The organism is Gilliamella sp. X-23, assembly GCF_057063545.1.
The window spans coordinates 55,680-113,350 of record NZ_JBXSQG010000007.1 but is presented as its reverse complement, the minus strand read 5'-3'; the positions used below and the strand labels follow the sequence as shown (position 1 = coordinate 113,350).

The window sequence follows — 57,671 nt, the reverse complement described above, 5'->3', positions numbered from 1 at the left end:
TTAAATTATTTGTTAAATTCTTTAGATGGTAGTTATTTAAAATCAGATAAACGTATTCCTGATTGTAAAGCGTTTGATGTAATTTGGTTTAATAATGATGAGCAATTAACGGTTTCTACCTATTTAAATAGTGAAGGTAAACATTATTTATCCGCTTTGGATGAAACAACAAGGCTGATTGATGGTTTTGAGTCACCATTTGGAATGGAGTTGTTAGCCACCGTTGATTGGGTTATTTCGCAAACAAAATGTAAGCCGACACTTTGTGATGTAAAAGAGCAGATTGCTCATTGGCCTGCAGGTGAAAGATGGGCGCAAAGAAAGTTGCGTTTATTTAGCGATAAACATATCAATTATGCTTTAGAACGATTACAAGGCTTTGCTTATTGATATTTTTATTATATAAGGCTTTTTGTATTGTTAAATTTTTGTAGTGTATTTTTTGTTATACTACGATTTACAAAACGAGTTTATACCTATTTTGCCATAAAAAAACCAGCCAAAGCTGGTTTTTTTTTATTTCAATCAACTAATTAAATTTTAGTTGTAAATGTACGAGCAATAACGTCGCGTTGTTGTTCAGCAGTTAGTGAGTTAAAACGCACCGCATAACCAGAAACACGAATGGTTAATTGTGGGTATTTTTCTGGATGTTGTACGGCATCTTCTAAAGTTTCACGACGAAGAACGTTCACATTTAAATGTTGACCACCTTCAACTTTAACAGTTGGAGCAACGTCTAATGGGACTTCACGATATTCGAATTGACCTAGTTCTGCAGTTGGGATCACTTGATCTTCTTTATAAACTGATTTAGCAGCTACACAACGTGCTTCTTTTGTAGCGTTGTCTAATAACCAGAAAGAGTTAAGAAGTGCTGCATTGTCTGCTTTAGTAATTTGGATACCTGTAATCATTTTAAATCCTCCTAACGGGGCCTTATTGCCCTAAAATAATTAGGGTTAATATAGCACTTTGAAAATTTGATTAAAGTCAAAAAAAGCTATTGATTCAATAAGCAATACCTTTAATTTTTATTTTTATTTATGATAGGTTATTATGTTAGAAAGAGCTAATTTTGCTAGTAACACATTGGCATTATTAATGAGTGGTATAAAATATGACAACACAATTAACTTGGCATAAAGTCATTGGTGAAGAAAAAGAAAAGCCTTATTTTCAACATATAATGCAATTTGTGGCATCTGAGCGCGCTAATGGTAAGATTGTGTATCCGCCCCAGCATGATGTGTTTAATGCGTTTCGTTTTACGCCATTTGACCAAATCAAAGTCGTGATTTTAGGGCAAGATCCTTATCATGGTCCTAATCAAGCCCACGGACTTTCATTTTCTGTTTTACCGGGAATTAAGCCACCACCATCGTTAATGAATATCTATAAAGAACTATCAACAGATATTGAGGGATTTATAATTCCTTCTCATGGTTATTTAGCCTCTTGGGCGACTCAAGGCGTATTATTATTAAATAATGTGCTCACTGTTGAAGCAGGGCAAGCGCATTCTCATGCCAAAATAGGTTGGGAAATTTTTACTGACCATGTGATAGCTGCAATTGATAAACATCTTGAGGGTGTGGTTTTTTTATTGTGGGGATCGCCAGCACAAAAAAAAGGGCAGTTTATTAATCGCCAAAAACACCATGTATTAACGTCAGTGCACCCATCGCCTTTGTCTGCTCATCGTGGCTTTTTTGGTTGTAAGCACTTCTCTAAAGCAAATGATATTATTATGCAGCAAGGTAAAACGCCAATTGATTGGCAACCAACGCTACCGGAAGATCATAAATGAATACGAATAAAAAACGTCGAACAAGTTTGCAAGAGATCGCCAATTTAATTGGGATTAGTAAAATGACAGTGAGTCGTTTTTTGCGCGATCCTAATTTAGTGTCTAAGCCGCTTCAATTACAAATTTCTGCTGCGATTGATAAGCTTGGTTATATTCCGAATAAAGCGCCTGATATGCTGTCTAATGCAAAAAGTAATGCAATTGGCGTTGTGTTCCCTTCTTTAACTAATCAGGTTTTTGCCGATATCTTAAAAGGTATCGAAAAGGTTACCGATGTTAGGGGTTATCAAACCATGATTACCCATACTGGCTATAATGCAGAAAAAGAAGAGTCTCGATTACGTTCACTGCTTTCTTATAATATCGATGGGCTAATTTTAACCGAAAGAATACATACCCCTGCAACATTAAAAATGATCGAAATTTCTGGTGTTCCTGTGGTTGAAATTATGGATAGCGTTTCCCCCTGTATTGATATGGCTGTTGGATTTGATAATTTTACTGCGACTAGAAATATGATCCATCGTATGATAAATAAAGGGCGTCGTAATATCGTCTATTTTAGTGCAAGACAAGATCAGCGTAGTATTATTCGTCAGCAAGGTTATGAAAAAGCAATGGAAGATGCGGGATTAAATCCACGAACGCTAGCGACTAAAGAAGCATCGTCTTATGAATTGGGTGCAAGATTTTTACATCAAACTTTAACTGATTTTCCTGATGTTGATGGTATTTTTAGTACTAATGATGACTTAGCTTTAGGGGTATTGCTTGAATGCCAAAGAATCGGGATCGAAGTGCCAAAACAAATAGCGATTGTCGGATTTCATGGACACCAAATTGGTCAATTTATGAATCCAAAATTGGCGTCTATCCATACCCCAAGAGTGGAAATGGGGCAAATTGCTGCCGAGCTGTTATTAAAACGAATTAATGGTGAAAAAGTCGATCAAAAAGTGATTGATTTGCCGGTTGAGTATTTAGACGGCGAAAGTATCTGATCAAATAATTTTAATAAAACAACTGTTAATATTAAAATCGATTTTACTTTATCCAGCTCGTTGATTTCAGGTTTTCATAAAATGAGTTCTATGTTAGAATTATCGCTCAGTGGTTATTTATACCTACTAATAGATTATAGAAATAACACTGAGGTTCCCTCCCATGAAAATAGTTGAAGTAAAACACCCTCTCGTTCGCCATAAAATTGGTTTAATGCGTGAACACGATATCAGTACCAAGGACTTTCGCGATCTTGCCAGTGAAGTTGGTAGTTTATTAACCTATGAAGCAACGGCTGATCTCCCTACCGAAAAAGTCACCATAAATGGTTGGTGTGGACCGGTTGAAGTTGAGCAAATTAAAGGTAAAAAAATTACTGTCGTGCCTATTTTGCGTGCAGGCTTAGGTATGATGGATGGTGTGCTTGAGCATATTCCAAGTGCTCGTATTAGTGTTGTCGGTTTTTACCGTAACGAAGAAACACTTGAACCAGTTCCTTATTTCCAAAAATTAACCTCTGATATTGAAGAGCGAATGGCTTTAGTTGTTGATCCAATGCTGGCAACAGGCGGTTCTATGGTTGCGACGATCGATTTGCTTAAAAAAGCAGGTTGTAAAAATATTAAAGTATTAGTTTTGGTTGCCGCACCAGAAGGCATTAAAGTGCTTGAACAAGCTCATCCTGACGTTGAACTTTATACCGCATCAATTGATGAGCGGTTGAACGAAAAAGGTTACATATTACCAGGACTTGGGGACGCTGGAGATAAAATCTTCGGCACAAAATAAAATCTCAAATTTTAGACCGGTTAATCCGGTTTTTTTATGCCTGTCAAACAGGCAAGTTATACAACAAATTTAGTTAAGTAAGAGAGGCGCGATGTGAGCAATATCACAACAGACAAAACAGAAAATATAAAATCACAGCATAAGCATTCTTGGCAGGATATTTTTACTGGCGCACAAATGTTGTTTGTCGCATTTGGAGCATTGGTATTAGTACCGTTGTTAACGGGGTTAAATCCCAATGTAGCGCTTTTTACTGCTGGAGTAGGTACTTTACTATTTCAATTAACCACTAAAGGTAAAGTGCCAGTATTTTTAGCTTCATCATTTGCGTTTATTGCTCCTATCTCATTTGGTGTTGCGCAGTGGGGGATCCCAGCTACTTTAGGTGGTTTAGTTGCCTCTGGTTTTGTATTTATGCTTTTTGCTTTTTCAGTCAAAATGAATGGTAGACATGTTATTGACCTCATTTTACCGCCGGTTGTGACCGGTCCAATTATTATGGTTATTGGTTTATCGCTTGCACCAGTTACTGTTGGGATGGCAATGGGTAAAAATAGTGGGCTACAAGCTGAAAATTATCAATTGATTCTTATTTCAATGGCTTCACTATTAACAACGCTAGTGGTGGCTATTTGGGCAAAAGGTTTTTTAAAATTATTACCAATTATTTCCGGTATTGTGGTTGGTTATGCGCTTTCTTGTGTGTTTGGTATTGTCAATTTTCAACCGGTGATTGATGCGCCATGGTTTAAAGTGCCTGATTTCACGTTTCCTGAATTTCACTGGCAAGCGATTTTGTATATGTTGCTAATTGTGATTGCTCCAACTATTGAACATGTTGGTGATATTATGGCAATTAGTACTGTTACAGGTAAAGATTATACGCGTGATCCTGGTTTACATCGCACATTACTCGGTGATGGACTAGCAACTTCGGCAGCGGGATTTTTTGGTGGACCACCTTGTATTACTTATGCCGAAGTGATTGGTGCTGTTACATTAACGCGTAATTTTAAAACTCGCGTTATGACATGGGCGGCAATTTGGGCTATTTTAATGTCTTTTATTGGTAAAATCGGTGCACTTTTAGGATCAATTCCAACTGTAGTCATGGGGGGAATTATGGTGCTATTGTTTGGTTCAATTGCATCAGTGGGCATTAATATTTTAGTTAAACACAAAGTGGATCTTTCTGTGCCTCGAAATATGTGTATTGTCTCATTAGTCTTAGTTTTTGGGATTGGTGGAATGATTTTTGATTTTGGGTCATATGCATTACAAGGTATAAGCTTGTGTGGGATTTTAGCCATTGTGTTAAATCAGATCCTACCACATCAAGGAAGCTCAACTGATATTCATTAAGTCTTTCTCTTATAATCGTTGGCGCTATTATGGCGCCAACGATAGTGATACCCACCGTGCTAATTTATTTCGGTATTTTGTATTTTTAGCCTTGCATGAATGGTTAAAAGTGAATAATTACTTACTTCTTTATTTTTATTGGACACAGTTAAGAATACCTATCTTTATTTCCTGATAATGAGCCATTTCAACCAATTTTCCCTTCGTTTAGTTATGTTGTTCTATTAGCATAATGTATATTGTTTTTTGAGTATGTAAGTAAAAACTCACAATTGATAATGGCTTTTATATATTAAGTATTAAATAAGGTGTAATTTAGATTTAAGTAATATTAATGGGTGCGCCTTTGGGGAGAATGATGCGGATCTGTTTATCTTAATTGTGGGCGAAGTGAGTGCTTAAGCATAAAACTCACTTATCAAAAATAAGTGAGTTTTAAGTAATAATTGACTTTATTTGATTGGACGCATAGTCGGGAATAAAATCACGTCACGAATAGTGTGACTATTGGTAAATAGCATCACGGTACGGTCAATCCCAATGCCCAATCCTGCTGTAGGCGGTAAGCCGTGTTCAAGTGCGGTGATATAATCTTCATCATAGAACATAGCTTCATCATCACCCGCATCTTTTTGTGTGACTTGATCAGCAAAGCGTTGAGCTTGATCTTCCGCATCATTAAGTTCTGAGAATCCATTGCCAATTTCACGACCACCAATAAAGAATTCGAATCGGTCAGTAACAAATGGATTTTCATCGTTACGGCGAGCAAGCGGTGAAACTTCTGCTGGATATTCAGTAATAAACGTTGGTTGAATTAAATTTGCTTCAGCCACTTCTTCAAAGATTTCAGTCACAACACGACCAAGTCCCCAGCCTTTTTCGATTTTGATGCCAACAGATTGGGCAATGGCACATGCTTTATCAAAATCATCTAAATCGGCATTATTGGTTTCAGGGCGATAATGGCAAATTGCTTCACGCATGGTCATTTTAATAAATGGTTTACCAAAATCGAAAGTATGCTCGCCATATTGCACAACAGCATCGCCTGTTACCGCAATTGCTAAACGACGGAATAAGGCTTCGGTTAATATAATTAGATCTTTATAATCGGCATAAGCCATGTACATTTCCATCATGGTGAATTCTGGATTGTGTCTTGGCGATACCCCTTCGTTACGGAAGTTACGGTTAATTTCAAAGACACGTTCAAAGCCACCCACCACTAAACGTTTTAAATAAAGCTCTGGCGCGATTCGTAGATACATATCTAAATCAAGCGCATTGTGATGCGTAATAAATGGTTTCGCTGATGCACCACCAGGAATGACTTGCATCATTGGGGTTTCAACTTCCATAAAGTGATTTTCAAGCATAAAGTTACGGATTTCACTAACCACTTTTGAACGCGCTTTAAACGTCTCTCTTGATTCTTGATTGGTGATAAGATCCAAGTAACGTTGACGATAGCGCATTTCTTGATCGGCAAGTCCATGAAACTTATCAGGCAATGGACGTAGCGCTTTGGTTAGTAAACGAATTTCTTCACAGTGAATAGAAAGCTCGCCTGTTTTGGTTTTAAATAGGTAACCTTTCGCACCGACAATATCACCTAAATCCCATTTTTTAAATTGTTCGTTATAAAAACCTTCAGGAAGATCATCACGGGTAACATAAAGTTGGATCTGTCCAGCAACATCTTGCAAAGAAACAAACGACGCTTTCCCCATAATACGGCGCATCATCATACGTCCTGCGACCGTTACGATAATTTTGTTTTCAATGAGTTCTTCGTTAGTTTTATCGCCATATTGTTTGTGGAGATCGTTTGAAATCGCATCACGGCGAAAATCATTAGGAAACGCAACACCTTGTTCGCGAAGATGAGCGAGCTTTTCGCGACGTACTTTTAGTTCGTTGTTTAACTCTTCAATTTGGTTTTGTTGATCTTGCTGCTCTGTTGACATAATTTTACCTTTTATTTATAGCCAAGCGGTTTATAGGCCTGCTTTTAAGCTTTCTTCAATAAATTGATCTAAATCGCCATCTAATACGGCCTGCGTATTACGCGTTTCAACACCAGTGCGTAAATCTTTAATACGTGAATCATCAAGCACGTAAGAGCGAATTTGACTGCCCCAGCCGATGTCAGATTTGTTTTCTTCCATCTGTTGTTTTTCGGCATTTTTTTTCTGCATCTCAAGCTCATACAGTTTTGCTTTTAACTGTTTCATGGCTTGATCTTTATTGCTATGTTGTGAACGGTTATTTTGACACTGTGTCACAATACCGGTTGGAATGTGGGTAATACGTACTGCAGACTCGGTTTTATTCACATGCTGCCCACCGGCACCTGATGCACGGTACACATCAATGCGAAGATCGGCTGGGTTAATGTCGATATCAATATCGTCATCAATTTCAGGATAAACAAATACTGACGAAAACGAGGTGTGGCGTCGATTACCTGAGTCAAATGGGCTTTTACGGACCAGGCGATGCACTCCAGTTTCCGTACGTAACCAACCGTAAGCATAATCACCCGATACTTTAATCGTTGCTGATTTAATACCGGCAACATCGCCATCAGAGACTTCCATCACGTCGGTTGCAAAGCCTTTTGATTCAGCCCAACGCAAATACATTCTCAGTAGCATTTCAGCCCAATCTTGTGCTTCAGTGCCTCCTGATCCAGATTGGATATCCAAATAACAGTCTGCGCTATCGTAATTGCCTGAAAACATACGCCGAAATTCAAGTCCGGCCAGTTTTTTTTCTAGTTGTTCAAGTTCGCTATTTGCTTCATCGAAAGTCTCTTGATCTTCCGCTTCGATAGCTAGTTCAAGTAAGCCTTCAACATCGTCAAGACCTTGCGTTAATGAGTTGATAGTATTAATAATTTCATCTAGTGCAACGCGCTCTTTACCTAACGCTTGCGCTTTTTTGGGATCGGCCCAAACTTCGGATTGTTCTAGTTCGGCATTAACTTCTTCTAGCCGTTCCTTTTTGACATCATAGTCAAAGATACCCCCGAATCACAGCCGTGCGTTCGGTAAGTTCTGCTATCTTTGATTTAACAGGATTAATTTCAAACATGATTTAAATTGGTTTGCTCAGTTTTATGATTTTTTTAACAAGCGTTCATTGTAGCGGATTTGGGTATAATTTAGCAATTGCCAATTGCCATTTTGACTTGAACTTGATGAATAAAGTGCTCAGCGAAAAGCAAAGATAGCGCATAAAGCGCCATCTTTTTAGTTGAAGATATTTAGTGCAAGCTGGGTTATTTTTTTGCTTCAGCGTATAGCTCAGCAACTTTATCCCAGTTAACCACATTCCAAAATGCACCGATGTAATCAACACGACGATTTTGGTATTTCAAATAATAAGCATGTTCCCAAACATCAAGCGTTAGGATAGGTGTACCAGAAACACCAGCAAATTTTTCGCCCATCAATGGTGAATCTTGGTTAGCTGTTGAAACCACTTCAAGTTTACCATTTTGTAATACTAACCAAGCCCAACCAGATCCAAAGCGAGTGGCTGCCGCTGCTGCAAATTTTTCTTTAAATGCATCAACTGAACCAAAATCTTTTTCGATGGCAGCTTTAAGTTCACCTTTTAGCTCGGTACCGACTTTTAATAATTCCCAGAAAAGGGTGTGATTAACATGACCACCTACGTTATTTTTAATGCCGGTAAGTTTATCAGCGGGCACTTTATCTAAATTTTTTAATAAATCGCTTGGGCTAAATTCTTTAATTTCAGCAGATAAAGTTTCAATGATAGCATTGGCATTGTTGACATAGGTTTGATGATGTTTATCGTGATGAAGATGCATTGTTTCAGAATCGATATAAGGTTCTAATGCATCATAAGCATAAGGTAAAGGGGGTAAAGTATAAGCCATGAAATTTGCTCCTTTCATATATTAGGTATTATTAACTACTTTATCTTATGAGTATACGGGCTATTAGAATAGCCCTCAAACTATCACTTAGATAGTTAGTGGCTATCTGTGATTAGGCTGATGATTATTTTTTCAATTAGTTTTCATTACTTGCTATAAATGGGGTATACATCATAATTGCGTGGTTTTCGCTGATGAGCTTTTCTTCGACATGGTTATCAATTAAATGTGTTTTGCGTTGCCATATTTTATTATGTCTGGTGTAGCCTCCCCACCACTGTTGTTCAATGCGATGATCGGTTTCTAGGATTTGATAATGATGAGTTAATGGGATATTAGCAAGTAATTCACCATGTAAATATTGATCATCAAGCCAAAGATTAAGCCGGTAGGTGGTATTGGTTTTATTGATTAATTGTAAATCAACATAGTTATAAGACAAGGTTGCGCCACAAGCAAAAGGAATTGTACGATTGATATCAGGGAAAACATCAAAACTATGCCGCCAACGCTCTATAATGGTGAGATCAGAATGTAACACAATCCAATAAATCAAATTACCTAATTGGCATAATCCACCACCAATATCTTTGCCTATCTGTCCATTATGCAATGATAGTCCTTCTAAAAATCCTCGTTTTTTCGATGGGCGTCCTACTTTTTGCCAGATCGAAAAACGTTGATTGGGCTTAATGATTGAACCATTAAGTTTTTCAATGGCTAATCTAAGATTAGTGATCTTATTATATTGTAAATACATATCAACATCTTTTAGTGGTCTTAATAAAACAGACTGATGTTTTTTGTGTGAATAACAACAGGTATTATTATTTATGTCGACAGTACTATAGGTATGACGATGTCGCCACCAATCAAATTTTCGTTTTAAGATAAAATACTCTTTGCCTAATTTCAGCCTTAATTTACTGCGTTTTATCGGTTTATCGACAATGATATCCTTCATAATTTTCCATTTCCTTATCTACAATATATAATCAATTATTTTTCTAAAGATGATTGATAGTGCTGGCTCAACTTATCGAGAAAAGTAAAAAGTTTTTGATTCATTGCCGTGTAATCATGCGAGCGAAGCGTTTCAGGCGTATCAACAAAGCGGTGATTGGCAGCTTGATTAAGCTCTTTTTGCGAATGGGCAATCAGCAACTCAACAACTTCAGGCGTGAACTCCATATGGCATTGAAACCCATAAACGAATTTATTATAGGCAATGATTTGCCGCGGACACCCTGCACTATAAGCTATAATTTGGGCATCTTTGGTTAAACCAGGCATATCATTGTGCCAATGACCGACTTCTAATGTATTGCCAAAATCAGCAAATAAAGGATTTGTTTTACCAAGTTGCGTTAATGTAATTGGGAATTTTCCAATTTCTTTTTCTGGGCTTTGGGCATGACTTGCGCCTAACGCCTCGCCAATTAATTGTGCACCTAGACACACGCCAATAACTATTTTGCCTGCATTTATCATTGATAAGATCACAGTTTGTTCTGCTATGGAATCAAAATGGGCACACTCTTGTTTGGTTGTTGATGGCGATTGTGGACCACCCATAACAATAAGAAAGTCGATATCATCAATGCCATTAGGAAGTGGTTCACCAAGATAAACGCGAGAATAGGTTATGGTGTGATGATGCATCCTAGCCCATTGTTCATAGGCTCCAGGTGCTTCGAAAGCTTCATGGATAATAAAATGGATATGCATTAATAAAGGTTCCTTGCCTATAAATATTATCACCAAAAATCATGGTTCAATGACATTATATATATCTAAAGATAAATTTATTATTGAATTATTATGAATAATTTTTTCGCAAATACAATATAGACTTTTGATATCAACAGGATAAAAATTTGGAAAAAGAAAAGAAGCTTGGTATAGGAGGTAATTTATCTCAGATGGGTTTGGGATTTAGAAGTTGGCTCCTCCAACAGGACTTGAACCTGTGACATACGGATTAACAGTCCGCCGTTCTACCGACTGAACTATGGAGGAACCGAAATGTAGCGCGCATATTATAGATTTTATGGCGCTATGTCAATAGTTAAATGCTTTTTTGTATGAACTTGCCTCCTTTATAATCATTCAAGTGTTAGGATTGTCTTGAATAAATGTTTTTGTCTAAGTAATTGTTGTGGATGCGAACCGAGCTCTTGTTGTGGTATGCTCTGTTTTAGATCGCGATAATAATCAAGCCAATAAGGCAAAATTTGATTTGTTGTTATATCCTTAAAATTCATTGGATATAATGCGAAATAATCACTACCTTGTTTAGTTTTAAAGGCATAAGTAATTAGTTCACTACAATAAAACCCATCCGTATTTTGATGAAAGCTATGATTGTAAGGTGAACCTAAGCAATGTTTAGCTCGCTTTAATGCATTTTGAATAACAGTTAAATCATGGATTCTACCAATGATGTTACGTCTAGCAGCACTAACAAAGTTAGCCAAAGATTGTTCAATTACGCCATATTTTTGTGTCGCTTCAATGACGCTATTATTGCCAATATATAAACCAACATGATTGATATTTTTTGTTATCTCATCCATGTTAGGCACTGCGCCAGAACGGTTTATAGCGTCACTAAAATCATTATCTTCGTTAAGGCTTTGGAAGATGATATCGCCACTTTGAATATTATTGATTTTTAGCACGATAACGCCATAGAGAAAACATTACACAACTTGCAATAATAAATTTAAGTGCATCAATACCAACAAATGGAAAATAACCCACTTTTAACGCATCAATAAGCGTAATATGCAAATAACCCATTAAATAGACAACACCAAATACAAATAACAATTGATGTGCACAGGCAAATGCAATTAAGCCTAAAATAAAGTGACGATCATATCCCTTTTCTGCTGCAAAACCAGCTAAATAAGCACTAAATACATAGCCATATAAGTAACCGGAAGAAGGTGACGCTAGTGCCATAATCCCACCACTACCATTAGCAAATAGCGGTAATCCCATCGCGCCTAAAAAAAGGTATTGAATTATTGCTAATGCACCTAATTTACGACCTAAAAAAGCACCAATTAGTAATACTGCCAATGATTGTAATGTAAATGGAACAGGATATGTCGGAATACTAATATTAGCAGCTAATCCTAAAAGTAATGCTGCACTAGTGGTGGCCAGTAATTTACGTTGCCAAGAAGATAAATTAACCAGTGTCGTGATAAATGTTGGATAATACGAAGTAAGTTGTTGTTTCATTATTTTCTACCTTTGATACATAAATAGTAGAACTATAATAACGCAACGCATTTTATTGTAAACTATTTTTTATATAAAAAGTTTACAATAAGGTTAAATTGTTGCTATCGCACTCTAAGATAAAGAGCGTGATAGCAAAAAATAAGGTTTTGCTTAAACTAAGTAAGGATTGCTGATTCGTTCATGACCAAAACTTGACATTGGGCCGTGTCCTGGCACAAAAATAAAGTCATCACCAAGAGGTAATAATTTGTTAGTGATTGATGAAATTAAATCGGTATGATTGCCTCGAGGAAAATCAGTTCGCCCTATACTGCCTTTAAATAATACATCGCCGACAAAAGCTAGTTTATCCAAATGATTAATAAAAACAATATGTCCTGGAGTATGACCAGGGCAAAAAAGGACATCAAGGGTGATGTTACCTACTTGAATTTGGTCGCCTTCTTTTAACCAACGATCAGGTAAAAAGCTGTCAGTATGGGGAAAACCAAATTGTATGCATTGCTGTGGCAAACTTGTTAGCAAAAATTCATCTTCTTGGCTTGGTCCAATAATCTTTACATCATAATATTGAGCTAATGTGGTTGCCGCACCAACATGATCTAGATGTCCATGGGTTAATAAAATCTGTTTAATATTTACACCTAGTTTTTCAACGGCTTTTTTCAGTAGTTCTGGTTCACCACCAGGATCAATAAATGCGCCTTCCATGGTTTGATCACACCAAATAATGCTACAGTTTTCTTGGAAAGCAGTAACAGGAACGATTTGATATTGAAACATATACTTATCTCCTTATTTCTTGGCGATGGGTGATTAGATTTTTGCCGTCTTCATTTTTTAGTTGCGCAAAAATAATGCTTGATAGCACTGTAACCACACCGAGTATAACAAATGTTAATTGAAACGCGTGAATAGTACTAGCAGAGTTGCTAATTAATCGCAGTAAAACTGCACCAAATCCTGTACCAAAACTGATTGCAAGCTGTTGATTAACTGCCATTAAACTATTGCCACTACTCGTATTTTCCTTTTCTAAGTTTGCTAAGGTTATGCTATTCATCGCGGTATATTGCATAGAATTGATACCACCAATACAAAATAGCAATAAACTGATTAATATAAGTGGTGTTGATAAATTTAACAAGGACATTAAAACAATCATCACGCCCGCTAAAATGGTATTAGCAACGAGCACAAAACGATAACCTAAACGAGCTAAAATACGTGGAATAACAATTCGAGTACAAATTGAAGCAATAGCCATTGGCATTAGCATCACACCAGCAAAAATAGCCGAGTAGCCAAAACCGACCTGTAACAACAAGGGAATTAGAAAGGGTACGCCAGATATACCTAATCGGCAAATTAAATTGCCAATAATGCCAATTTTGAATGTATGGATCTTAAAAAGTGATAGGGGAAATAAGGGTGTTGGTTTCTTTTTGGCATACCCATAATAGATAAGTAAAAAAACGAGGCTGATTACGGCGAGTAGTAATGGAAAATAATATGTCTGATTTTGGTTTAAAACCTCTACACTTAAAGTGGCACTAATAAAGGCAATAACAATAAATATAAAGCCAAACAGATCAAATGGCATGTGTTCACCCTTTAAATTAGGCATATATTTCCAACTAATTATCACACCTAAAATACCAATGGGTAAATTAATAAAAAACACCCAATGCCAACTCACCACATCAACCAAATATCCCCCTAATACTGGTCCCAAAACAGGTCCAATTAAACCCGGAATGGTGGCTGTATTTAAGGCGGCTAAAAAATCACTACGCTTAAAAGATTTAATTAATACTAAACGTGATATCGGTACCATCATTGAGCCACCAATACCTTGAATAACACGTGAGATATCTAAAAAAATTAATGAATTGGATAAGGCACAAAGCAATGAGCCAAGCGTGAATAGTGAAACTGCCATCACAAAAATATTTCTGGTGCCAAATTTATCCGATAAAAAACCACTGACTGGAATAAATAATGCCAAGGTTAAAGCATAACTTATTACTGCCGATTGCATATTTAAGGGTGATTCATTAAGATCTTTAGCCATTGTGGGAAGCGCAGTGTTTAATATCGAGGTATCAAGCGATTGCATGAAAAATGCAAATGCCGCAATCCATGGTAATATTCGATAAACAAAGGGTGGTAACTGTAATTCGCTATTCATTTTAATTTTGCCTAAAATTAATTTAAATGCTGGGTGAGCGGTTGGCTATAAGTACTGAAAATTAAGCTCTCTTACTAATTATTTTATTAAGAAAGAGAGCAGATGAATGCCATTTTACAATATTATTTATTAATTATTGGCTTTTTTCTTATTCTTAACAGATTTATCTTGCCAATAGCCAGCTAGTAATGAACCGGAGATATTGTGCCAAACCGAAAATACTGCCGCGGGCAGCGCAGATAAGGCCGAAAAGTAGGTAGTACCTAAGGTAGCGGCAAGAGCGGAATTTTGCATTCCCACTTCAAGTGACATGGTTCGGCAAGTTGATTCATCAAAACCAAATAAACGCCCCCCCCAGTAACCGCCAAGTAAACCTAATGCATTGTGAATCACAACTGCAAAAATAACGGTGCCCCCCACTTGACCAATTTGCGTATGGCTACCTGCTACGACAATGCACAGAATTAATAAGATACAGAGCATTGATAAAAGTGGTAAAAATTGTTCACATTTTTTGACGATAGGATATAAAAAATGGTGAACAATTAAACCTAATATAATCGGTATTAAAACGATCTGTACAATATGCAAAAGCATGTCCCAAACAGGGACTTCAACAGTTGTTCCTACTAATAATAATGTGAGTAGAGGTGTTACAACCACGCCTACTAGTGTTGACACTGATGAAATTGTCACCGATAACGCAACATCGCCTTTAGCTAGATAAATCATCACATTGGAAGCCGTACCGCTGGCAACGCTACCGACTAACACCATTCCAACTAATAATTCTGGTCTCATTGTAAACAGTTTGGCTAAGATTAAAGCAGTTAGTGGCATTACAATATAATGTAGTAAAGTGCAAATTATCACTGCTTTAGGCTTGGTTACCACACGTTTAAAGTCATCAATACTTAATGTAACTCCCATGGTAAACATTACAAACATAAGTAAATGTGCGGTGTGGGGGCGTATAGGAATAAAGGTATAAGGAAAGAAATAGGCAACACCGGCGCACAGTATTGCCCACAAAGGAAATAATCGGGTAAGAGAGATAATAGATCGAATCAATAGCTGATTAAATTGTCTGGTCATATAAACCTGCTATGGGTTTAATAAAATAATTCTAGAATAATGATAGGGTTATTTTATTTGTTTTGTGTGATTTTCATTCTATTTATTCTACTAAATAGCGTCAAGGTATTTATTAAAATCGTGCTGCGTATGTGTTCTGCTGATTCATTGCGTAATTGGGTTAATATTTTAAAGACTTCGGCGATATATTCAGGGCGATTTATTTGACCTTGACGGCCACTTAATGGCATATCGGGAGCATCCGTTTCGAGCACAAGGCTCTCGAGCGGTAATTGAGCAATCGTATTGCGCGTTTTATTCGCTCGTTCATAACTTATTACGCCACCTACACCAATATAATAGCCCAGCTTAACAAATTGCATAGCTTGCTGATAGCTACCTGAAAATCCATGTATTATACCGCGACAAGGTAAGTTGGCGCGGTGTAATTCGTGGTACATAATATCGTGTGCTTTGCGTGAATGAATCAAAACAGGTAAATCAAACTGTTTAGCAAGCGCTAATTGTGACCTAAAAAATGATAACTGCTGTTGCCAATCAATACTTAAATCATAGCGATCGAGCCCAATCTCACCAATGGCAATTAATTTTTTAGGTTTGGCTTTAACAATATTGGTTAACAGATCTAAATCAGCTATGGTATGTTTATAAATAGGATGCAACCCCAAAGCTGCATAGATTTCGTTATAATTATCAGCAAGTTGTAACACAGTATCAAAAGAATTAGCGCTAACTGCGGGTATGATTAACCCAACAATATCCGCTTGGCGAATCTTATCTATTGAATCCGCAAGATGATCAGTAAAAGGCGGAAAATCAAAATGACAGTGTGTATCAATAAACATAATTCCCCCCTTATTTTACGGTTGCTTGATGTAATAAAATTGGCAGTAAAAATCGTTGGGCAGCAAAAATAATTTGTTCAATTAATTCATCCGTTAATTCAGGATAAAGTCTAGCGTAGTAGCTATCACATTCAGCTGATTGGTATAATCCACCTTGCCAAGTATTTAACAGTTGATTAATCGCTTTTTCACTTGCGATAATCTCACCTGTTTTTTTGTTATAGGCTGCCATTAACCAATTCCATGCGCATTGCACAGGTAGTAATAAAGGTTGATTGATACCTTGTACATAGCCTTCAACTAACGTGGTTAAAATTGTCATAGCCTCATTACTTGGAAAGTGTAAAAAACGCCATTCGTTTTCTTCTCTGCCATAGATACGGCTTTGACTTTCCACTTTATCTGGATTTAAGATGCAATAAACCAAATGATCGATCCACAACGAAATACCATCTCGAATCGAAAGTTTTGCAGGGCGCCATGTTAAAATACCATCATCTTGAATATGGGTTAACCAACCTTGTAATTGGTAATATTGTTGATTCAGTGAAATGGTTAAGTTCACTTCTTGCGTTGTTATCTCTAGGCGTTCTTGGCAGATTTTATTGGCTAATGATTGCATTGTTTTAGTTTGTTCATGATAAATAATCTGGCCAAATGCGCCGTCTGGTAAGTCACCAGTTAGCGCTAAGTGGCGATAAAAATCATCGGGTTGTTGCGATTCTTTAGTGATAAGTTGATTTAAAATCTGCAAGTTCAATTGATAACGCTGTAAGCTATCAAGATTAAAGTTTTCCGCATCGGGTAATGTATCATCAAGATAGTTAATATAAAAATTAAAACGTTTTTGTAAAAACAGCCTAATTGAGTGCTGGTAAAATCGTTTTAGTTCGTCAAGATTGATATTATCGACGCTAATAGTGGCTATTTCACTAATAAATTCTTGATTTTTTCCTTGTTGTAATGCAGCGGGTAACCATTCATCAGCATAACTTTTGGGATCTTGCAAAAAGTTTTGGGGGTTAAATGGTGTTCGTGTATGGTTTACACGTAAAAAATCCAAGTTATTTGTCAAGCTATCAACTGGATTAGCAGGCTTGTTATAATATTGTGCAATATACTCCCAAAGTTCATCAACTAGTATTGATGGATAACGCTCACTATCATCTTTCATATCTCGCCCAATATAGCTAATATATAGTTGGTTTTGCGCTGATAAAATAGCTTCTAAAAATAGATAGCGGTCATCATTACGACGGCTGCGATCGCCTCGTCTTGGGTGATGTGCAATAAGATCAAAGTCAAGTGGAAGCGATGTTCTCGGATAATCGCCGTCATTCATACCCAGCAAACAGACCACTTTAAATGGAATGGAGCGCATTGGCATCATGGTACAAAAGTTTATTTTGCCAACTAAAAAACGATGTGCTAGATGATTTTGCTCTAAGCGCGATTGCATCGCATCATGCAAAATTGTGATAGAAATATTATCAGGATAATTAGCAGCTAAACCACTATTAATTAATTTTTGCCATTCTTCTTCGATCATTAATAAAATTGATTCACGTTGTGGGTTGTTGACAAAAAAATCGTTAATCAGTTCAAGACAGCAACTTTGCCATTCAATTAGTGGTTTTTCTTCACTTAAGGTTGTAAACCATTTACTTACAATTTTAATAAACTCAGCTAATTGGCCGATTAATTCGGCATCTAAGCCTGTCGCGCCATCATACGGCAAGATCTGTTGCCAACCACCTTGTTCACTACTCATGGTATAGCCTAGTAATAACCGTTCAAGTCCAAATAACCAGCTATGCGCACTTTCAAGACCAAAACGAATGCCCGATTCAATAATCCAAGTACGTAATAAAGTTAACTGGGATTCACTAATTGCAAATTTTTCTGAAATAGCTGGGATCTCTAATAAATTAAACAGTTCTTCAGCAGTAAATCGACTTTGTGGAAAATTTAATATAGTGAAAAAACCTTGCACTATTGGATCAATGTTACGCGCTTTTTGATCAGAAATCGTAAAAGGCAAATAGCGCTTTTCATAAGCATTGCCAAAAACAGCACGAATATAAGGAACATATTTATCAATATCCGACACCATTACAATGCAATCACGTAATTCTAATGTAGGATCAGCATCAAAAACAGATAAAAGATAATCATATAACACTTCAACTTCACGTTGTTCGCTATGGCAAGCATGAAAAGATACAGATTTATCTGCGAGTTGAACGTGTTGTTGAGCCTCTACCATTGGATAAAGATCAAGGATATCTTGTTGAATCGCATGTAATAAACAATCTCGGTTTTGATCGGCAAACACATCAATATCTTGCTTATTATTGAACTCCTGTAATAAAAACAGATTATCACGCCCAAGCTTTCCCCACGAAGTTAAAAGTGGATTGGGACTTTTTTCAGGGGTATTGAAGATATCTGATAACTGCTTTTCAACAATATCGCCCCAATACCATTTACACGGATTATTAAACATCAAATGGACATCAATATGTTGTCCAAGTGCTGAAAGTAGTGAAAGATAAATTGGTGGTAGCGAGGTAATACCGAAAATAAAAATACGGCTAGGTAACGAATCTAAACGTGAACGATCAAAGTTATTATCTAACAAAATTTCAAGCATTTGTTGATAAATATTAGCGCGATGATAAGGTTGACTGATCGATATTAGCTTTCGCCATAACTCAGCTTGCCATTTTTCATCGGAATGATGATTTAATTCACTAACCGTCTGATTGGCTTCCCATTTGGCTAACCAATCGGGGCGATAAACTAAATATTGGTCAAATAAATGGGCAATTCGTGTTGCAAGTTGATACTGCTTTCTATCTTGCTTATCAATATCAAGATAATGTTTAAGTGCGCTAAACTCAGGCTGTTGAATAACTTGGGGCAACAAATAATACAAACGCCAACTCATTGATTCAACGTTATAACTATTTTCAATTGGCGCCTCGGGTAACAAGGTTTGATAAAGTTGCCAAATAAACTGCGTTGGAAAAAGAAAATCAACATTAGCCACAATACCAAGCTCATCCGCTAACGCAATTTGCAACCATTGTGCCATACCTTGGCTTTGCACCATGACTATATCAGGTGTAAACACATCCTCTAATGGTTGCCTGCGCATCAATTCACTTACAATAGACTTAAGTAGATCGACTTGGTTTGAATGATAAATGGTAAACATAACAAAACTCATTATTGAATAAGAGTGAGTTAAGATTATCGCTGATCGTTACTCATAAATCTAGTTGCTATTATAGTATCAATTTTATAATAAAAAGAGTAATTAGCGGTTATGTGACTTGCTTTTTTTATTCTAATTTTATGAGCTGATGTAATGAATATGAATAAAAAAATAGCCTTCACCAATTTGGGTAAAGATCTTATGGTCAGCTCCCAACGTGATAAAAATCTATTAAAGATAAATTAAAACGGTAAGTTAAATGTGATAACAAAACTTATTCGAGTGGAGTGCTAGATATCGAAACCTAGCGTTTACCTTTATTTAAAAATTAAATGATCCAACAAACCTCGGAGGTTATGAAGTGTCAGCATGCGAATAATGAGTGATTTTATGAGTTAAAAAACCATTAAAATCAACGTTATATCTAGCATGCTATAAATTTATAATGCCAATTCAGCAATATCTTAAAATTGTTTAAAATTTATCCCAATATGGATACTTAAATTTAACTAAATCCATAATCAAAGATTAATAAATTATAAAAATATATTATTTGACTAATGTAAAAAATAATTATTTATTGTTTTTAGGCGTGTCAACATCAGATGCTGAATTGTTATTTTCGCTCTCAACAGGTGGAGTTACTGCAAAAGGTTTGAGCGATTTAGCCTGGAAAGCTAGAGCTACAGGGCAGAAGTTATCGGAAAAGGAACTAGAAACGATAAAACGTCAGGTTGATCGTGAAAGTAAATTAACAGTAGATCCGCATACAGGAAATAAAGCAGGAGAATACCTTGAGGACTTTAAACCATCTTCCACACCGGCAGAATTAGTTCAACAACAGGCCGGTAAAGGTACTCAGGTAACGATCAATACTGAACATATTTTAAATGGTGAGATAAAAACTTATGCAAATGGTACCAAGGTTGGTACAGGAGGGCATTATTTAAAAGATCCGAATATTAGAGTAGATACATGGACAGGTGCTGCAGATGCTAATGGTGTCACAAAAGGTTATATATCAGTTAGAGATCCTGCAACTGGTAAATGGTATAAAAAAACAAGCTGAAACAACCTTCTTCCCTGAGCATTGGTCTAAGCGCCAAACAGAAATGGAAATTAAAAGTGCTTTTGAAAACTCGAAACCACATCAAAAATACAAAAACATGTGGCAGGGAATGTCTTCAAGTGGAATAAAAATGGAAGGTTATTATAAAAAACCAAATGGAACCGGAGCAACAGCATGGCCAATTTATAAAGGTAAAAGATAAATGAAGAGTAAAAAAATATTCTTATCTTGGTTAAATGAATATAAAGAATTTTGCCCGACAGGATTGTTATTTGATGAAAATATCAGATATGCGCCTAAACAAGGATATGGAGTTTGTGAAATTGCTGCTTGGTTAGGTAACGATATTCAATATTCAATAAACTCAGTCAATATCTGGATTAACAATCTGACAGATTTAGAACATAGCCGAGCACCAGATGGCATGTTTGGCATTGGTAATGCTCACTGGGTATTGATTACTGGGGATTTTGTTTTTATTGGTACTGAATATGTTGAAGAGCAACAAGTTATCATGACCAGAGAGCAGCTTTTATATGTGTTAGAGCAATATAAAACTTTTTTAGAAGGGGATTATAAAGATCCTAATAATCCGCCCGAACCTATTGATGTTGAGTTTATTGCTGAAGGTCAAGAAGCAATTGATATCTATAATGGATTGCCAAACTCTCATCTGGTTCCTTACGCATGTTAACAAAACCCAGATCCCCAGAACGGGGATCTTTGATTACTTTCTAGAGCTGTAGTAGTTCAAACTCAATAAAAGATTGAATAATGGTGAAGAATTTAGTACTGAAATGGTGATGAAAGTTCAATAAATGGAAAACTCAATATTGGATCGAGAGAGCAAAAACATATAGGTAAAAATTATGAATGAAATAACAAAAAATGTACTAATTGAATTCATCAATAAAAATGAAAATATAGTTAATTTCGGTACTCCAGAAGATGCGGTTGATGAATCATGGATTTTAAAAGCTGAAAAATATTTAGGTTTTCCTTTAACTAATTCTTATAAATGGTTTTTACGTGAATACCGTGGTGGTGAAATATGTGGAGAGGAAATATACAGCATTTACGGATTAGATTTTGAATCGGTTAATGGTGGGGATATTGTTTATCATCATATCATTGATATGAAAAATAACATTATAAAAAACACACAACTTGTTGTTAGCCAAACAGATTTTGGTGATGTGTATTATTTTGATTATACTAAATTTGATAATGGGGAATGTCCAATATACATTATGTTCTCATCTGCTGAATGTAAGTTTTATGCTACTAATTTTTATGAATTTTTATATAAAAGAATTAAAGATTATTTATAAATTATAGTTTTTTAAACTGGTAAATCAATCTCCACAATCAACTTGCCCTGTTCAATCTTAATGATAACAGGGTTGCCCACTAATGGTCAGTTGTGGTCTGGGGCTTTGTCTGTGGTTTATTTTTAGCTAAGAATGTGTTTTAGCTATAGTTAACTCCTTGATAGTTAGTAGAGGTTAGAAGTGGTAGCAGGTTGCCGGCTGTTACTGCTGTGTTACTTGTTGTTTTATCTGTAGTAGCTCAAATTTAACCCAATAAATATAGCGTATAAAAAATTGGATTTTTTACTTTTAATTTTGGGGTGCAGTTCAAGCCACTTTAAAATTTTAAATTATTAATGACTAACCTAAAAATAAAAAAGGTTACTAGATATTTTAGTAACCTTTATTATTTTGATAAGATACTAAAAAGCAAACTATTGACCCATGCGGCGAGTCAATTCGATAACACGAATTTTTGCCAACGCTTTTGATAGTTCTGCAGAAGCTTGAGCAAATGACATATCATCGCTTGGGTGATTAATATGTTCTTGCGCTTGTCTTACTGCTTCTTGTGCTCTTGCTTCATCTAGATCTTCGCCACGGATAGCGGTATCCGCTAAGATGGTTACGATGTTAGGTTGTACTTCTAATATGCCACCAGATAGGTAGATAAACTCTTCTTTACCATCCGCTTTCACAATGCCAACCATACCGGGTTTTATGGTTGTCAGTAAAGGGGTGTGCCCAGGATAAATTCCAAGTTCACCTTCTTTACCCGTGATTCTGATTCGCTGAACATCACCTGAAAACAAGTGAGATTCAGCACTAACAACTTCTAATTGATAGGAAGTTAGTGCCATAATACGATCTCCATTAAATACGATCTTCGCTCAATGAATCTCTTAGAGAGATTTTGCCTTCTCAATCGCTTCATCGATTGAACCAACCATATAGAATGCTTGTTCAGGGATGTGGTCATAATCACCGTTCATGATTCCTTTAAATGCACTGATCGTGTCTTTCAAAGGTACATATTTTCCTGGTGAACCAGTAAATACTTCTGCAACAAAGAATGGTTGAGATAAGAAGCGTTGAATTTTACGAGCACGAGCAACGATCAATTTATCATCTTCTGATAACTCATCCATACCAAGAATGGCAATAATATCTTTCAACTCTTGATAACGTTGTAGAATTGATTGAACGCCACGGGCACAATCATAGTGCTCTTGACCAACAACTAAAGGATCTAATTGACGGCTGGTGGAATCTAATGGATCTACGGCCGGATAGATACCTAAAGAAGCAATTTGTCGACTTAATACGATTGTTGCATCTAAGTGAGCAAAGGTTGTTGCTGGTGATGGGTCAGTTAAGTCATCTGCTGGTACGTATACGGCTTGGATTGACGTTATCGAACCTGTTTTAGTAGATGTGATACGTTCTTGTAGTAAGCCCATTTCTTCGGCTAGTGTTGGTTGATAACCTACCGCCGATGGCATACGACCTAATAGTGCAGATACTTCAGTACCGGCTAAGGTATAACGGTAAATATTATCAATAAATAATAAAACGTCTTTACCTTCATCACGGAATTTTTCAGCCATGGTTAAACCCGTTAACGCAACACGTAAACGGTTTCCAGGTGGCTCATTCATCTGACCATAAACTAACGATACTTTATCAAGTACGTTTGATTCTTTCATTTCGTGGTAAAAGTCATTACCTTCACGAGTACGTTCACCCACACCAGTAAACACAGAGTAGCCTGAGTGTTCGATAGCGATATTACGGATTAACTCCATCATATTAACGGTTTTACCGACACCCGCACCACCGAATAGACCCACTTTACCACCTTTAGCAAATGGACAAATTAAGTCGATAACTTTAATACCTGTTTCAAGCAATTCAGTTGAGTTTGCGAGCTCTTCATAGGTTGGCGCTGCACGGTGAATCGCCCAACGCTCTTCTTCACCAATTGGACCTGCTTTATCAACAGGATCGCCGAGCACGTTCATAATACGACCCAGTGTTTTAGTTCCCACTGGTACTTCGATACCGTGACCTGTATTTACAACTTTAAGTCCGCGTCTTAAGCCATCAGATGATCCCATTGCGATACAACAAACAACGCCACCACCTAATTGTTGCTGAACTTCCAGAACTAATTTTTCAGTGCCAGTTTCCACTTCTAATGCATCATATACCTTTGGTACTGCATCTTCTGGGAATTCGACATCAACCACCGCACCGATGATCTGGACAATCTTTCCAGTAGCCATTTTTAATCCTCTACGTCTTTTTCTTAACTATAAGCCAATATTTAGCACTAACCTGAAACAGCGGCTGCACCGGATACAATATCAATCAATTCATTCGTGATAGCACCTTGACGTGCTTTGTTATACACAATTTGTAATTCATTAATTAGGTTTGCACCGTTATCTGTTGCCGCTTTCATGGCCACCATTCTTGCTGCTTGTTCACTCGCTAAATTATCAACCACTGCTTGATAGACCTGTGATTCAATATAGCGACGTAAAATCACGTCTAATAGCGATTTAGCATCAGGCTCATAAATATAATCCCATGATGAAGCTTTGAGCTTTTTATCTTCTGATGGCGGTAAAGGTAATAATTGCTGAATTGTTGGCTTTTGTGACATGGTATTAATAAATTTATTCGTCACAATATATAATTTATCAATTTTACCATTGTCATATGCCTCAAGCATTGTTTTTACCGGACCAATTAAATCGGATAAATTTGGTTCATCCCCCAAGTTAGTCATTTGGGTTAAGATGTTTGCTTTTACTGATGAGAAAAACGAAACACCACGAGAACCAACTAAAGCAACATCAGCTTCAACACCTTTTTCCTGCCATGCTGACATGTCAGCAATGACAGTTTTAAAAAGATTGATATTTAAACCACCACATAAACCACGATCGGTTGAAATAATAAGGTAGCCAACTCGCTTTACATCTCTTTCTTCTAAATAAGGATGTTTGGCGCCTATTTGAGCTAACGCTAAATGTCCAATTACTTCACGGATCATTTCAGCATAAGGTCGACTAGCTGCCATTCTATCTTGCGTTTTACGCATTTTAGAATTGGCAACCATTTCCATTGCTTTAGTGATCTTTTGCGTACTTTGGATACTGGCAATTTTTGTTCTAATCTCTTTTGCATTAGCCATTTGTTACCTCACCCTTACCAAGTTTGAGTTGATTTAAAGCTTTCAAGTAATGCTTTTAGCTTACTTTCAATCTCATCATTGTAATTACCCGTCTCGTCGATTAATTTGACAAAATCGGCATATTGACTATGGGCATAAGCAAGTAGCGCTGTTTCAAATGATAATACTTTAGCCAGTTCTACATCTTCAAGATAACCACGCTCAGCAGCGTAAAGTACAATTGATTGTTCAGCAACAGTCATTGGTGAGTATTGCTTTTGTTTTAACAATTCGGTTACTTTTTCGCCGTGACTTAATTGATTTCTTGTTGCTTCATCTAAGTCAGATGCAAATTGAGAGAACGCAGCTAACTCACGATACTGCGCCAGTGCGGTACGAATACCACCTGATAATTTTTTCATTATCTTCGTTTGCGCAGCACCACCCACACGTGAAACCGAAATACCCGGGTTAACCGCAGGACGGATACCTGAGTTAAATAAGCTAGTTTCAAGGAATATCTGACCATCAGTAATCGAAATTACGTTAGTTGGTACGAATGCCGAAACGTCACCTGCTTGAGTTTCAATAATTGGTAATGCTGTTAATGAACCTGTTTTACCTTTAACTTCGCCTTTTGTGTACTCTTCAACATAAGCTTCGTTCACGCGCGCTGCACGTTCAAGTAAACGAGAGTGAAGATAAAATACATCACCTGGATAAGCTTCACGTCCAGGTGGACGACGAAGTAGTAATGAAATTTGACGATAAGCAACGGCTTGTTTAGATAAATCATCATAAACAATTAATGCATCTTGACCACGGTCGCGGAAGTATTCACCCATTGCACAACCAGCATAAGGAGCTAAGTATTGTAACGCAGCTGATTCAGATGCTGATGCTACAACGACAATTGTGTTTTTAAGTGCACCATGATCTTCTAGTTTACGCACAACATTTGCAATAGTTGATTGTTTTTGACCAATGGCAACATAAATACATTTTACCCCTGAGTCGCGTTGGTTGATGATGGCATCGACAGCAAGCGCTGTTTTACCTGTTTGACGGTCACCAATGATAAGCTCACGTTGACCTCGTCCAATTGGAATCATTGAGTCAACGGCTTTATAACCGGTTTGTAATGCTTGGTCAACGGATTTACGATCGATAACACCTGGAGCAACAACTTCGACAGGTGAAAAGCCATCATGTTGAAGTGAGCCTTTACCGTCAATTGGTTCGCCTAGTGTATTAATAACGCGACCTAATAAACCTTCACCAACTGGTACTTGTAAAATACGACCAGTACATTGTACCTTCATACCTTCAGACAAGTCTTCGTATGGTCCCATAACTACCGCACCGACAGAGTCTCTTTCAAGGTTTAATGCCATTGCATATCGGTTGCCTGGTAATGCAATCATCTCACCTTGCATTACATCAGTTAATCCGTGGATTCGAAGAATACCATCACTTACAGATATGATAGTTCCTTCATTGTGAGCATCACTCACAATATTGAACTGAGCTATCCGCTCTTTAATTAGTTCACTTATTTCAGTTGAATTTAGCTGCATTATCAGTCCCCTTAAGACTGTAGAGCGTCATTTAAACGATTTAAACGCCCTCTGATACTACTATCAATAACCATATCGCCCGTACGAATAATAAAACCAGAAATGAGCGATTTATCTATATGACATTTTAGTTTTACTTTTCGTGATAAACGTTTTTCGACAGCGACAGAAATTTTATTAAGTTGTTCATTAGTTAGCTCATTGGCAGAAATAACATCTACATCTGCTTGTGCTTCTCTATCTAAACAATATTGTTCAAACAAGGTTAAGACTTCAGGAAGAAGTGATAACCGCTTGTTTTCAGCCATAATCTTAATAAAGTTAGTGCTAAACTCATCTAACATATCTTTACAGATGTTGATGAGTAAATTAGCCACCGAATCGGTTTTCATGTCTGATGTTAAAACACTTCTTATTTGAGCATCTTTACTCACTTCAGATGTTAACACTAACATGTTATGCCATGATTCGATGCTGTTTCTTTCTACTGCAAAATCGAAAGCGGCTTTAGCATAAGGGCGAGCAATTGTAATTAAGTCAGCCATTGCTCTATTCTCCTTATAGTTCAGCTACGAGTTTATCAATGATGTCGCTATTTGCGGCTTCATTAACAGAACGTTGAATAATTTTTTCTGCACCAGCAATAGCAAGTGTAGCGACTTGTTGTTTGAGCTCTTCTTTAACTCGTTTGCGCTCGGCCTCTACTTCGGCAAGTCCTTGCGCAACAATTCGTTCTTTTTCACGAGAAGCTTCTTGTTTTGCTTCTTCAAGAATGGCTGCTTTACGTTTGTTGGCTTGCTCAATAATTGCATTAGCCTCAACCTTAGCCTGTTGCATTATGTCAGATGTATTTGCTTTGGCTAATTCCAAATCTTTTTTTGCTGTTTCTGCTGAAGCAAGTCCTTCGGCGATCTCTTTTTGGCGTTTTTCAATTGCGCCAATAACAGGAGGCCAAACAAACTTCATACAGAACCAAACAAACAATACAAATGTAATTGCTTGGCCGAGGAGAGTTGCGTTCATATTCATGACACGATTCCTCTTAAATTTTTATTAACCTGCGACAGCAAAAATAACATAAAGTGCAATACCCACACAGATCATTGGGATCGCATCAACTAGGCCCATAACGATAAAGAATTGAGTACGTAACATAGGCATCAATTCTGGTTGACGAGCAGCACCTTCTAAAAATTTGCCACCTAATAAACCAATACCAACTGCACCACCAATTGCAGCTAATCCCATCATGATGCCTGCGGCTACAAATAACATACTATCCATTATATACTCCAGTTTATTATCAAAAAAATATTAAAATTAATGATCTTCCGTTGCCGACGCCATAGCTAAATAGACGATCGTCAACACCATAAAAATAAAAGCTTGTAACGTAATTATTAAAATATGGAAAATGGCCCATGGTAACGATAATACCCACTGTGACCACCAAGGTAATAATGCAGCAATTAGGATGAAGATAAGTTCACCTGCGTACATATTTCCAAAAAGTCGAAGTCCTAAAGAAACAGGCTTCGCTAATAGACTAACTAATTCAAGTACTAAATTGATAGGCGCAAATGCCCAGTGGTTAAATGGGTGTAAGGTATATTCTTTGATAAACCCTGAAACCCCTTTGTACTTAATTGAATAAATGATGATAAGTGCAAACACACCTAAAGACATTGACATGGTAATGCTAACATCTGCAGTTGGCACTACTCTTAAATGTGATAGACCTAAATATTGACCGGCATAAGGGAGAAAATCAACCGGGATAAGATCCATTAAATTCATCAAGAAAACCCAAATAAATACCGTTAATGCTAAAGGTGCAATGAGTTTATTTTGACCGGTGAACATGTCTTTAACAGTATTGTTGACAAACTCAAAGATCATTTCTACTGCACATTGTAGCTTACTTGGTACGCCACTGGTTGCTTTTTGGGCAACACGATGAAAAATCCACAAAAAGATAACACCAAGTAGAATCGAAAAGAACAATGAGTCAAGATTAAAGGTCCAAAAACCGGAACCTACTTGCAAGTTCTCAAGATGGTGCTTGATATAAGCTTGTGGTGAAGCTGGAGAGGAAACTGACATATAACCCTCTTAACCTATTTTCTAAAAATAAAATATTGCTTATAGTTTCATTCAAAAAGGTATAAGCAATCGCTGTAATAAATTGAAGTTACTATTTTAAACCTAATAGCCTATACCAAGTCAACCTTTGATTAGCTAAATTAAGAATTTAAACACTTTTTACTAATTTTACGCAAATATGTATAACTTCTTTTATTATTTTAATCTAAATATTAGCCTATTAATGGCTTAATTAATGGGTATAAATTGTGCTATTTCAAACGTTAACTTTAAGATGTAAGTGCTGCTGCGATATTTTGGGCCAATTTTTGCACTTCGTGTTGATTACTTCCTTCCACCATGACACGAATTAACGGTTCGGTTCCTGATTTACGAATCAACACTCGACCATGATGACCAAGTTGTTTTTCTGCTTGCTCAATTGCCGATTTTACTGTAGTGCTATTTAGTGGATCATGCTCACCCGAAAATCTAACATTAATCAACACTTGTGGCAACATTGTCATACCGCTACATAAATCAGCTAATGACATGTCATTGCGTACCATTGCAGCTAGTACTTGTAGGCCAGCAACAATACCATCTCCTGTTGTTGTTTTATCTAATAATAAAACATGACCCGAATTTTCAGCGCCTAAGCGCCAATCTTTTTCGACCAGTTTTTCAAGCACATAACGATCTCCAACTTTGGCACGAACAAAAGGAATACCAAGCTTTTTAAGCGCTATCTCAAGCCCCATATTGCTCATTAATGTGCCGACAACGCCGCCTTTAAGTTGACCTTGTCTTAATGCTTCGCGTGCAATGATATAGATAATTAAATCACCATCAACTTTGCGACCTTCATGATCAACCATGATGATGCGATCGCCATCACCATCTAATGCAAAGCCTAGATTGGCTTTTTCATCAATAACACATTTGGCTAGTGCTTTTACGTCAGTTGCTCCACAATTTTCATTAATATTTACTCCATCTGGCTCACAGCCAATTTTAATCACTTGCGCACCAAGCTCTCGTAATACTTTAGGGGCAATGTGATAGGTGGCACCGTTAGCGCAATCGACGACAATTTTTAATCCTGCCAAACTTAAATCATGATCGAATGTACTTTTACAGAATTCAATGTAGCGGCCTGCGGCGTCAGTAATACGGCTTGCTCGACCAAGTTGTTTGGACTCTACGCAATCGATCTCTTTTTCAAGTTCAGCTTCAATTTCTAATTCGATAGTGTCATCAAGCTTTTTCCCTTCAGTTGAAAAGAACTTAATACCATTATCATAAAAAGGGTTGTGTGAGGCAGAAATAACAACGCCGGCATCGGCCCGGAAAGTACGGGTTAAATAGGCAATCGCTGGGGTTGGCATTGGGCCTGTAAAGGCCGCAGCAACACCTGCCGAGGCAAATCCTGCTTCGAGTGCCGATTCAAGCATATAGCCTGAAATGCGAGTATCTTTACCGATTAATACTTTTTTCACGCCATCTTTGGCAAGCACACGACCTGCTGCCCAGCCTAATTTGAGCGCAAAATCTGGTGTGATAGGATATTCTCCAACTTTACCGCGAATCCCATCTGTACCAAAATATTTTCGATTAGACATTTTATTTCCTCACACTAAATTATTTTTGATAAACGCATATTTTAATTTGTAAAAAACTTTCAGGAAAGTATACCTATTTGTATAAAGTTACTCTCGATTATCATTGGCAAATTTTAATAATACTTGGCTCTCTTTAATAAAGCGTTCTGCGTAAGATCCAAACCAAGTAGTTACTTCATTAAAATTTTTGATAAATTTTGCTTTGTCTCGCTGTTCAATTAATTTAACCATTTGTCCAAAGCGTTCGTAATAGCGTTTAATTAATTCGATATTATCATCCGATGCCATGATGATATCGGCATAAAGCTCGGGATCTTGAGCAAACAAGCGCCCAACCATCATCAGTTCAAGTCTATAGATTGGTGAAGATAGTGCAATGAGTTGTTCTAAATCAGCTTGTTCACGTTGCAAATTAACGCCATATGAAAAAGAAGTAAAATGACGTAATGCTTGAATAAATGACATGCATTTATCATGCTCTTTGGCATCAATTGCGCATAAATTAGCGCCCCATATACGCATTTGCTCAATTAGCCATTGATATTTTGTTTGATCGCGCCCATCGCAATAAACAATGATTTGTTTAGCTAAATTAGGAACGTCGGGACCAAACATTGGGTGTAACCCGACTACTGGACCTTGATGTTTATCAAGCATGGCTTGGAGTGGCTTGACTTTTATGGATGTGAAATCTGTTAAAATACAATCTTTAGGTAATGGTGGTAATTGTTTGATGATTTCGCAGGTTTTGTTTATTGGCACAGTCACAACCACTGCCGCTGCATCGGCAACTACCTCGGCGGCTTGATGCATAGTTTTTGATCCCAAGGTTTTAACCTGATAGCCAGATAAAGTAAATAATCGAGCAAACAACCGCCCCATTTGCCCATTACCGCCAATAATCACGACTGAATCTTCACCAGTATAGACTTTTTTGAAACCTTTGTTGTTTTCACTAATATAAGATTCACGCATTAAACGACGTAAAATATCTTCAATTAAAGCAGGAGATACACCTTGAGCTTCAGCCTCTTGCCGTCTTTTAGCTAGCATATCGGCTTCACGCTGAGGAGCATAAATGGGAATACCATGCTTGCTTTTTACCTCGCCAACTTCGGCAACTAATGCTAATCGTTTGCTAATTAAAGATAAAATAGATTTATCAACTTCATCAATTTTATCGCGTAAGGCAAGTAATTCCGTAGACATATGCGGTGATTCCTTATTATCACAAAGGTTGCTTTTCTGTAATAGCTTAACAGTATAACGTATTTTTGATACGATGCGTATTTAGAACATCAAATCAAAGACAATAAATCAGTATGAAGATTATCTCTTTTAATATTAACAGCCTTCGTGCTCGCATCCACCAATTATCCGCTATTATTGATAAATATCAGCCCGATGTAATTGGTTTGCAAGAAACTAAAGTGCATAATGATCAGTTCCCCGTTGCCGAACTCGAACAATTTGGTTATTACCTCAACTACCATGGGCAAAAAGGACATTATGGTGTTGCGTTGCTAACAAAACAAAAACCGTTGTCAGTGCAATATGGCTTTCCAACTGATGGTGATGATGCGCAATGTCGCTTAATTATGGTTGAACTACCCACAAGTAAAGGCAATTTAACGGTAATTAATGGTTATTTTCCTCAAGGCGAAAGTTTACATCATGAAATTAAATACCCTGCAAAGCGTAAATTTTATCAAGATTTGAATAATTATTTACAGGAAAATCAATTAAATAATCAGTTATCTTTAATTATAGGTGATATGAATATTTGCCCAACCGATTTAGATATTGGCATTTCGCAAGAGAGCCGTAAGCGTTGGCTACACACCGGTAAATGTTCATTTTTGCCCGAAGAACGCGAATGGATGAACAGTTTAATGTCGCTGGGTTTTGTTGATACTTACCGCCACGACCACCCAACTGCACAAGAGTATTCTTGGTTTGATTATCGCTCAAAAGGTTTTGAAACGGATACAGGGCTTAGGATTGACTTGATCTTAGCCAGCGCCAAATTACTAGCACATTGTCAACAAACGGGGATTGATTATGATATTCGCGCAATGGAAAAACCCTCTGATCATGCACCAATTTGGGCTAAATTTGATTTAGTATAAACCTAACTCGTTATAACAAAGGATCATTAAATGCAAAACAGCTCCGTTTTATCGGTCAAAGATCTTAATCAAATAGTTAAAGATTTACTTTCTGATGCGATCGGACAGGTTTGGTTAGTGGGAGAGGTTTCTAACTTTTCGCGCCCTTCATCGGGACATTGGTACTTTTCGTTAAAGGATGATAGCGCACAAGTGCGTTGTGCCATGTTTCGCAATAGTAATTTTCGTGCAGGTTTTACTCCACAAAATGGGCAACAAGTTTTGGTTAAAGCAACGGTAACGCTGTATGAAGCGCGTGGTGAATATCAACTGGTGATTGATAAAATTCAACCCGCAGGTGCAGGGCTATTACAACAAAAATTTGAACAGTTAAAGAAAAGGCTTTCTGATGAAGGGTTATTTGATGCCATTTATAAAAAGCCACTACCCGAAAATATCCGCACCGTTGGGATTATTACCTCCTCAACGGGAGCAGCGTTGCATGATATTTGCCAGATATTAAAACGTCGTGATCCAAGTTTGCATTTGATCATCTACCCAACACAAGTACAAGGCAGTGAAGCGGCAGAGCAAATTGCTAAAATGATTCAAATTGCCAACATTCGTCAAGAATGTGATGTATTAATCGTTGGGCGAGGCGGTGGCTCGCTTGAAGATTTATGGTCATTTAATGAAGAAGTGGTGGCAAGGGCTATTTTTGCAAGCCAATTACCTATTGTCAGTGCGGTTGGGCATGAAATTGATTTTACCATTGCCGATTTTGTGGCTGATGTTAGAGCAGCAACGCCATCTGCTGCGGCTGAATTAGTTAGCCAAGATAGCTTAGCGCAAATAAAACGCCTACAAGTTCAAGAACAACACCTATCCATGGCAATGGATTACTATTTAATTCAGTGTCGTGAAAAACTCAACAAATGGCGTCATCAATTACAAACTCAACATCCACAAGCAAAACTATCAAAACAGCTAAATACATTGCTAACTTATCGCCACACATTATACGATAACATTCAGCAATATTTGCTCAGACAGTCAAACCGCCATAATCAATTAGATAAACGATTATCGCGCGTCTCACCGCAAAATAAGATCCATTATTTACAGCAGCTTGTTGGCCAAAAGCAACAACAAATTACTCATTTAGCACAACAAAAACTGACTCAATCTCAACATCAATTTGTGTTACAAACCTCACAACTTAACAGCGTTAGCCCACTGGCGACACTTGAAAGAGGTTATTCAGTTACGACCAACCAAAACAAAGAAGTGGTTCGTTTTTCTGAGCAAGTTACTGTGGGTGATTTTATTGTAACAAAGTTAAAAAAGGGCAACATTATTAGCCAAGTTACCAAAGTTGATGAATAAAGTTATATCATTAAAAATGATTTATAAACATTTTGTTACTGAAAATTTGACCTCTTTTGCAATTTAGGTAATCGCTAGTATATAATCTAAACAATAAAAAGTTGTTATATTATTCAGAGAATTTATGCATTATCCAATCGGTATTGATTTAGGCACTACAAACAGTTTAATTTGTGTTTGGCAAGACGGTCAACCAGTCCTTATTCCGAATTCAATTGGTGAAGTTGTTACACCATCTGCAGTTAGTGTTGATGAAGACGATTCTATTTTAGTCGGACATGCGGCATTGTCTCGTTTAACCACTCATCCAAATCGCAGTGTAGCAGCATTTAAACGCTTTTTAGGCTCAAATAAAGTTTTTGAATTAGATGGCAAAAAATTTACGCCAACTGAACTTTCAGCCATAATTTTAAAATCATTGAAAGCAGATGCAGAGGCTTTTTTAAACCAAGAAGTTCGTGATGTTGTCATTTCTGTTCCTGCTTATTTTAATGATGAACAGCGTAAGCAAACTCGTTTTGCTGCTGAGTTAGCGGGATTAAATGCTGTGCGTTTAATTAATGAGCCAACAGCCGCTGCCATGGCATATGGATTACACGAAGAACAATCGGGTAATACATTAGTATTTGATTTAGGTGGTGGTACATTCGATGTGACAGTGCTTGAATATGCTATGCCAATTATTGAAGTGCACGCTTCTGCTGGTGATAACTATTTAGGTGGTGAAGATTTTACTCAAGAACTTGTTAAAGCTTGTTTAAGTGAATGGGACCTTAAAAAGCAGGATATTCCAACTGATGATTATGCTCGCCTATTAGATTTAGCTGAACAATTAAAATGTAAATTAAATGGCGAAGAATCACACACTTTAACTTGGTTTTGGCAAGATAGGCAGTGGCAATTTTCCTTGAACGAAAGCCGAGCTAAAACGTTATGGTTACCACTACTTAATCGACTACGAGCACCAATTGAACAGGCATTAAGTGATGCACGATTAAAACCTAATCAGCTTGAACATATCGTATTAGTCGGTGGGTCATCGCAATTAGGTATTGTACGTGAGCTGGTGACCAAATTATTTGGTAAATTACCGTATCGCCATATCAATCCGACTACTATCGTAGCTCAAGGTGCCGCAGTTCAAGCTGCTTGTCGATTACGTAATGTTGATGTTGAAGAAGTTATTCTTACTGATGTGTGTCCTTATACTCTAGGTATTGAAAGCTGTTCAAATAATGTCAGTGGAGTGTTTTCACCCATTATTGAACGTAACACCATTGTACCAACATCAAAAGTAAAAACATTTTATACAACGTATCCTCAGCAAAAAGTGATATGTATTTCAGTTTATCAAGGTGAAAACCCTCGCGTTGAAAATAATGTTTTAATTGATGAGTTTGAAGTACCCATAACACCAATGGAAAGAACACAAGGAATTGATGTCCGCTTTAGTTATGATCTAAATGGTTTATTAGAAGTTGATGTGGTTTTGCTTGAAACAGGTGAACAACATGGCAAAGTGATTGATCATAGTCCAGTTGGATTAACAGACAAACAAAAACAAGACAGTCATGATCGCTTGAAAGCACTTAAAATTCACCCTCGTGACGAAATGCCGAATCGTACCTTATTGGCAAGGCTAGAACGAGCATGGGCCCAATCATTGGGTGATGAACGACTATTAATTGGATCATATATCGAAGTTTTTATGGAAGTACTAAATAGACAAAATTCTGAAGAAATTAACGAAATTCGTTGTGAAATTGAATCTAATCTACAAGATCTAAATCGATAACCAATAAAGTTTAAAAAATATAAAAAGTCCTCTTTTTTTAGAGATAAAAAAGAGGACTTTATTTTGTTTACTTTTCCTTTTCTTTGGTTGTTTTTTCTACTGGCGGTCCAAAACGGTTAGTGTGTTTGATACCAGAAACCCAAAATGGCACAAAAAATAAGAAAAAAACTAATATTTCGGCCAAAAAACCGATGAGTGGTTCACCTTTATCGATATCATTAAAACGTCGTTTTAATGCAAAAACCGTGTTGGTTACAGCAATAGAATAACAAATCATAGAAAAAGTAGAACTATTCAATTCAAAATTGTTGTTAAGTACGGTCATCAATCCTAGCACAATGAAGCTACAACATAATTGTATGATAAAACCTTTTATATTAGTTCGTCCTTTCCAACGCCAAAACTGCCACCATTTATTTTTAGGTAATGGCTGTGATTCCAGTTTTTGTTGATTTTCACGATTTTTTGCCATAAGCAATGCCGCACAAAGCCGTAAGACTAAATCATTGTCACTGCTGTTTTTAAACTTGTCTAACATTTCAAGTTCATTGTTATCACATATACCGTAATAGTTAGATAAACAACGTGCAGCAAGTGTCATTATGCTATAAACTTGTTTAGTATAATTGTATTTTTTTTTGCTATCAGAAGATGGTGTAATCCACTTATCTTGCAAATTTTTGGCTATTTTTATTAACTCTTTATTATCACCAGTAATATCTTGTAAAATTGTATCTAATTTGTTTTTTTGCTCAGGTTTATTTAATACAATTATGTATAACAGCATTAAATAAATTGGATTTCTATTCGCCAGTTTTTGTGTCCATGTGTGCTCCATTTTTTGCTCAATATCGTCAAAATCAATAAGGTGAGGTGCATCAATAAACCATTCAATCGAATTTTGATAATTGTTTAAAACACAATTAATTAGTCTGCTATCATTATTAATCAGATTATATAACTCTGTTTCATTTTCCCAATTTCCATATTTAAATATCTCTATTAACGGTTTAAATGGGTCATCCTCCTCGAGGACAAAGGTATTATTTTCTTGTTGAAGATAATTTGCAGTTTTTATTGGTTCACGAACAATTTCGATTACTAATAAGTAACGACGATACCATTGCCAATAAGCTTCTTTCTTATTAGCAATAACTGAAGGATCTGGAGATTTTGGTAGTTGATAATAATTATTAAATTTTAAAAACGTAATCCAATCAAACATTTTCATATTTGAATAAGAAAAACTTTGAAATAAATGTGATTTAGCAATATCAGGAATATAGTTGAATCTATCTAGCCATAAACTGGCATATAAAGCTAGCTTGCCATTCTCATCGGGATCAAATTGGGGTGGAAGTTGGGCATTTTCATTATTATCAAATAACCATGTTTTAAATTCTTGCACGGGTGGAAGTTCTGTAAGCCATGCAAGATGTTGTCGTGCTTGGCGTTGTAAATGTTGCAAAATAAATTGTTCAAATGGATCATCGCTTTGATCGTCTAAAATTTCTTGTAATAATCTTTCATTACCGTGGCGCAACATAATGGCATGTCGGTATAAACGATATAATCGATTATTGCCGTCATCCAGTAACAATATTGGTATGACCTGTTTGTAATCCCAGTTTGTATTTAAAACCCAATTAACAAAATCGATAATTTCTTTTGGGTACTCGTCTATATTCTCTAATGCGGCTAATCGTGCTGTTGTGGTTACCGTTATTTGTGGAATAGTATGCAAATAATTTTCCGTTTTATCGACAGCTACACAATAACTATTATTCAACGCCATAACTAATAATGGGAAGTAATTTTTTTCAAAATAAACACACCACCCCGCTATCCAACTTTCGGCTTGTTGCTGATAATGACCTGAATAATACAACTCTAACCAAGCTTGTAAGGCATTTTGTTTATATTCGAGCAAAGTATATTGGATAGCGGCAATATATTTCCACTCGATAATAATATTTTCGTCTTCATCGCCTTCGGCAATACATTTTAAAGCATAATCCAAAATAGATTGATTTTTTAGGCTCGCAGTACTATACCAATGAGAAAACTCAAGCATAAATTTCTTATCATCAGGAAGATAAATAACTGTATCTTGAGCTAAAAATGCACAAACATCTTCCGATCTACGTTCCCAAAATAACCATTTGGCATAATGTATATAATCGATAGTTGTATTTTGTAGTATTTTATTTGTTGTCGGTAAGCATGTGTAATCAAATAAATCACCACGATCGATATGATTTAAATAATTATCATATTTTTCAAATTCATCAGTGAATTGTGTCATTAATTGCTGACGCCAGCGCAGATTATCGGCTAAAAGTTTGACACATGATTCGGATATATTTGTTGTTTCGTAACTTAACTCTAATAGCCGCCATTTTACCAAATCGATAACTGCCATGGGATAGTCATAGAATGAGCCTATAAATTTTTGCCATTCATCAATGTTATAGCAACGGAGTGGATCTTCTAATAGGGCTTGATAAGAATCGCAAATTTCATTTGCTTTAATTTGCTCTTCTGTTAGTTGTGGCGTTGCTTTTTCTTCTTCTAATGTCTGTTCGGTTTCATCAACAGTTATTTCGGAGAATTTGGCATAATTCATTGCTAATTCGTAAGCTTCGCGCAATGCTTTAAACCCGTCAGGATCTGTTTCTGGATGATATGATGGTAATTTTGTACGATAGGCTTGACGAATAACCGTGATATCTGTTGTTTTTTCGATGCCCAATAATTGCCAAAAATTTGTACTCATAACCAGTCATACTCCATTAGTGATTCCGGTTTTTCTAGTTCGTCTAACTCAATATACCAAGGTAGGCGATTGCAAGGTGAATCCTCGTCGCTAATTAATAATTTCATGGTATATGTTTGTGATGATTGGGTTAATTCACAGCGTAATACTTCAAGATCTTCTTTATTGTTGAGTGATTCCCAAAATTGAAAACCAACCGACCAACCCGCAAAGTAGTTATGCCAAGATTCATAAAAATATTGAGAACGAGCAGCAATTCTTGAAAAAATCCATAGCGCTTCTTCTTCGGTAATATATTTATTGGTCGTGCCATTGCGTAGTAAATATCCCATACGAGCATAATCCCAACTACGAATGCCACCATAGCCACATACGCAAAAAGTTTGTTCAACGAACGCCAGTAATACTTTTTGATAATCATTCTGTGCTTGGCAATAATCACGCCATTCAGATTCAGAAAATCTATAATACATTGAATAATATCTAGATAATATTGGCGCATGCCCATCATCAACCATATCAAACACACGGTTTAGTAATGTTTGTCGAGAACTTATTCCCCAATCATCAGCCATATCAACAAAAGTTCTGTCGGGGAAAAAAAATGGCGAAGTATAACTTGCACCATATCCTTTATTTAAAGCAACCATTGGTGCAGATAAACCATATAGCCAATCGACACAATCTTGATTCATATTTTTATTCCAATCATCTGATTTATTTTATTTCTTATCAAAAGATAGCAGATTTTACACTAAAATAAAATTCAAATCCAAAGTGGAAATTTATAGTGCGGCTAAGATTAATGACATATAAATAACGCTATAAACCTGCATAAATCATAAAATTATTTTGCAAATCAACCTCTACAAGGCATAATAAAGACAAATTTATTGGAATTTGATTATTACCAAGTAATAAATCATAAGGAGTGATAATGAAAAAAGTGACCTTAATGGTAATGTTAATATCTTGTACATTAATATTACAAGGCTGCGTTGCTGCCGTTATCGGGGTAGGAGCAGGGGCCACGGCAAAAGTCGCCACAGATCCTCGTACAGCAGGTACTCAAGTGGATGATACAACACTCAATTCACGTATGAGTATGAAAATTAAAGACAATGGACCTTTCTTTATTGGATCGCGTGTTATTTCGAGTACTTATAATGGCAACATTCTTTTAACTGGGCAAGCAAATAATGAACAAGCTGAAAAAGCTGAAAGTCTTGCTTATCAAGTTGACGGGATAAAAAAAGTCTATAATCAAATTCGTATTGGTGAACCCGTTGGAGCCGGTACAATTACCAATGATGCTTGGATAACAACACAAGTTAAATCTCAATTAATTTTAAATGCGCAAACAAAAGCACGCAATATTAAAGTTGTTACTGAAAATAGCGAAGTATTTTTAATTGGTATTGTCACATCAGAAGAAGGCAAAGCAGCGGCTGAATTGGCAAGTAAAGTCAATGGTGTGAAAAAAGTCATCACACTATTTACTTATATTGAAAACTAACCAATACCGAAAATATACTAAAAATAGGGGCTAATTAGCCCCCTTTTTTTATGTGATCGATTTAATACGCTCAATTAATTTTGCAAGTCCTTGCAAACGGGATTGACTGAGTTCGTCAGTAATTTTTAATTCATGCAAAATAGATTGAAAATCAATAGCAGCAACTTGCTGTGCTGTTTTGTGATTAGCAATAATGATTAAAATTGCCAATAACCCTTTCACAATTCGCCCTTCGCTATCGCCGCTAAAAATATAGGTATTATCGGCCTGCTTTTGATAACTAAGCCATACTCGATTTTCGCAGCCATTGACTTGGTTCTGCTCTGTTTTTTGCTCGTCAGGAAAATCAGGCAATTGCTTTGCTAACAACACTAACTGTCGATAACGATCTTGCCAATTATGATGCTTTGCAAATAACTCGGTTAAATTTTGCTGTGATAGCATAATATTGACCTATTTATGGTTGACTATTTTGTAAAAAATTTTCAGGAGTTTATATCGTTTAATATAAAACTACATCAATATTCCAATCGCACTTTGCAACTCTGAAATAAATTTATTCACATCTTGCTGATTATTATATGGCATTAATGATAGACGAATCGCACCATGGCAACCTAATTTATTCATTAAAGGCTGAGCACAAAGCTCACCAGTGCGGATGGCAATATTTTGTTCACTTAACAAAATAGCAATATCATTATGATGAATATTGTTGATATTAAACGTGATGATTGGGCTATTATCCACACTATAAAATTGAATATCGGTCAGTTGGTTTAATTGTGATTTAGTATAGAAAGCCAGCTGCTTTGTGTAGTTCTCTGCTTGCTTATTATCCCAACTTTTTAACCATTCAAGTACTGCGTTAAAGCCAAGAATGCCTGCAATATTGGGCGTGCCTGCTTCAAATTTATAGGGGAGATCTTCTTGAATAAAATCATCAAATGAGGCACTTTTTAGCATTTTACCACCACCATGCCAAACTGACATTTGCTCAAGTAAAACCTGCTTACCATATAAAACACCAAGACCCGTTGGTCCATACAATTTATGGGCAGAAAAAGCATAAAAATCGATATTTAATTGCTGAATATCAAGCGCATGGTGAACAATACCTTGAGCACCATCAACAACTAAAATGGCATTATGTTGATGAACAATGTGGCTAATTGTCGCTAAATCAGGGCAAAATCCAGTGACGTTTGACATTTGGGTAATGGCAACAATTTTGGTCTTTGCTGAAAGTAGCGATGATAATTCATCAATATCTGATGACCATTTTATGACTTTAGCACCTGTTTGCTTAGCAACAATTTGCCAAGGTAATAAATTGCTATGATGCTCTAACTCACTCACAATAATTTCATCATCAGGTTGTAGCAACGGGCGAGCATAGCTTTGCGCGATTAAATTAATTGATTCGGTTGCACCCCGTGTCCAGATAATTTCAGCACTGTTGTTGGCATGAATCAAATCTGCAACATTTTGCCTTGCCTTATCAATTGTTGTTGTGACTTGCAAAGCATCTTGGTACAAACTACGTTTTGCGGTGGCTGTATTTTGTGCATAATACGCAAGTGTTGCATCAATCATCACTTGTGGTTTAAGTGCAGTTGCAGCCGAATCCAGATATACGCTTTTACTATTAAGCGCAGGAAAATCTCTTCTAAATTGCTCAGGCACAAAATGCTTATTGGGTAAGTTCAAGTCCGGCAATACCATTCCAGTAACCATTACAATCCCGTTTATGTTCAATTTGTAGTGGATTTAATCCATCTTCATTAGCTTTGAACTGTTTGACAATATCGAGCGTTTCAAGACCAAGGGGTGAAATTCTAACAATATCCACTAATCCTTTCATCTCTTTGAGATTATTGCCCAAGTTATAACAATAACCACTTTGGGTCTGAATACCATTTAGCACAAATACTTTTTGCTGTTCTTGCGAAAACACTTCGCGCCCAACAGGATAGTTAATGCAACATGTTTCACATTTATCTTTAGGCTTGTCTTCTGATCGAGCGGTAAAACAACGCGCTGAATAAGCTAAAGGTAAATAACCATAACTGAATACTTCAACTTCAAAATTTCGCTTAATATTTAAATTTTCAAATTGATTAAGCACATTGGTTAACCACTCACGAGAAAGCTCAACCGGCATACACCAACGTACCATTCCTTGTTTTTGTAATAATTTTAAAGTTAACGCGTTATAACAGTTAATGGCAGGACCTGCAACAAACGGTAATTTATGCTCTTGCGCAATATTAATGGCAGCTAAATCATTTGCTTCTACTAAAAAATCACCATTATTGACCAATTGTCGTAAATCGTTTAATTCTGATGGTGCTTCAAGTAACGCTAGGGTTGAAAGTACCACTTGTTTACCCGATTTAGCAATTTCTTTTGCCAGTTCAAGCCAATTGGCAACTTTCATTTCACGACGTTTGGTGCAAACGGTTTCGCCCATATAAATAATATCCGCTTGACTATCTTTAGCGGCATAATAAAAAGCTTCTGTTTCAGTTTTAGGCCAATAATAGAGCACCGGTCCTAATGCGTATTTCATAGTTTTGCTCACAATATTTTTTATATCAGATCAATTAAATCATTAAGATAATACCTTATCACCTGTATGTATTGACAAAAAACAGAAGATATAAAAAGCGAAATATTACCTTAAAACATATATTTTTTAATTATTTATTTAGGTAGATAAATTACGTTATTGCCATTTACGGTGATAAGCACCTAATGTTGTCTGTGTCCCTTCTGAAACAGAACCAAGTGTATCCATCCAGCTTTTTTCCGCTTGGAATGACTCAGGATTGGCTTTATAACGATCAATGGCTTGGCGCCACACTTTTGTCACTTGCTCGACATAAGCAGGGCTACGTTGACGACCCTCAATTTTAACCGAGGCAATATTAGCAGCAAATAGCTCAGGTAATAGTTCAATTGTATTTAAGCTGGTTGGCTCTTCAATAGGATGGTAAAGCTCGTCGCCAACAAAATATCGCCCTTTACATAGCGTTGGATAACCTGCATTTTCGCCTTTTTTATGACAATCAATTAACACATTATTGAGTCGTGACTCAAGTCCTTTTTCGGTCTCTTCCCAGCGAACAAATTTAGCTGGCGAACAAGCCCCAACGGTATTGGGTGATTCACCAGTTAAATACGATGATAAATAACAGCGTCCTTCCGCCATAATGCACAAGCTACCGAAAGCAAATACTTCAAGCGGAACAGGAGAAACTTGAGATAATTGTTTGACTTGATGCATCGAAAGTACACGCGGTAACACAATACGATGTACTTGAAAGTTATTATGATAAAACTTAATTGATTCTTCATTAGTCGACGACGCTTGCACAGAAACATGGCGTTCAAGATCAGGGTACTTTTCAGCCGCATAATCAAGCATTGCCAGATCAGCAATAATTAACGCATCAGCACCTATATTAGCTGCGGTATCAACAGCGTGTTGCCAACGCTGAAAATTTTCAGGGTGGGCAAAGGTATTAATTGCAATATGTAACTTTTTACCGCGTTTATGTACATAATCAGAAGCTTCTAGCAATCGCTTCTCATTAAAATTTAAACCAGCAAAATGACGGGCATTAGTATCATCTTTCAAACCAATATAAACAGCATCAGCGCCATTATCAATGGCCACTTTTAGTGATGGTAAAGATCCTGCTGGACAAAGAAGTTCCATAATTATTCCTAACTTAAGTTTGGTCTTTTATACGCTGTGTATTATGCAATAATTCTGAAAGTAATGCGAATGGAAAGAGATAGTATTAGCTAAATAGCTAAAAACTTCGAATTAATGGCAAGTAATAACAAAAAATCCCATGATGCTGACACGATATATTTTGGTGGTTAAATATTGTATTTAATTAATTTTTTGATCAATTCCAACGACTTGATGACGAAATCGTACTCGTATCCATCTTCAATAAAAAAGGCGAACCAACTGTTATTGATACAGGTGAATATCCAAACCCAACACAACATTACCATAGGTCATGCGTCGGGCATTAATTATTGCAACATCATTGCAATTCACTACCAACAAAACCATTCATCACAGTGAGTGGTTTTGTTATTCCACAACGCAAGGTAAGCAATATTTTTATAAAAAAACAAACATCCCCAAAATCCAAGATAACCCCACTCATCAAACTTTACATAAAAAGGAGAAAAAAGGAGGCATTACGCCTCCTTGGATGGGATGAATCGCTTTGACGATTTTGGGTAAAATCACATTACACAATCAAAATAACAACGCTTTATTTCATTTGAAACAGCGACATACTTTGCATTGTCATAAAGGTATATTGTGCCGCTTGTAAATTGGCTTGCAGTAACGCATATTCTGAAATAGCATCGTACCAATCGACATCTTCAAGCTGGCTTATTTGAGTTTGAAATTCAATATCTAGTGTTTCACCTAGTGCGGTTAACCGATCGATTTCGGCTAATACCGAACCGCCCTCAGCCCTTACGGTCGAGATATTGCTAAACGAATTATCGATGCCATTGCGAGCTTTTGATAATCCAGTTCTAAATTCTTCAACGCTTTTTTCATTATCATAATCTAAGTCTGTTTTTAACGCTTCAAGCGCATAATCAATGCTTGCAAAAATATTACTTTCTGCAGGTGAACCATCAGCATTTTTGACATTTGCCCCAGTCATAAAGACTTTTATACCAGTAAAGCTTGCTGCGACTTCTCTTGAGTCATCAATAAATACATTTACTGATGTTGTTCCGCCGATGTAATTCACTTCTCCAGATTCGCTTACCACAAAAGGTGGTGTGTCATTTTTTTGACCGGCAAAAATATAGTTGCCATTGGTATCTTTTGAGTTAGCTAATGCGAGCAGTTGATCTTTTAAGCCTTGTAATTTATTGGCAAGATCAAGTCTGTTTTCTTCATTTAACGTTTCATTGGCTGCATAAACTAAAGTTTCTTGGATCGTTTGGATAACGGTATTTACTTCTGACAAGAGCGTATCTTGGCGACTTAGTGTTTTTTCGGTGCTTTCACGCGTAGCTTGATACTGTTGATTTTGTGCTTGGGCTTGTTTTAATATTAATGATTGTGATACGCCCATTGGATCATCAGAAGGCGTTAAAATCTTCTTGCCAGTGGCTAAATGTAAACCCGATTTTTGCCATTTGCTATTGGTGTTTAAAATACTTTGTAAATTTTTTTGATATAGCGAATTGGTGCTAAGGCGCATTTTTTATTCCTTTATCCTTTTATTATTTGGTTAAACCTAAAATGGTATCAAATAGTGTTGTGGCGGCATCAATCACTTTTGCATTGGCTTGGTAATACTGCATATAGACCTGCATTGAGATATATTCTTCTTCAATATTAACCCCAGATATTGATTGATTTTGTTCGTAAATTTGTTGGGTTATATTTTTTGTTGATTGTGCAGAAATTTTTGCTGTTTGGGTTTCACTGCCGATGTAACTAACTAACGTTGTGTAAGCACTTTTTAAGGTCGTTGTACCATTCACTAGTTTTTCATTTTGAATAGCTAATAATTTTGCTACATTACGGTTATCACCAGCACCGTTTTCATCATCATTAATACCTGTTGCCAGTTTATTCACATCTTTGACTAATAACTGTAATGATGAGGCAATATCAGCAACGGGTTTAATCATAAAAGAATCGCCTGCCATAGCATTACCATTTATCTCGATAGATAAGCCATCAAAAACCAATTTACCTTCTTCAATTTGAGGTGTGATTTGTTTGTGATCAGATAATCTTGTTACAACCCAATTGTTGCCATCGAATTCTATTTTATAATCCGAGGCTTTGACTTCGGTCACTGATGTAAACTCAATTTTAGCCGTGGCATTTCCTTGGTTTTTAGTGTTAGTTATACAACTTGGTTTGTTGTAATCAAATAGTTTTTCGCCCTGATTACCATGAATATCCACTCCTGACATATGCACTTCATTAAAACGTTCCGCTAAATTGAGAGCAATTAATCCCAGTTGATTACGCGATTCAGTTAGTGGGCCATCACGAAACGTTAATAGTCCATTTAATGAGCCTGATGTGATGTTCTGACTAGTCAGTTCTTGAGTTGCGCCAGAAGGGTGTGTATAAATAATGGTATTGAGTGCTGGATCATCTGCCGAAGGTTGTACGGTTAATACGTTAGCACATGAGCCTTGCACTAAATTTAAACCATTTTCTAACGACAAATTATATTGCCCATTTTGCTCTGTGACGGTAATACCAATGATTTCACTTAAATCATTAACCAGTTGATCTCGTTGATCAAGTAATGCATTGGGTTCATTACCGCCATCTACTGTCTGTAGTTTTGATATTTTTTGGTTGAGTTCGGCAATTTGCTGAATGTAAGCATTAACTTTGTCGACATTCGTGTTTAATTCGGTATTAATATTGGCGATTTGATTTTTTAAATTTGTTTCTGTTTTATTAAATTGATTTGTTAACGAAGTAAGATCACTAATAACCGTTTGTTTTGTTGAAGCATCGCCAGCATTTGAAGCTAACTTATTTAAGCTGGCAAAAAGGTTGTTAAGTTGTGATGAAACGCTGTTATCGTTTTCTGCCAGTAGGTTATCGACTTTTGATAATTCGTTATAATACGTTTTAATAGCGCCATTTTGTGATTGTGATTGACGCAGTTGCCCGACCACAAAATGGTTAAAGGCACGATTCACTGATGAGACAGTAACACCATTACCCACAAAACCAAAACTATGTTGAGTGCCATTGGCTTGGCTTAAAACTTGTTGCTGGCGATTGTAGCCTTTTGTATGAGCATTACTGATATTATTGCTAATTACATTAAGCATATTTTGTGCTGCATTCAATCCACTAATACCTGTATTCATTAATGAATTCGCCATAAAAATCCCCTCAATATCGTTTTAGTTAATAACATCACTTAAAAATAAGTTATTTTTTATATCGGCTTAAATTCTCAAAAATTTAATTATTTTTACGAGTATTTCGAAAAATTTTTAAATAATGTCATTTCTATTTTTAAAAATGGTTGTTATTCTGGTTTTAGCTGTTGTGATTGCCTTAAAAAATCGATACCAGTCATGTTATTTTCTTCTTCAATATACTGTTGTGCAGTTTTATTTAAAATTAAGATACTGATACGTCGGTTGGCATCTTTGCTGTAGTTAGGATTGTTTAAACTAACGGTATCGGCTAAGGCTATAATACGAATAATTTTGTTGGAATCTAACCCTCCGACAATGAGTTCCCTCCTTGAGGCGTTAGCTCTATCTGCTGATAATTCCCAGTTACTGTAGCCACGATCACCCGTTGTGTATTGGCGTTCATCGGTATGACCAGACAAAGTGATTTTATTAGGTAATGAATTTAAAATCGGCGCTAAAGCATGTAAAATTTCTTGCATATCGGGATCAATCGTTGTGCTACCAACGTCAAACATAGGTTTATCGTCAGAGGCTAAAATTTGAATTCGTAATCCCATTTGAGTTAATTCAACAATCAAATTCGGTGCTAACTTTTTTAAGCGAGGGTCGATTTCAAACATTTCAAAGATTTTTTTTGCTGTTTCGATTAGCTGTATTTTTTCAAGTTGTTGTTTTTCTAATTCATTGTGTAATGAGTTTGAAACACTGTTTTTTTCTTCACCTATTTGTTGGCTTACATCATCGCCACCACCGGGAATAGGACTTTCACTATCACTAATATTCTTCCCACCATTTTGACCAAGGATTAATGGTGTTCTAAAATATTCGGCAATACCTTTTAATTCTTGTGGTGTAGATGTCGAAATCAGCCACATAACTAAAAATAAAGCCATCATTGCCGTCATAAAGTCGGCATAAGCAATTTTCCAAGAACCACCATGATGACCACCGCCATGACCTGATTTTTTCTTAATAATTATTCTTACAGATTTATCTTTCATTACTGATTATTTTCGTTTTTATTGAGATTTTTATCTTTAATTTCTTGGATATATTTTTCCAATTCAAAGAATGATGGTCTTTCATGAGAAAATAGCGTTTTTCGTCCAAATTCAATACAAATTTGCGGTGAATAATCATGCATACTGGCAATAAGTATCACTTTTGTACACTCTAGGATTTTGACCATATCAGCATTTCTTTGCTTTAATAAGGCGGCTAGTGGCGAAACAAATCCATAAGCAAGTAAGATCCCTAAAAAAGTTCCGACCATCGCATGGGCAATAAGCTCTCCAAGTTCACTTGCTGGCCTATCCGCTTGCGCAAGTGTATTTATAACGCCCATTACAGCTGCAACAATCCCAAACGCCGGTAAGCCATCACCAATTCCCGAAATAGCATCAACAGGCTTTTCAAGTTCATGGACGAATGTTTCAATTTCTTCACTCATTAGTGTTTCAATTTCAAATACATCCATATTGCCACTAATCATCAGTCGTAAGTAATCAGTAATAAAATCGCAGATTCTCGGATTAGCTAAAATTAATGGATACTGTTTAAACAATTCACTTTCCTGCGGATTATCAATATCTGCTTCAATAGATAACCCTCCACTTTGGCGGATCTTTGTCAAAATGCTATACATTAAATTGATCAGTGTTAGATACAGGTTTTTATTATATTTAGATGTTTTAAATAATTGCCCTAACGCTTTGAGTGTGGCTTTTATTGTTTTTTGTTCATTACTGACAATAAAAGCACCAATAGCAGCACCACCAATAATTAACAATTCAAGTGGTTGAAACAGCACGGCTAAATAACCGCCACTTAGTACATAACCCAGTAGTGCAGAGGCGATAACGACAATATACCCTATAATTATTAGCATTGACTTTCTTCTTTATCTATAAAATAACAGTTAAATTGATTTACTATTTTTAATATTTATTCAAGCAGTTATCTGGTGTGAAACTGATGAGTTTAAATGACTTTGTTTTGATAATACTTTCAGGCATTTTTCGTCATTTTCTTTTTTGGTTTTATTATTCTTATCTGCTCTTGACGGCGGTTGACATAAACTGCATGTAAACGTATTTTGTGGGTGATAAGCGTGCGTAATAAAAAGCCCACCACATACCGTACAACATGATTGTTGCATGATATTTTTTTCGACAAATTTGACTAAAATCCAAGCTCTGGTTAAGCCTAAAATAGGTTCATCTTTATGTGAAACTTGGCATTGTTCTAAATAAAGTTGATAGGCTTTTAAGATCGTTTGAATGCCTGACTTTAAGCCATTTCTAACTAAAAAAGAGTAAGCATTATAGAAAATGCTAGCATGAATATTCGGTTCCCATGTCATAAACCATGAGGTTGAAAAAGGCAATAAACCTTTAGGTGGTGGACAACCTTGAATCTCTTTATAAAGTTTTATTAATTTATTTCGACTCAAATTAGTTTCACTTTCCAACATTTGGATTCTTCCACCAAGAGAAATTAATTTGATAGCAAGTTGGGTTTCTTGATATTTCTGAATAATACTTGTACCTGTCATGTTAGTTCCTTAGCTATTTATTGATTGAATCTAATAGCAAACTTGATAAAAGAATGCCTGTATGCATCTGTTTTATATCTCTAACGCGGGATTCTTCTGTTAGTTTTTTCATCATTTCTGCATTTTCAAATCGTAGTCGAAATATTAATTGATTTGTTTCTGATAAAACCAACATTTGAGAGGTACTTAAACCGCTAAGTATATCTGCCGTTTCTTCATCAATTCCCAATCGATACATTGCCATCACTTTATCTTTTTCAATCATTTTCTGACTTAACAGTAAAGTTGACAGATTCAAATGATGTATACACTTAAGAACATCGTCATCTAATATATTGCCCAATTTAGTCACCAATTTATCTTTATTATTTTTCGTGTAAAAAAACGAAAAACAGGTAAAATTAAAAAAGAAATTATTTTTTTTCGCTTAAAATTACATTTTTAAATTGAAAAGGTCAATAAAAAAATCATTTCAATTTATTTTCGATTGATTACACTTTATTTAATTTCTTTTTTTATTGTTTCTAAAAAGTAACCTTACTTTGTATTCTTTTTATTGCTTGGCTATGCAATTGGCTCACTCTTGATTCACTAATATTCATTACATTACCGATCTCTTTTAAATTGAGATCTTCTTGGTAATAAAGTGATAAAACAAGTTTTTCCTTTTCTGGTAAGTTTTCAATTTGGCGGATAATGGTATTACGAATTTCCTCATCTATTATGGTCAAAAAAGGATTATTATCTTCTTCATATTCAATAATGGAATCAATGTTATCACCCAATTTCTTATGAATTTCATCGTATGAGCATATTTGGCTAGTATTTGAATCTAATAAAATTTTGTGGTATTCACTAATAGGCAATTGTAAATATTGGGCAATTTGCTCATCATTAGGTGGTGTACCTAACTTCTGTTCTAATTCATTCATTGCAGTTGTGACATCTTTTATTTTTTTTCGAGTTTGCCTTGGTAACCAATCACGGCTGCGTAGTTCATCAAGCATGGCGCCTTTAATTCTTGGTATGGCAAAGGTGGCAAACGTATTACCTTGAGAGATGTCATAACGTTTTATTGAGTCTAATAAACCGATATAGCCAACTTGTAATAAATCATCAAGTTCAACCGTTGCAGGTAAACGAACCGCTAATTTTAACGCTTCATTGCGAACCAAATGAATATATTGTTTCCAATCGATTTGGTTTATTACACCCTGTGAGTTATATAAGCTATTATCCATTTTTTGAACCAATGCTATAAAAATGCTTCACAGTATTATGACGATAGTTGGTGAATTTAATGGGCAGAATAACGGGATAAAAAATAGTTAATTATCATTATTAGCCATAACGGCATTATAAAAATACCGTTATAGCTATATGACAAAGGTAGAATGATCAAAAATAGATAATCAGAATTATTGTAATAAAGAAAGTACTGATTGTGGTACTTGGTTAGCTTGTGCTAATACAGATGTACCTGCTTGTTGTAAAATTTGACCACGAGTCATGTTTGATACTTCTGTTGCATAATCCGCATCTTCAATACGGCTACGTGCAGAACTTAGGTTATTTACAGTATTGTTAATGTTGGTTACTGTTGATTCGAAACGGTTTTGCACCGCACCAAGTTGTCCTCGTAATGCATCAATTTTTGATAATGCAGCATCAATTGTTTTTAATGGATCTGCTGTTGGTGAACTTGATACATTAAATGCATTTAAACCAAGTTCAGTGCTATCAATTTTTTTCAAATTGATTTCAATGGTTTCGCCGTCGTTTGCGCCTACTTGAATTTTAAGGGTTTTATCTTCAGATAATACTTTAGAACCATTGAAATCAGTTTGTTTAGAAACACGATCGATTTCATCTAAACGTTGATCGATTTCGTTTTGAATTGATACTAGATCGCTTTCAGAGTTAGTGCCATTTGCTGCTTGAACGGTTAATTCACGAATACGTTGTACGTTGTTGTTGATTTCGTTTAATGCACCTTCTGTTGTTTGTGCAAGTGAAATACCATCATTTGCATTACGAGCAGCTTGCGTTAACCCTTTGATGTTTGATGAAAAACGGTTAGCGATTGCTTGACCTGCTGCATCGTCTTTTGCGCTGTTAATACGCATACCTGATGAAAGGCGCTCGATAGATGTGCTAAGAACGCTTTGAGAATTGTTTAGGTTGTTTTTTGCCATTAAAGACATTGTATTAGTATTAATTACTTGTGCCATTTTTATCTCCGATAATATAAACATTAAAATCAACTAGATATTGAAATTTGTTTCAACATTTTTGCTGATGAATAACTTATCGGTAGAAAAATTAGGAACTTTAATATTTTTAATGATTATATTTTAAAAAATAAAGCCATTTAGTAAAAATAAAACAATTATATTCAAATAAATCATTTGATTATAAATTTTATTAATTAATTTTTTAATAATTGTTTTTGCGCAAAAAATAGTAACTTTATTGCTTATTAAATAAATATTGAAATGATAACTAAACTTTTAGCAAGGTTAGCCGATATACAAACTATTAAATAATTTGTTATAGGCAGACTAAATCATGGCAATGAGCGCATTAGGAATAGGTTCGGGAATCGATCTTGGTGAAATTTTAAAGCAATTAGAAGCGGCTGAAAAAACACGCTTAACACCCATTACCACACAACAAAAAGCGATTAATGCAAAAATTAGTGGTTTTGGTAAATTAAAAAGTGCATTGACAACATTTAATACAGCAACGGCAAAACTTCAAAAAAAAGAGTTATTTCAAAGCCGTATAGCGACAGGTAATAACGATTATTTTTCAGTAAAGACAAATAGCAAAGCGGTTTTAGGCGATTATGCTGTGACGGTTGATCAATTGGCGACATCGCATAGTGTTTCAACATCGGTAATCAACGACAAAAATGCGCCATTAGGTAATGATAATGAAACACGAACCATCACTATTGAACAGGCGAATGGTGACAAGCTTAATGTAACGTTATCTAAAGATGAAACATCGTTAGAAGCAATAGCTAACGCCATTAATAATGCCGAAGTGATTAATGAGGATGGCAAAAAAATCCCTTCAACAATGAATGCCGCTGTTGTTCGTTCTGGATCAGATAATTACCAATTAGTGATTACCTCGAAAGAAACGGGTGAAAAGCAAACCATTACATCAATTTCGTCAGACGATGATAAATTAAATAATATCATTGGATTTGATATTAATCAGCCTAGTAATAGTCATATGACTGAAGTGGCAAAAGCGCAAGATGCTAAATTGACGTTTAATGGTATTGCCATCACAAGTAGTTCTAATACCGTCAAAGAGGTTGTTGCCGGTGTTGATATAACATTAAAAGCAACCACAACAACCAGCCAAAACCTTACCATAAGTGCAGATAACGAAAAGGCAGAAGAGGCCATTAAAGAATGGGTTGAAGCCTTTAATCAACTGCAAACAACCATGTCAACGCTAACCAAATTCACCGCAGGAGAGACTAACTCTAACGAATTAAACAGTAGTAATGGCCCTTTGATTGGTGATTCAACGCTACGTAATATTGACCAGAGTATTCGTTCAATCTTTGCCAAAGGACAAGCGGGCGAGTTTTCAGTATTGTCGCAAATTGGTATTACCATGGATAAAAGTGGTCAGCTAACGGTCAAAGAAAATGAGCTAAAAAAGGCACTTAATGAAAATAGTGACGCTGTTGCAACATTATTTATTGGTGATGGTAAAACGACGGGGATAGCTAATGAGGTTTTTACCAAAGTGAGTGGATTTATTGATAGCGATGGCATGATTGATTCGGCAACCAATGGCTTAAATTCTACGTTAAAGTCATTAGATAAACGTCATGAACAAGTAAGTAGCTCTATTGAGCAAACTGTTGAACGTTACCGAGTTCAATTTACTAAATTAGATATCTTAATTAACTCATTAGATAGTATGAGTAATTATTTAACAACACAATTTGACATGATGGCAAACTTAAAAAAATAGAGGGGAATGATGTATCAGTTAGGTTCTAAAGCCTATGAGCAAGTAAATTTAGAAACACGTGTTAGCCAAGCTTCGCCCCATCAATTGATTGTATTATTATTTGATGGTGCATTACAGGCAATTCGCTTAGCGAGCTTATATCTTCAAAAAGGTAATATTGCTGGTAAAGGCACAGCAATTTCTAAAGCAATTAACATTGTTGATAATGGTCTTAAAGGCTGTTTAGATTTAGAAAAGGGGGGGGAAATCGCAGAAAATTTAGATCGTCTTTATCACTATATTAGTCAACAGTTAGTTTTAGCCAATTTACATAACGATAAAGAAAAACTGCAATCTTGTTACGATTTGTTAAACAATATTGCCGAATCTTGGCGAGAAATTGCAAAATAAAAAAGGGTGATTATGAAAGGAAGTAAATTATTAGAACAATACGAACAATTTAATTATGTTGTTGAACAAATGTTGATTAACGCAAGGGATGAAAACTGGGATTTATTGTTGAGTTGGCAAAATAAATATCTTCAATTATCAAAAGGTATTATGCTGGTCGATGATTTTACAGCAATTGAAAACATGCCCTTGAAACATCAAGATATTGTGCGAATGTATATAAAAAACATACTTAGTTATCAACAACAATTAACCCAATTGATTATGACACGTCATTCACAGCTTCGAGAGTGGATTGGTAAACATGTCGATCATCAAAATAAAATCGATAACTATCAAAAAATAGCCAACTTAATGTAACAATGTAAGTTTGTGGATTGCTTGGCTTGAACCCTGTAAATTATATTAGGTTCAAGCTAAGGTTTCTGTTCAATGACTTCAATTAATACGTAATTAATTTTTAGCATCCGTATTATTAATACGAGTGAGTTCAATTAATTAGACATTCATATTCATAATTTCTTGATAAGCTGCAACCAGTTTATTGCGTACTTGAATACCAAACTGCAATGAAACCGATGATTTTTGCATATTAACCATTACCTCATTTAATGAAACATCCGCATCGCCCATTTCAAATGCTTTGGATTGCTGGTTTGCTTGTATTTGCAGTTGGCTGATCTTGTCTAAAGCCGTTTTTAGTTCTGAACCAAAGCTTGTGTTATCCGCAACATGCGTTTTTTTTGAAGTGGATGCCGATTGATTTAAATGTGTTAGCTCAACTGAATTTAACATATTGATTGTATTCATTTTGATAGTTGTTTCTTTTGTTTTTTGTCAATGTATTGTTAAATTTATCATAAAAATAAAAAAGCAAAGAGGTTAAGTAAGGGAAAAACTGCACGCTTTTCTCGCCATTGAATTTTTTAAATACATGGATAATAACCACCGAGTTAATCTAAATAGTTTAGAATTAGGATGTCTATGACTAGTCAAACAGTCAATAACAAAGGTGAATCACTATTCAATAAGTTACCCTTTGCAAATCAGTTAAAACAAAACACAAAAATGGCATTGTTAATTGCTGGTGTCATTATGATAGCGATGATTAGTTTTATCTATTTATGGGCTAAAGATGAATCATATAGTGTTTTATTCAGTAATTTAAGTGATAAAGATGGTGGCGAAATTATTAGTCAGCTTGATAAGATGAATATTCCTTATCAATTTTCTGCTTCTGGCTCAGCTATCTTAATTCCACAAGACAAAGTTTATGACACGCGTTTACGTATTGCACAACAGGGATTACCTAAAGGCGGATCAGTCGGTTTTGAATTGCTTGATAAAGAAAGCTTTGGTATGAGCCAATTCAATGAACAAATCAATTATCAGCGAGCATTAGAAGGCGAATTATCCCGAACAATATCTATTATCAGTAGTATTGATGATGCGAGAGTGCACTTAGCAATGCCTAAACCGTCGTTATTTGTTCGCGAGCGAAAATTTCCCTCAGCTTCGGTCGCATTAACATTACTACCAGGGCGAACTTTATCACAAGGCCAAATCGATGCCATTATTCACTTAATTTCAAGTAGTGTGCCAGAATTACAAGCAGATAAAGTAACCATTATTGATCAGCATGGTCACCTATTAACCGGAGAAGGCTACCGAGATAGAAATACCAATGTGGCTCAACTCGAATTTAGTGAGCGGATTGAAAACAGTATTCGTCAGCGAGTAGAAAAAATTATCACACCTATTTTAGGTAAAAATAATGTTAAAGTACAAGTCAATGCCGATGTCGACTTTAGCCGACAAGAATCGACATCAGAAACTTATGATCCTAATAGTGATATTGCGAATCAAACAATTCGTAGTAAGCAACAAATGGAAAACCATCAATCAACTAAAAGCTACGGTATTGGCGGAGTGCCTGGTGCACTATCTAATCAACCTGTACCGACATCTAGCGCACCCATTGATGAAAACGAAACAAAAACCGCATCGACTGAAAAGGCAGATAAACAACAGCCTTACAATTTACAATCAAATAATACTGTGAACTTTGAAGTAAACCGACAAGTTATACACAGTAAAATACCTGAAGGACGAATTAAACGCTTATCTGTCGCTGTTTTGGTGAATTATAAATTTGTCACAATCGAGCCAGATAATGCAGAGTCTGAATCTGACGACAACAAACGACCAGCCAGCACTGAGCAGTGGGTAAAGCTAGATAATGATGAACTTAAAAATATTGAACTATTAGCCCGCCAAGCAATGGGATTTTCGGATTTGCGAGGTGATTCACTCACTGTCGCCAACTTAAAATTTACCGATCAAGAATTGGACGAAAGCAACGGCTTAGCGTTTTGGCAAACTCATGAGTTTTTCGAAGGGGTTAAAACTGCTGGTAAGTACTTGATTTACATTTTAGTTATCTGGTTCTTGTGGCGCAAAGTGTTCCATTCACTGTGGATAAAAGTACAACGGCAGTACCACATTTTTAGTGATAAAACCACTAATGCATCAACTAGTGTTGAAGAAAAATTAGATTATAAAGCGCACAGCAAGCAGCAACAAAAAATATTTGAAGATAACATGCAGCAACAGCAATACATCCGCAAAATTGTCGAAAAAGATCCTCGTGTTATGGCATTGATAATTCGTGGTTGGATGAGTAAGGAGGACACAGAAAAATGAATTTAAGTGAATCTCAAAAAGCCGCCACAGTATTAATGGTATTAGGCGAAGAACTTGCCGCAAAAGTGATGCAGTATTTAAGTTCGAAAGAAGTACAACAAATTAGTAGCGCAATGATGTCGTTGCCCCAATTGTCTCAAGAACAGTTGAAAAATATACTTAATGAGTGCCAAGGCACGCTTGATGATTGTGCTACCTTAAATACCGATACCGATGGATATTTACGTTCAATACTTGAAAAATCCATTGGTAGCGAAAAAACCGAACGCTTACTTGATGATCTATTAAATACTGATCGCGAAGAAGCAACGGATGGTCTTGAAATGCTAAACTTTGTTGATGCCGCACGAGCGGTTGATCTTGTTAAAAAAGAGCACCCACAAATTATTGCAACGATATTGGTACATTTAAACCGTGATCTAGCGGCCGAAATTCTCAACCTATTTGATGACGAATTACGTAATGATGTTATGTTGCGAATTGCCACTTTTGGAGGTGTTGAGCCATCGGCACTTAAAGTCTTGTCGGCGTCATTATCAACGTTATTACATGGTCAAAATATCAAATTGAATAATATGGGTGGAATCCGCACAGCGGCTGAAATTATTAACTTAATGAAATCGCAACAAGAAGAGTTGGTTATCAGTGCATTACGTGATTATGATGGCGAACTTGCACAGAAAATTATTGATGAAATGTTCTTGTTTGAAAATCTTGTTGAAGTTGATGATAGAAGTATCCAACGTCTACTTAAAGAAGTCGATAATGAAGTATTAATCATTGCATTAAAAGGCGCATCGACGGCACTACGTGACAAACTATTAAGCAACATGTCCCAACGTGCTGCGTCGATTTTACGCGAAGATCTTGAAAATAGACCACCAGTGCGCTTATCACAAGTTGAAACAGAGCAGAAGAAAATTTTGGTTATTGCGCGTCGATTAGCAGAAAGTGGCGAAATGATTTTAACTAGTGGTGATGATGAATACGTATAACCAACCGGATGGATTAAACTGGAAACCGCTAGACTTTCGTGACTTGGCTGCAAGTACGCTAGCAAACCAGAGCGAAAGTAACGAAATAGTACAGACCGAGGTTAACGAATCACAGCCTGATCTTGAACCTGAGTTGGATTCACAACCAGAACTAAAC

57 protein-coding genes and 1 tRNA gene (2 of these 58 cut by a window edge) are annotated in these 57,671 nt (G+C 36.1%); 19 read left to right on the top strand and 39 right to left on the bottom strand.

Annotated features, from left to right (window positions below):
- Window positions 1-390: the 3' portion of a type II toxin-antitoxin system antitoxin DNA ADP-ribosyl glycohydrolase DarG gene (darG, locus tag ACYH9I_RS06700; RefSeq protein ID WP_483559812.1), read on the top strand. The gene continues 678 nt to the left of window position 1, outside the view; the window shows 390 of its 1,068 coding nt (coding positions 679-1,068); its start codon lies off the left edge, out of view; its stop codon occupies window positions 388-390.
- Window positions 391-533: 143 nt separating this feature from the next.
- On the opposite strand, the gene grcA is transcribed toward darG, so the two are convergent.
- A complete protein-coding gene (gene grcA, locus ACYH9I_RS06695; RefSeq protein WP_483559810.1) occupies window positions 534-917 on the bottom strand; it encodes an autonomous glycyl radical cofactor GrcA in 384 nt (127 codons plus the stop codon).
- A gap of 203 nt (window positions 918-1,120) precedes the next feature.
- Here grcA and ung point away from each other — a divergent pair, with 203 nt between their 5' ends.
- The 4 genes from ung to ACYH9I_RS06675 all read left to right on the top strand — a co-directional run bounded on the left by ung (window position 1,121) and on the right by ACYH9I_RS06675 (window position 4,963).
- Window positions 1,121-1,810, top strand: coding sequence for a uracil-DNA glycosylase (gene ung, locus ACYH9I_RS06690; RefSeq protein ID WP_483559809.1), 690 nt, complete (start codon window positions 1,121-1,123; stop codon window positions 1,808-1,810).
- The gene (gntR, locus tag ACYH9I_RS06685; RefSeq protein WP_483559808.1) at window positions 1,807-2,811 is read left to right on the top strand and encodes a gluconate operon transcriptional repressor GntR; all 1,005 of its coding nucleotides are present in this window, start codon (window positions 1,807-1,809) and stop codon (window positions 2,809-2,811) included. The genes ung and gntR overlap by 4 nt, the downstream gene beginning before the upstream one ends.
- A 163-nt stretch (window positions 2,812-2,974) precedes the next feature.
- Entirely contained in the window at window positions 2,975-3,601 is a 627-nt protein-coding gene (gene upp, locus ACYH9I_RS06680; protein ID WP_091350428.1) for a uracil phosphoribosyltransferase, read from the top strand.
- 126 nt (window positions 3,602-3,727) lie between these two features.
- Entirely contained in the window at window positions 3,728-4,963 is a 1,236-nt protein-coding gene (locus ACYH9I_RS06675) for a uracil-xanthine permease family protein (protein ID WP_483559823.1), read from the top strand.
- A 452-nt stretch (window positions 4,964-5,415) separates the two neighbouring features.
- Here the strand turns inward: ACYH9I_RS06675 and lysS are convergent, their stop codons facing one another.
- The 13 genes from lysS to recC form a co-directional block, all read right to left on the bottom strand.
- The gene (gene lysS / locus ACYH9I_RS06670; RefSeq protein WP_483559806.1) at window positions 5,416-6,933 is read right to left on the bottom strand and encodes a lysine--tRNA ligase; all 1,518 of its coding nucleotides are present in this window, start codon (window positions 6,931-6,933) and stop codon (window positions 5,416-5,418) included.
- A 30-nt stretch (window positions 6,934-6,963) separates the two neighbouring features.
- Window positions 6,964-8,062, bottom strand: a protein-coding gene (gene prfB, locus ACYH9I_RS06665; protein WP_483559804.1) for a peptide chain release factor 2 whose coding sequence is annotated in 2 segments (ribosomal slippage) — window positions 6,964-7,986 and window positions 7,988-8,062 — 1,098 coding nt in all. Because the reading frame shifts where the segments join, the coding sequence is not laid out codon by codon here.
- Between the two features lie 187 nt (window positions 8,063-8,249).
- Window positions 8,250-8,876 (bottom strand): Fe-Mn family superoxide dismutase, encoded by a 627-nt coding sequence (locus ACYH9I_RS06660; protein WP_091350432.1) that lies wholly within the window; start codon window positions 8,874-8,876, stop codon window positions 8,250-8,252.
- 136 nt (window positions 8,877-9,012) lie between these two features.
- A complete protein-coding gene (locus ACYH9I_RS06655; RefSeq protein ID WP_483559803.1) occupies window positions 9,013-9,840 on the bottom strand; it encodes a VanW family protein in 828 nt (275 codons plus the stop codon).
- Between the two features lie 35 nt (window positions 9,841-9,875).
- Window positions 9,876-10,604, bottom strand: coding sequence for a type 1 glutamine amidotransferase (locus ACYH9I_RS06650; RefSeq protein ID WP_483559802.1), 729 nt, complete (start codon window positions 10,602-10,604; stop codon window positions 9,876-9,878).
- A gap of 215 nt (window positions 10,605-10,819) precedes the next feature.
- A tRNA-Asn gene (locus tag ACYH9I_RS06645) sits at window positions 10,820-10,895 on the bottom strand.
- A gap of 86 nt (window positions 10,896-10,981) precedes the next feature.
- On the bottom strand, window positions 10,982-11,557 hold the full coding sequence (locus tag ACYH9I_RS06640; protein ID WP_483559800.1) for a YiiX/YebB-like N1pC/P60 family cysteine hydrolase: 576 nt from the start codon (window positions 11,555-11,557) through the stop codon (window positions 10,982-10,984).
- Window positions 11,541-12,128 (bottom strand): biotin transporter BioY, encoded by a 588-nt coding sequence (locus ACYH9I_RS06635; RefSeq protein WP_483559799.1) that lies wholly within the window; start codon window positions 12,126-12,128, stop codon window positions 11,541-11,543. Before ACYH9I_RS06635 ends, ACYH9I_RS06640 begins: the two co-directional genes overlap by 17 nt.
- A 153-nt stretch (window positions 12,129-12,281) precedes the next feature.
- Complete coding sequence (locus tag ACYH9I_RS06630) at window positions 12,282-12,914, bottom strand: MBL fold metallo-hydrolase (protein ID WP_483559798.1); 633 nt, start codon at window positions 12,912-12,914, stop codon at window positions 12,282-12,284.
- A 4-nt stretch (window positions 12,915-12,918) separates the two neighbouring features.
- Window positions 12,919-14,322, bottom strand: coding sequence for a DHA2 family efflux MFS transporter permease subunit (locus tag ACYH9I_RS06625; RefSeq protein ID WP_483559797.1), 1,404 nt, complete (start codon window positions 14,320-14,322; stop codon window positions 12,919-12,921).
- Window positions 14,323-14,451: 129 nt separating this feature from the next.
- Entirely contained in the window at window positions 14,452-15,417 is a 966-nt protein-coding gene (gene panS / locus ACYH9I_RS06620; RefSeq protein ID WP_091350450.1) for a ketopantoate/pantoate/pantothenate transporter PanS, read from the bottom strand.
- Between the two features lie 53 nt (window positions 15,418-15,470).
- On the bottom strand, window positions 15,471-16,262 hold the full coding sequence (locus ACYH9I_RS06615) for a TatD family hydrolase (RefSeq protein WP_483559796.1): 792 nt from the start codon (window positions 16,260-16,262) through the stop codon (window positions 15,471-15,473).
- Between the two features lie 10 nt (window positions 16,263-16,272).
- Complete coding sequence (recC, locus tag ACYH9I_RS06610; protein WP_483559794.1) at window positions 16,273-19,482, bottom strand: exodeoxyribonuclease V subunit gamma; 3,210 nt, start codon at window positions 19,480-19,482, stop codon at window positions 16,273-16,275.
- A 553-nt stretch (window positions 19,483-20,035) separates the two neighbouring features.
- On the opposite strand from recC, the gene ACYH9I_RS06605 reads away from it, so the two are divergent.
- The 4 genes from ACYH9I_RS06605 to ACYH9I_RS06590 all read left to right on the top strand — a co-directional run bounded on the left by ACYH9I_RS06605 (window position 20,036) and on the right by ACYH9I_RS06590 (window position 21,882).
- A complete protein-coding gene (locus tag ACYH9I_RS06605; protein ID WP_483559792.1) occupies window positions 20,036-20,551 on the top strand; it encodes a hypothetical protein in 516 nt (171 codons plus the stop codon).
- On the top strand, window positions 20,475-20,753 hold the full coding sequence (locus ACYH9I_RS06600; RefSeq protein WP_483559791.1) for an EndoU domain-containing protein: 279 nt from the start codon (window positions 20,475-20,477) through the stop codon (window positions 20,751-20,753). Before ACYH9I_RS06605 ends, ACYH9I_RS06600 begins: the two co-directional genes overlap by 77 nt.
- On the top strand, window positions 20,754-21,245 hold the full coding sequence (locus ACYH9I_RS06595; protein WP_483559789.1) for a hypothetical protein: 492 nt from the start codon (window positions 20,754-20,756) through the stop codon (window positions 21,243-21,245).
- 175 nt (window positions 21,246-21,420) lie between these two features.
- Window positions 21,421-21,882: an SMI1/KNR4 family protein gene (locus ACYH9I_RS06590; protein ID WP_483559787.1), complete on the top strand. Its 462-nt coding sequence runs from the start codon at window positions 21,421-21,423 to the stop codon at window positions 21,880-21,882.
- Between the two features lie 413 nt (window positions 21,883-22,295).
- On the opposite strand, the gene ACYH9I_RS06585 is transcribed toward ACYH9I_RS06590, so the two are convergent.
- From ACYH9I_RS06585 to tyrA, 10 genes are all read right to left on the bottom strand, one after another.
- Window positions 22,296-22,721 (bottom strand): F0F1 ATP synthase subunit epsilon, encoded by a 426-nt coding sequence (locus ACYH9I_RS06585; RefSeq protein WP_091350461.1) that lies wholly within the window; start codon window positions 22,719-22,721, stop codon window positions 22,296-22,298.
- 42 nt (window positions 22,722-22,763) lie between these two features.
- Entirely contained in the window at window positions 22,764-24,146 is a 1,383-nt protein-coding gene (atpD, locus tag ACYH9I_RS06580; protein WP_065635973.1) for a F0F1 ATP synthase subunit beta, read from the bottom strand.
- 47 nt (window positions 24,147-24,193) lie between these two features.
- The gene (gene atpG / locus ACYH9I_RS06575; RefSeq protein ID WP_483559785.1) at window positions 24,194-25,063 is read right to left on the bottom strand and encodes a F0F1 ATP synthase subunit gamma; all 870 of its coding nucleotides are present in this window, start codon (window positions 25,061-25,063) and stop codon (window positions 24,194-24,196) included.
- Between the two features lie 14 nt (window positions 25,064-25,077).
- A complete protein-coding gene (gene atpA, locus ACYH9I_RS06570; protein ID WP_483559783.1) occupies window positions 25,078-26,619 on the bottom strand; it encodes a F0F1 ATP synthase subunit alpha in 1,542 nt (513 codons plus the stop codon).
- 11 nt (window positions 26,620-26,630) lie between these two features.
- Window positions 26,631-27,164, bottom strand: a complete 534-nt coding sequence (atpH, locus tag ACYH9I_RS06565) for a F0F1 ATP synthase subunit delta (RefSeq protein WP_483559782.1) — start codon at window positions 27,162-27,164, stop codon at window positions 26,631-26,633.
- A 13-nt stretch (window positions 27,165-27,177) separates the two neighbouring features.
- On the bottom strand, window positions 27,178-27,648 hold the full coding sequence (gene atpF / locus ACYH9I_RS06560; RefSeq protein WP_085247556.1) for a F0F1 ATP synthase subunit B: 471 nt from the start codon (window positions 27,646-27,648) through the stop codon (window positions 27,178-27,180).
- A 24-nt stretch (window positions 27,649-27,672) separates the two neighbouring features.
- A complete protein-coding gene (atpE, locus tag ACYH9I_RS06555) occupies window positions 27,673-27,903 on the bottom strand; it encodes a F0F1 ATP synthase subunit C (RefSeq protein ID WP_034901511.1) in 231 nt (76 codons plus the stop codon).
- Window positions 27,904-27,939: 36 nt separating this feature from the next.
- A complete protein-coding gene (atpB, locus tag ACYH9I_RS06550; protein ID WP_483559779.1) occupies window positions 27,940-28,722 on the bottom strand; it encodes a F0F1 ATP synthase subunit A in 783 nt (260 codons plus the stop codon).
- Window positions 28,723-28,991: 269 nt separating this feature from the next.
- Window positions 28,992-30,323, bottom strand: a complete 1,332-nt coding sequence (gene glmM, locus ACYH9I_RS06545; RefSeq protein ID WP_483559777.1) for a phosphoglucosamine mutase — start codon at window positions 30,321-30,323, stop codon at window positions 28,992-28,994.
- 87 nt (window positions 30,324-30,410) lie between these two features.
- Window positions 30,411-31,532 (bottom strand): bifunctional chorismate mutase/prephenate dehydrogenase, encoded by a 1,122-nt coding sequence (gene tyrA, locus ACYH9I_RS06540; protein WP_483559775.1) that lies wholly within the window; start codon window positions 31,530-31,532, stop codon window positions 30,411-30,413.
- Between the two features lie 113 nt (window positions 31,533-31,645).
- Here tyrA and xthA point away from each other — a divergent pair, with 113 nt between their 5' ends.
- The 3 genes from xthA (at window position 31,646) to ACYH9I_RS06525 (ending at window position 35,612) form a co-directional block, all read left to right on the top strand.
- Window positions 31,646-32,452 (top strand): exodeoxyribonuclease III, encoded by an 807-nt coding sequence (gene xthA / locus ACYH9I_RS06535; protein ID WP_160402382.1) that lies wholly within the window; start codon window positions 31,646-31,648, stop codon window positions 32,450-32,452.
- 30 nt (window positions 32,453-32,482) lie between these two features.
- On the top strand, window positions 32,483-33,817 hold the full coding sequence (gene xseA, locus ACYH9I_RS06530) for an exodeoxyribonuclease VII large subunit (protein ID WP_483559773.1): 1,335 nt from the start codon (window positions 32,483-32,485) through the stop codon (window positions 33,815-33,817).
- A 124-nt stretch (window positions 33,818-33,941) separates the two neighbouring features.
- Entirely contained in the window at window positions 33,942-35,612 is a 1,671-nt protein-coding gene (locus ACYH9I_RS06525; protein WP_483559772.1) for an Hsp70 family protein, read from the top strand.
- Between the two features lie 67 nt (window positions 35,613-35,679).
- On the opposite strand, the gene ACYH9I_RS06520 is transcribed toward ACYH9I_RS06525, so the two are convergent.
- Both ACYH9I_RS06520 and ACYH9I_RS06515 read right to left on the bottom strand, forming a co-directional pair.
- Window positions 35,680-38,388 carry a J domain-containing protein gene (locus ACYH9I_RS06520; RefSeq protein WP_483559770.1) on the bottom strand — a complete coding sequence of 903 codons (2,709 nt, stop codon included), beginning with the start codon at window positions 38,386-38,388 and terminating at the stop codon, window positions 35,680-35,682.
- Window positions 38,385-39,083 (bottom strand): DUF1266 domain-containing protein, encoded by a 699-nt coding sequence (locus ACYH9I_RS06515; protein ID WP_483559768.1) that lies wholly within the window; start codon window positions 39,081-39,083, stop codon window positions 38,385-38,387. The genes ACYH9I_RS06520 and ACYH9I_RS06515 overlap by 4 nt, the downstream gene beginning before the upstream one ends.
- Before the next feature lie 242 nt (window positions 39,084-39,325).
- Here ACYH9I_RS06515 and dolP point away from each other — a divergent pair, with 242 nt between their 5' ends.
- Entirely contained in the window at window positions 39,326-39,904 is a 579-nt protein-coding gene (gene dolP, locus ACYH9I_RS06510; protein ID WP_091350478.1) for a division/outer membrane stress-associated lipid-binding lipoprotein, read from the top strand.
- A 48-nt stretch (window positions 39,905-39,952) separates the two neighbouring features.
- Here the strand turns inward: dolP and csdE are convergent, their stop codons facing one another.
- The 12 genes from csdE to ACYH9I_RS06450 form a co-directional block, all read right to left on the bottom strand.
- Entirely contained in the window at window positions 39,953-40,348 is a 396-nt protein-coding gene (gene csdE / locus ACYH9I_RS06505) for a cysteine desulfurase sulfur acceptor subunit CsdE (RefSeq protein ID WP_483559766.1), read from the bottom strand.
- Between the two features lie 69 nt (window positions 40,349-40,417).
- Window positions 40,418-41,641, bottom strand: coding sequence for a cysteine desulfurase CsdA (gene csdA / locus ACYH9I_RS06500; protein WP_483559765.1), 1,224 nt, complete (start codon window positions 41,639-41,641; stop codon window positions 40,418-40,420).
- Window positions 41,598-42,476 carry a U32 family peptidase gene (locus ACYH9I_RS06495; protein WP_483559763.1) on the bottom strand — a complete coding sequence of 293 codons (879 nt, stop codon included), beginning with the start codon at window positions 42,474-42,476 and terminating at the stop codon, window positions 41,598-41,600. Before ACYH9I_RS06495 ends, csdA begins: the two co-directional genes overlap by 44 nt.
- Before the next feature lie 156 nt (window positions 42,477-42,632).
- Complete coding sequence (ubiU, locus tag ACYH9I_RS06490; RefSeq protein ID WP_483559761.1) at window positions 42,633-43,628, bottom strand: ubiquinone anaerobic biosynthesis protein UbiU; 996 nt, start codon at window positions 43,626-43,628, stop codon at window positions 42,633-42,635.
- Window positions 43,629-44,205: 577 nt separating this feature from the next.
- Window positions 44,206-45,162 (bottom strand): flagellar hook-associated protein FlgL, encoded by a 957-nt coding sequence (gene flgL, locus ACYH9I_RS06485; protein WP_091347916.1) that lies wholly within the window; start codon window positions 45,160-45,162, stop codon window positions 44,206-44,208.
- 22 nt (window positions 45,163-45,184) lie between these two features.
- A complete protein-coding gene (flgK, locus tag ACYH9I_RS06480) occupies window positions 45,185-46,828 on the bottom strand; it encodes a flagellar hook-associated protein FlgK (protein ID WP_483559759.1) in 1,644 nt (547 codons plus the stop codon).
- 149 nt (window positions 46,829-46,977) lie between these two features.
- Entirely contained in the window at window positions 46,978-47,871 is an 894-nt protein-coding gene (gene motB, locus ACYH9I_RS06475; protein ID WP_091347911.1) for a flagellar motor protein MotB, read from the bottom strand.
- Window positions 47,871-48,758, bottom strand: a complete 888-nt coding sequence (gene motA, locus ACYH9I_RS06470; RefSeq protein WP_483559757.1) for a flagellar motor stator protein MotA — start codon at window positions 48,756-48,758, stop codon at window positions 47,871-47,873. The genes motB and motA overlap by 1 nt, the downstream gene beginning before the upstream one ends.
- Before the next feature lie 60 nt (window positions 48,759-48,818).
- Window positions 48,819-49,424 (bottom strand): flagellar transcriptional regulator FlhC, encoded by a 606-nt coding sequence (gene flhC, locus ACYH9I_RS06465; protein ID WP_483559755.1) that lies wholly within the window; start codon window positions 49,422-49,424, stop codon window positions 48,819-48,821.
- A 13-nt stretch (window positions 49,425-49,437) separates the two neighbouring features.
- Window positions 49,438-49,758, bottom strand: a complete 321-nt coding sequence (flhD, locus tag ACYH9I_RS06460) for a flagellar transcriptional regulator FlhD (RefSeq protein WP_483559821.1) — start codon at window positions 49,756-49,758, stop codon at window positions 49,438-49,440.
- 190 nt (window positions 49,759-49,948) lie between these two features.
- A complete protein-coding gene (locus tag ACYH9I_RS06455; RefSeq protein WP_483559754.1) occupies window positions 49,949-50,665 on the bottom strand; it encodes an RNA polymerase sigma factor FliA in 717 nt (238 codons plus the stop codon).
- 177 nt (window positions 50,666-50,842) lie between these two features.
- On the bottom strand, window positions 50,843-51,655 hold the full coding sequence (locus tag ACYH9I_RS06450) for a flagellin N-terminal helical domain-containing protein (protein WP_483559752.1): 813 nt from the start codon (window positions 51,653-51,655) through the stop codon (window positions 50,843-50,845).
- A 337-nt stretch (window positions 51,656-51,992) separates the two neighbouring features.
- Here ACYH9I_RS06450 and fliD point away from each other — a divergent pair, with 337 nt between their 5' ends.
- From fliD to fliT, 3 genes are read left to right on the top strand one after another with little or no spacing between them, the layout of a single operon-like run.
- The gene (gene fliD / locus ACYH9I_RS06445) at window positions 51,993-53,426 is read left to right on the top strand and encodes a flagellar filament capping protein FliD (protein ID WP_483559750.1); all 1,434 of its coding nucleotides are present in this window, start codon (window positions 51,993-51,995) and stop codon (window positions 53,424-53,426) included.
- 6 nt (window positions 53,427-53,432) lie between these two features.
- Window positions 53,433-53,816, top strand: a complete 384-nt coding sequence (gene fliS, locus ACYH9I_RS06440) for a flagellar export chaperone FliS (RefSeq protein ID WP_483559748.1) — start codon at window positions 53,433-53,435, stop codon at window positions 53,814-53,816.
- Window positions 53,817-53,828: 12 nt separating this feature from the next.
- On the top strand, window positions 53,829-54,176 hold the full coding sequence (gene fliT / locus ACYH9I_RS06435) for a flagellar protein FliT (RefSeq protein ID WP_483559746.1): 348 nt from the start codon (window positions 53,829-53,831) through the stop codon (window positions 54,174-54,176).
- 138 nt (window positions 54,177-54,314) lie between these two features.
- Here the strand turns inward: fliT and fliE are convergent, their stop codons facing one another.
- On the bottom strand, window positions 54,315-54,626 hold the full coding sequence (gene fliE, locus ACYH9I_RS06430) for a flagellar hook-basal body complex protein FliE (protein WP_483559744.1): 312 nt from the start codon (window positions 54,624-54,626) through the stop codon (window positions 54,315-54,317).
- A 174-nt stretch (window positions 54,627-54,800) separates the two neighbouring features.
- Here fliE and fliF point away from each other — a divergent pair, with 174 nt between their 5' ends.
- The 3 genes in view from fliF to ACYH9I_RS06415 are tightly spaced (each overlapping or abutting the next) and all read left to right on the top strand, a layout consistent with a single transcriptional unit that may run on beyond the window.
- Complete coding sequence (fliF, locus tag ACYH9I_RS06425) at window positions 54,801-56,519, top strand: flagellar basal-body MS-ring/collar protein FliF (RefSeq protein ID WP_483559742.1); 1,719 nt, start codon at window positions 54,801-54,803, stop codon at window positions 56,517-56,519.
- A complete protein-coding gene (gene fliG, locus ACYH9I_RS06420) occupies window positions 56,516-57,514 on the top strand; it encodes a flagellar motor switch protein FliG (RefSeq protein WP_483559741.1) in 999 nt (332 codons plus the stop codon). Before fliF ends, fliG begins: the two co-directional genes overlap by 4 nt.
- A protein-coding gene (locus ACYH9I_RS06415) for a flagellar assembly protein FliH (RefSeq protein ID WP_483559739.1) crosses the window boundary here: on the top strand, window positions 57,501-57,671 show its beginning. 618 nt of this gene lie beyond the right edge of the window; only the first 171 of its 789 coding nucleotides appear in the window; its start codon is at window positions 57,501-57,503; its stop codon lies off the right edge, out of view. The genes fliG and ACYH9I_RS06415 overlap by 14 nt, the downstream gene beginning before the upstream one ends.

Coding starts and splice junctions, on each gene's coding strand:
- grcA (WP_483559810.1), bottom strand. CDS start 917: ATGATTACAGGTATCCAAATTACTAAAGCAGACAATGCAGCACTTCTT.
- ung (WP_483559809.1), top strand. CDS start 1,121: ATGACAACACAATTAACTTGGCATAAAGTCATTGGTGAAGAAAAAGAA.
- gntR (WP_483559808.1), top strand. CDS start 1,807: ATGAATACGAATAAAAAACGTCGAACAAGTTTGCAAGAGATCGCCAAT.
- upp (WP_091350428.1), top strand. CDS start 2,975: ATGAAAATAGTTGAAGTAAAACACCCTCTCGTTCGCCATAAAATTGGT.
- lysS (WP_483559806.1), bottom strand. CDS start 6,933: ATGTCAACAGAGCAGCAAGATCAACAAAACCAAATTGAAGAGTTAAAC.
- ACYH9I_RS06660 (WP_091350432.1), bottom strand. CDS start 8,876: ATGGCTTATACTTTACCCCCTTTACCTTATGCTTATGATGCATTAGAA.
- ACYH9I_RS06655 (WP_483559803.1), bottom strand. CDS start 9,840: ATGAAGGATATCATTGTCGATAAACCGATAAAACGCAGTAAATTAAGG.
- ACYH9I_RS06650 (WP_483559802.1), bottom strand. CDS start 10,604: ATGCATATCCATTTTATTATCCATGAAGCTTTCGAAGCACCTGGAGCC.
- ACYH9I_RS06635 (WP_483559799.1), bottom strand. CDS start 12,128: ATGAAACAACAACTTACTTCGTATTATCCAACATTTATCACGACACTG.
- ACYH9I_RS06630 (WP_483559798.1), bottom strand. CDS start 12,914: ATGTTTCAATATCAAATCGTTCCTGTTACTGCTTTCCAAGAAAACTGT.
- ACYH9I_RS06625 (WP_483559797.1), bottom strand. CDS start 14,322: ATGAATAGCGAATTACAGTTACCACCCTTTGTTTATCGAATATTACCA.
- panS (WP_091350450.1), bottom strand. CDS start 15,417: ATGACCAGACAATTTAATCAGCTATTGATTCGATCTATTATCTCTCTT.
- ACYH9I_RS06615 (WP_483559796.1), bottom strand. CDS start 16,262: ATGTTTATTGATACACACTGTCATTTTGATTTTCCGCCTTTTACTGAT.
- recC (WP_483559794.1), bottom strand. CDS start 19,482: ATGTTTACCATTTATCATTCAAACCAAGTCGATCTACTTAAGTCTATT.
- ACYH9I_RS06600 (WP_483559791.1), top strand. CDS start 20,475: ATGCTAATGGTGTCACAAAAGGTTATATATCAGTTAGAGATCCTGCAA.
- ACYH9I_RS06595 (WP_483559789.1), top strand. CDS start 20,754: ATGAAGAGTAAAAAAATATTCTTATCTTGGTTAAATGAATATAAAGAA.
- ACYH9I_RS06590 (WP_483559787.1), top strand. CDS start 21,421: ATGAATGAAATAACAAAAAATGTACTAATTGAATTCATCAATAAAAAT.
- ACYH9I_RS06585 (WP_091350461.1), bottom strand. CDS start 22,721: ATGGCACTAACTTCCTATCAATTAGAAGTTGTTAGTGCTGAATCTCAC.
- atpD (WP_065635973.1), bottom strand. CDS start 24,146: ATGGCTACTGGAAAGATTGTCCAGATCATCGGTGCGGTGGTTGATGTC.
- atpG (WP_483559785.1), bottom strand. CDS start 25,063: ATGGCTAATGCAAAAGAGATTAGAACAAAAATTGCCAGTATCCAAAGT.
- atpA (WP_483559783.1), bottom strand. CDS start 26,619: ATGCAGCTAAATTCAACTGAAATAAGTGAACTAATTAAAGAGCGGATA.
- atpH (WP_483559782.1), bottom strand. CDS start 27,164: ATGGCTGACTTAATTACAATTGCTCGCCCTTATGCTAAAGCCGCTTTC.
- atpF (WP_085247556.1), bottom strand. CDS start 27,648: ATGAATATGAACGCAACTCTCCTCGGCCAAGCAATTACATTTGTATTG.
- atpE (WP_034901511.1), bottom strand. CDS start 27,903: ATGGATAGTATGTTATTTGTAGCCGCAGGCATCATGATGGGATTAGCT.
- atpB (WP_483559779.1), bottom strand. CDS start 28,722: ATGTCAGTTTCCTCTCCAGCTTCACCACAAGCTTATATCAAGCACCAT.
- glmM (WP_483559777.1), bottom strand. CDS start 30,323: ATGTCTAATCGAAAATATTTTGGTACAGATGGGATTCGCGGTAAAGTT.
- tyrA (WP_483559775.1), bottom strand. CDS start 31,532: ATGTCTACGGAATTACTTGCCTTACGCGATAAAATTGATGAAGTTGAT.
- xthA (WP_160402382.1), top strand. CDS start 31,646: ATGAAGATTATCTCTTTTAATATTAACAGCCTTCGTGCTCGCATCCAC.
- xseA (WP_483559773.1), top strand. CDS start 32,483: ATGCAAAACAGCTCCGTTTTATCGGTCAAAGATCTTAATCAAATAGTT.
- ACYH9I_RS06525 (WP_483559772.1), top strand. CDS start 33,942: ATGCATTATCCAATCGGTATTGATTTAGGCACTACAAACAGTTTAATT.
- ACYH9I_RS06520 (WP_483559770.1), bottom strand. CDS start 38,388: ATGAGTACAAATTTTTGGCAATTATTGGGCATCGAAAAAACAACAGAT.
- ACYH9I_RS06515 (WP_483559768.1), bottom strand. CDS start 39,083: ATGAATCAAGATTGTGTCGATTGGCTATATGGTTTATCTGCACCAATG.
- dolP (WP_091350478.1), top strand. CDS start 39,326: ATGAAAAAAGTGACCTTAATGGTAATGTTAATATCTTGTACATTAATA.
- csdE (WP_483559766.1), bottom strand. CDS start 40,348: ATGCTATCACAGCAAAATTTAACCGAGTTATTTGCAAAGCATCATAAT.
- csdA (WP_483559765.1), bottom strand. CDS start 41,641: ATGGTTACTGGAATGGTATTGCCGGACTTGAACTTACCCAATAAGCAT.
- ACYH9I_RS06495 (WP_483559763.1), bottom strand. CDS start 42,476: ATGAAATACGCATTAGGACCGGTGCTCTATTATTGGCCTAAAACTGAA.
- ubiU (WP_483559761.1), bottom strand. CDS start 43,628: ATGGAACTTCTTTGTCCAGCAGGATCTTTACCATCACTAAAAGTGGCC.
- flgL (WP_091347916.1), bottom strand. CDS start 45,162: ATGCGCCTTAGCACCAATTCGCTATATCAAAAAAATTTACAAAGTATT.
- flgK (WP_483559759.1), bottom strand. CDS start 46,828: ATGGCGAATTCATTAATGAATACAGGTATTAGTGGATTGAATGCAGCA.
- motB (WP_091347911.1), bottom strand. CDS start 47,871: ATGAAAGATAAATCTGTAAGAATAATTATTAAGAAAAAATCAGGTCAT.
- motA (WP_483559757.1), bottom strand. CDS start 48,758: ATGCTAATAATTATAGGGTATATTGTCGTTATCGCCTCTGCACTACTG.
- flhC (WP_483559755.1), bottom strand. CDS start 49,424: ATGACAGGTACAAGTATTATTCAGAAATATCAAGAAACCCAACTTGCT.
- ACYH9I_RS06455 (WP_483559754.1), bottom strand. CDS start 50,665: ATGGATAATAGCTTATATAACTCACAGGGTGTAATAAACCAAATCGAT.
- ACYH9I_RS06450 (WP_483559752.1), bottom strand. CDS start 51,655: ATGGCACAAGTAATTAATACTAATACAATGTCTTTAATGGCAAAAAAC.
- fliD (WP_483559750.1), top strand. CDS start 51,993: ATGGCAATGAGCGCATTAGGAATAGGTTCGGGAATCGATCTTGGTGAA.
- fliS (WP_483559748.1), top strand. CDS start 53,433: ATGATGTATCAGTTAGGTTCTAAAGCCTATGAGCAAGTAAATTTAGAA.
- fliT (WP_483559746.1), top strand. CDS start 53,829: ATGAAAGGAAGTAAATTATTAGAACAATACGAACAATTTAATTATGTT.
- fliE (WP_483559744.1), bottom strand. CDS start 54,626: ATGAATACAATCAATATGTTAAATTCAGTTGAGCTAACACATTTAAAT.
- fliF (WP_483559742.1), top strand. CDS start 54,801: ATGACTAGTCAAACAGTCAATAACAAAGGTGAATCACTATTCAATAAG.
- fliG (WP_483559741.1), top strand. CDS start 56,516: ATGAATTTAAGTGAATCTCAAAAAGCCGCCACAGTATTAATGGTATTA.